General features: G+C 44.3%; 53 protein-coding genes (2 of these 53 running past the window's edge). 19 read left to right on the top strand and 34 right to left on the bottom strand.

The genetic code is table 11. The features are described 5' to 3' along the window. From F551_RS0107855 to dusB, 4 genes are all read right to left on the bottom strand, one after another. Positions 1-455 carry the 5' portion of a sensor histidine kinase NtrY-like gene (locus F551_RS0107855; RefSeq protein ID WP_018996952.1) on the bottom strand. Its footprint begins 1765 nt before the window's first position, so 455 of the gene's 2220 nt are visible here — the first part of the coding sequence; it begins with the start codon at positions 453-455; its stop codon lies beyond the left edge, outside the window. Positions 456-551: 96 nt separating this feature from the next. Next, positions 552-1970, bottom strand: a complete 1419-nt coding sequence (locus tag F551_RS0107850) for a sigma 54-interacting transcriptional regulator (RefSeq protein WP_018996951.1) — start codon at positions 1968-1970, stop codon at positions 552-554. Between the two features lie 12 nt (positions 1971-1982). Further along, on the bottom strand, positions 1983-3050 hold the full coding sequence (locus F551_RS0107845; RefSeq protein WP_018996950.1) for a two-component system sensor histidine kinase NtrB: 1068 nt from the start codon (positions 3048-3050) through the stop codon (positions 1983-1985). Then, positions 3047-4057: a tRNA dihydrouridine synthase DusB gene (dusB, locus tag F551_RS16485; RefSeq protein ID WP_018996949.1), complete on the bottom strand. Its 1011-nt coding sequence runs from the start codon at positions 4055-4057 to the stop codon at positions 3047-3049. The genes F551_RS0107845 and dusB overlap by 4 nt, the downstream gene beginning before the upstream one ends. A 107-nt stretch (positions 4058-4164) precedes the next feature. Here dusB and F551_RS0107835 point away from each other — a divergent pair, with 107 nt between their 5' ends. Both F551_RS0107835 and F551_RS0107830 read left to right on the top strand, forming a co-directional pair. Beyond that, the gene (locus F551_RS0107835; RefSeq protein ID WP_033404837.1) at positions 4165-5325 is read left to right on the top strand and encodes a bifunctional 2-C-methyl-D-erythritol 4-phosphate cytidylyltransferase/2-C-methyl-D-erythritol 2,4-cyclodiphosphate synthase; all 1161 of its coding nucleotides are present in this window, start codon (positions 4165-4167) and stop codon (positions 5323-5325) included. Between the two features lie 36 nt (positions 5326-5361). Next, positions 5362-5853 (top strand): CinA family protein, encoded by a 492-nt coding sequence (locus F551_RS0107830; RefSeq protein WP_018996947.1) that lies wholly within the window; start codon positions 5362-5364, stop codon positions 5851-5853. Here the strand turns inward: F551_RS0107830 and F551_RS0107825 are convergent. Continuing rightward, positions 5850-6302 carry a type II toxin-antitoxin system RatA family toxin gene (locus F551_RS0107825; protein ID WP_018996946.1) on the bottom strand — a complete coding sequence of 151 codons (453 nt, stop codon included), beginning with the start codon at positions 6300-6302 and terminating at the stop codon, positions 5850-5852. The genes F551_RS0107830 and F551_RS0107825 overlap by 4 nt on opposite strands. 3 nt (positions 6303-6305) lie before the next feature. Beyond that, the gene (gene lipA, locus F551_RS0107820) at positions 6306-7280 is read right to left on the bottom strand and encodes a lipoyl synthase (RefSeq protein ID WP_018996945.1); all 975 of its coding nucleotides are present in this window, start codon (positions 7278-7280) and stop codon (positions 6306-6308) included. A gap of 135 nt (positions 7281-7415) precedes the next feature. On the opposite strand from lipA, the gene F551_RS16480 reads away from it, so the two are divergent. Further along, positions 7416-8987, top strand: coding sequence for an AMP-binding protein (locus F551_RS16480; protein ID WP_018996944.1), 1572 nt, complete (start codon positions 7416-7418; stop codon positions 8985-8987). 57 nt (positions 8988-9044) lie between these two features. On the opposite strand, the gene F551_RS0107810 is transcribed toward F551_RS16480, so the two are convergent. After that, positions 9045-9341: a hypothetical protein gene (locus F551_RS0107810; RefSeq protein WP_018996943.1), complete on the bottom strand. Its 297-nt coding sequence runs from the start codon at positions 9339-9341 to the stop codon at positions 9045-9047. Between the two features lie 220 nt (positions 9342-9561). Here F551_RS0107810 and ccoN point away from each other — a divergent pair, with 220 nt between their 5' ends. Genes ccoN through ccoS form a run of 8 tightly spaced genes read left to right on the top strand, consistent with a single transcriptional unit; the run spans position 9562 to position 17419 of the window. Further along, on the top strand, positions 9562-11250 hold the full coding sequence (gene ccoN / locus F551_RS0107805) for a cytochrome-c oxidase, cbb3-type subunit I (RefSeq protein ID WP_033404707.1): 1689 nt from the start codon (positions 9562-9564) through the stop codon (positions 11248-11250). An 11-nt stretch (positions 11251-11261) separates the two neighbouring features. Then, the gene (gene ccoO, locus F551_RS0107800; protein ID WP_018996941.1) at positions 11262-12020 is read left to right on the top strand and encodes a cytochrome-c oxidase, cbb3-type subunit II; all 759 of its coding nucleotides are present in this window, start codon (positions 11262-11264) and stop codon (positions 12018-12020) included. A 5-nt stretch (positions 12021-12025) separates the two neighbouring features. Further along, on the top strand, positions 12026-12196 hold the full coding sequence (locus F551_RS0107795; RefSeq protein WP_018996940.1) for a cbb3-type cytochrome c oxidase subunit 3: 171 nt from the start codon (positions 12026-12028) through the stop codon (positions 12194-12196). Beyond that, entirely contained in the window at positions 12186-13070 is an 885-nt protein-coding gene (ccoP, locus tag F551_RS0107790; protein ID WP_018996939.1) for a cytochrome-c oxidase, cbb3-type subunit III, read from the top strand. Before F551_RS0107795 ends, ccoP begins: the two co-directional genes overlap by 11 nt. Before the next feature lie 21 nt (positions 13071-13091). Then, positions 13092-14531: a cytochrome c oxidase accessory protein CcoG gene (gene ccoG / locus F551_RS0107785; RefSeq protein ID WP_018996938.1), complete on the top strand. Its 1440-nt coding sequence runs from the start codon at positions 13092-13094 to the stop codon at positions 14529-14531. Then, positions 14531-15016 carry a FixH family protein gene (locus tag F551_RS17140; protein WP_018996937.1) on the top strand — a complete coding sequence of 162 codons (486 nt, stop codon included), beginning with the start codon at positions 14531-14533 and terminating at the stop codon, positions 15014-15016. The genes ccoG and F551_RS17140 overlap by 1 nt, the downstream gene beginning before the upstream one ends. Beyond that, positions 15013-17256 (top strand): heavy metal translocating P-type ATPase, encoded by a 2244-nt coding sequence (locus F551_RS0107775; protein WP_018996936.1) that lies wholly within the window; start codon positions 15013-15015, stop codon positions 17254-17256. Before F551_RS17140 ends, F551_RS0107775 begins: the two co-directional genes overlap by 4 nt. 13 nt (positions 17257-17269) lie before the next feature. Continuing rightward, a complete protein-coding gene (gene ccoS / locus F551_RS0107770) occupies positions 17270-17419 on the top strand; it encodes a cbb3-type cytochrome oxidase assembly protein CcoS (RefSeq protein WP_026296721.1) in 150 nt (49 codons plus the stop codon). 52 nt (positions 17420-17471) lie between these two features. Here ccoS and acs read toward each other — a convergent pair whose 3' ends face one another. The 11 genes from acs to tpiA all read right to left on the bottom strand — a co-directional run bounded on the left by acs (position 17472) and on the right by tpiA (position 30101). Continuing rightward, on the bottom strand, positions 17472-19418 hold the full coding sequence (gene acs / locus F551_RS0107765) for an acetate--CoA ligase (protein WP_018996934.1): 1947 nt from the start codon (positions 19416-19418) through the stop codon (positions 17472-17474). 156 nt (positions 19419-19574) lie between these two features. Then, the gene (lpdA, locus tag F551_RS0107760; RefSeq protein ID WP_018996933.1) at positions 19575-20993 is read right to left on the bottom strand and encodes a dihydrolipoyl dehydrogenase; all 1419 of its coding nucleotides are present in this window, start codon (positions 20991-20993) and stop codon (positions 19575-19577) included. 47 nt (positions 20994-21040) lie between these two features. Further along, positions 21041-22348 (bottom strand): pyruvate dehydrogenase complex dihydrolipoamide acetyltransferase, encoded by a 1308-nt coding sequence (locus F551_RS0107755; RefSeq protein WP_018996932.1) that lies wholly within the window; start codon positions 22346-22348, stop codon positions 21041-21043. Between the two features lie 83 nt (positions 22349-22431). Further along, positions 22432-23820 (bottom strand): pyruvate dehydrogenase complex E1 component subunit beta, encoded by a 1389-nt coding sequence (locus tag F551_RS0107750; protein ID WP_018996931.1) that lies wholly within the window; start codon positions 23818-23820, stop codon positions 22432-22434. Positions 23821-23825: 5 nt separating this feature from the next. Further along, positions 23826-24857 carry a pyruvate dehydrogenase (acetyl-transferring) E1 component subunit alpha gene (gene pdhA, locus F551_RS0107745; protein WP_018996930.1) on the bottom strand — a complete coding sequence of 344 codons (1032 nt, stop codon included), beginning with the start codon at positions 24855-24857 and terminating at the stop codon, positions 23826-23828. 125 nt (positions 24858-24982) lie between these two features. After that, positions 24983-25270 carry an FtsB family cell division protein gene (locus F551_RS0107740; protein WP_018996929.1) on the bottom strand — a complete coding sequence of 96 codons (288 nt, stop codon included), beginning with the start codon at positions 25268-25270 and terminating at the stop codon, positions 24983-24985. Positions 25271-25419: 149 nt separating this feature from the next. After that, positions 25420-26697, bottom strand: coding sequence for a phosphopyruvate hydratase (gene eno, locus F551_RS0107735; protein WP_018996928.1), 1278 nt, complete (start codon positions 26695-26697; stop codon positions 25420-25422). A 93-nt stretch (positions 26698-26790) separates the two neighbouring features. After that, complete coding sequence (gene rpmF / locus F551_RS0107730) at positions 26791-26973, bottom strand: 50S ribosomal protein L32 (RefSeq protein WP_018996927.1); 183 nt, start codon at positions 26971-26973, stop codon at positions 26791-26793. A gap of 99 nt (positions 26974-27072) precedes the next feature. Beyond that, positions 27073-28707 carry a CTP synthase gene (locus tag F551_RS0107720; protein ID WP_018996925.1) on the bottom strand — a complete coding sequence of 545 codons (1635 nt, stop codon included), beginning with the start codon at positions 28705-28707 and terminating at the stop codon, positions 27073-27075. Positions 28708-28755: 48 nt separating this feature from the next. Beyond that, positions 28756-29199, bottom strand: coding sequence for a preprotein translocase subunit SecG (gene secG, locus F551_RS0107715; RefSeq protein WP_018996924.1), 444 nt, complete (start codon positions 29197-29199; stop codon positions 28756-28758). A 152-nt stretch (positions 29200-29351) separates the two neighbouring features. Next, positions 29352-30101, bottom strand: a complete 750-nt coding sequence (gene tpiA / locus F551_RS0107710) for a triose-phosphate isomerase (protein WP_033404703.1) — start codon at positions 30099-30101, stop codon at positions 29352-29354. 172 nt (positions 30102-30273) lie between these two features. On the opposite strand from tpiA, the gene F551_RS0107705 reads away from it, so the two are divergent. From F551_RS0107705 to lexA, 6 genes are all read left to right on the top strand, one after another. After that, a complete protein-coding gene (locus F551_RS0107705; RefSeq protein WP_018996922.1) occupies positions 30274-32175 on the top strand; it encodes a peptidylprolyl isomerase in 1902 nt (633 codons plus the stop codon). A 14-nt stretch (positions 32176-32189) separates the two neighbouring features. After that, complete coding sequence (trpE, locus tag F551_RS0107700) at positions 32190-33629, top strand: anthranilate synthase component I (protein ID WP_026296719.1); 1440 nt, start codon at positions 32190-32192, stop codon at positions 33627-33629. After that, positions 33626-34228 carry an anthranilate synthase component II gene (locus tag F551_RS0107695; protein WP_018996920.1) on the top strand — a complete coding sequence of 201 codons (603 nt, stop codon included), beginning with the start codon at positions 33626-33628 and terminating at the stop codon, positions 34226-34228. The genes trpE and F551_RS0107695 overlap by 4 nt, the downstream gene beginning before the upstream one ends. 11 nt (positions 34229-34239) lie before the next feature. Continuing rightward, positions 34240-35262 (top strand): anthranilate phosphoribosyltransferase, encoded by a 1023-nt coding sequence (gene trpD, locus F551_RS0107690; protein ID WP_018996919.1) that lies wholly within the window; start codon positions 34240-34242, stop codon positions 35260-35262. Then, positions 35263-36057: an indole-3-glycerol phosphate synthase TrpC gene (gene trpC / locus F551_RS0107685; RefSeq protein ID WP_018996918.1), complete on the top strand. Its 795-nt coding sequence runs from the start codon at positions 35263-35265 to the stop codon at positions 36055-36057. It begins immediately after the preceding gene. Positions 36058-36136: 79 nt separating this feature from the next. Beyond that, on the top strand, positions 36137-36829 hold the full coding sequence (lexA, locus tag F551_RS0107680; RefSeq protein ID WP_018996917.1) for a transcriptional repressor LexA: 693 nt from the start codon (positions 36137-36139) through the stop codon (positions 36827-36829). Between the two features lie 24 nt (positions 36830-36853). Here lexA and F551_RS17135 read toward each other — a convergent pair whose 3' ends face one another. After that, positions 36854-38848 (bottom strand): ComEC/Rec2 family competence protein, encoded by a 1995-nt coding sequence (locus tag F551_RS17135; RefSeq protein WP_018996916.1) that lies wholly within the window; start codon positions 38846-38848, stop codon positions 36854-36856. 149 nt (positions 38849-38997) lie between these two features. On the opposite strand from F551_RS17135, the gene gltX reads away from it, so the two are divergent. Beyond that, entirely contained in the window at positions 38998-40470 is a 1473-nt protein-coding gene (gene gltX, locus F551_RS0107670) for a glutamate--tRNA ligase (protein WP_026296717.1), read from the top strand. A gap of 51 nt (positions 40471-40521) precedes the next feature. Further along, a complete protein-coding gene (gene gltA, locus F551_RS0107665) occupies positions 40522-41826 on the top strand; it encodes a citrate synthase (protein ID WP_018996914.1) in 1305 nt (434 codons plus the stop codon). Between the two features lie 51 nt (positions 41827-41877). On the opposite strand, the gene lpxB is transcribed toward gltA, so the two are convergent. The 15 genes from lpxB to dnaE all read right to left on the bottom strand — a co-directional run. Continuing rightward, positions 41878-43023 (bottom strand): lipid-A-disaccharide synthase, encoded by a 1146-nt coding sequence (lpxB, locus tag F551_RS0107660; protein WP_018996913.1) that lies wholly within the window; start codon positions 43021-43023, stop codon positions 41878-41880. A gap of 21 nt (positions 43024-43044) precedes the next feature. Continuing rightward, positions 43045-43884 carry an LpxI family protein gene (locus F551_RS0107655; protein ID WP_018996912.1) on the bottom strand — a complete coding sequence of 280 codons (840 nt, stop codon included), beginning with the start codon at positions 43882-43884 and terminating at the stop codon, positions 43045-43047. A 9-nt stretch (positions 43885-43893) separates the two neighbouring features. Beyond that, positions 43894-44679 (bottom strand): acyl-ACP--UDP-N-acetylglucosamine O-acyltransferase, encoded by a 786-nt coding sequence (gene lpxA, locus F551_RS0107650; RefSeq protein ID WP_018996911.1) that lies wholly within the window; start codon positions 44677-44679, stop codon positions 43894-43896. A gap of 52 nt (positions 44680-44731) precedes the next feature. Further along, positions 44732-45736 (bottom strand): UDP-3-O-(3-hydroxymyristoyl)glucosamine N-acyltransferase, encoded by a 1005-nt coding sequence (lpxD, locus tag F551_RS0107645; RefSeq protein WP_018996910.1) that lies wholly within the window; start codon positions 45734-45736, stop codon positions 44732-44734. Positions 45737-45754: 18 nt separating this feature from the next. Continuing rightward, entirely contained in the window at positions 45755-46336 is a 582-nt protein-coding gene (locus F551_RS0107640; RefSeq protein ID WP_018996909.1) for an OmpH family outer membrane protein, read from the bottom strand. A gap of 12 nt (positions 46337-46348) precedes the next feature. Then, positions 46349-49036 (bottom strand): outer membrane protein assembly factor BamA, encoded by a 2688-nt coding sequence (gene bamA, locus F551_RS0107635; RefSeq protein ID WP_018996908.1) that lies wholly within the window; start codon positions 49034-49036, stop codon positions 46349-46351. Positions 49037-49087: 51 nt separating this feature from the next. Beyond that, the gene (locus F551_RS0107630) at positions 49088-50284 is read right to left on the bottom strand and encodes a M50 family metallopeptidase (RefSeq protein ID WP_018996907.1); all 1197 of its coding nucleotides are present in this window, start codon (positions 50282-50284) and stop codon (positions 49088-49090) included. Between the two features lie 51 nt (positions 50285-50335). After that, positions 50336-51517: a 1-deoxy-D-xylulose-5-phosphate reductoisomerase gene (gene dxr, locus F551_RS0107625; protein ID WP_018996906.1), complete on the bottom strand. Its 1182-nt coding sequence runs from the start codon at positions 51515-51517 to the stop codon at positions 50336-50338. Position 51518: 1 nt separating this feature from the next. After that, the gene (locus F551_RS16465) at positions 51519-52436 is read right to left on the bottom strand and encodes a phosphatidate cytidylyltransferase (RefSeq protein ID WP_018996905.1); all 918 of its coding nucleotides are present in this window, start codon (positions 52434-52436) and stop codon (positions 51519-51521) included. After that, positions 52372-53064, bottom strand: a complete 693-nt coding sequence (gene uppS / locus F551_RS0107615; RefSeq protein WP_051089153.1) for a polyprenyl diphosphate synthase — start codon at positions 53062-53064, stop codon at positions 52372-52374. The genes F551_RS16465 and uppS overlap by 65 nt, the downstream gene beginning before the upstream one ends. A 91-nt stretch (positions 53065-53155) precedes the next feature. Further along, positions 53156-53710, bottom strand: coding sequence for a ribosome recycling factor (frr, locus tag F551_RS0107610; protein WP_018996903.1), 555 nt, complete (start codon positions 53708-53710; stop codon positions 53156-53158). Positions 53711-53743: 33 nt separating this feature from the next. Continuing rightward, positions 53744-54487 carry a UMP kinase gene (pyrH, locus tag F551_RS0107605; protein WP_018996902.1) on the bottom strand — a complete coding sequence of 248 codons (744 nt, stop codon included), beginning with the start codon at positions 54485-54487 and terminating at the stop codon, positions 53744-53746. Between the two features lie 100 nt (positions 54488-54587). Further along, positions 54588-55517, bottom strand: a complete 930-nt coding sequence (gene tsf / locus F551_RS0107600; RefSeq protein WP_018996901.1) for a translation elongation factor Ts — start codon at positions 55515-55517, stop codon at positions 54588-54590. Between the two features lie 54 nt (positions 55518-55571). Then, positions 55572-56408, bottom strand: coding sequence for a 30S ribosomal protein S2 (gene rpsB, locus F551_RS0107595; protein WP_018996900.1), 837 nt, complete (start codon positions 56406-56408; stop codon positions 55572-55574). Positions 56409-56545: 137 nt separating this feature from the next. Further along, on the bottom strand, positions 56546-57671 hold the final stretch of the coding sequence (gene dnaE, locus F551_RS0107590; protein WP_018996899.1) for a DNA polymerase III subunit alpha. 2312 nt of this gene lie beyond the right edge of the window; 1126 of the gene's 3438 nt are visible here — the last part of the coding sequence; the start codon falls outside the window, past its right edge; the stop codon is at positions 56546-56548.

Raw genomic sequence — 57671 nt, 5'->3', positions numbered from 1 at the left:
ACGTCGTTGATAACTGCGGTAACCGATGCTTCGGCAGCGTCGGAAGAATTTTCCACCACCGCATAAACACGTTCAGATAACCAGTTATCTACGCTTCGGTTTATCAAAGTTCCTAGAAGTGCAGCTATTATCGTAGGAACCATAGCTGCCAGGCCAAACAGTGCGATAATCCGCAACCTTAATCGTGCACCACCTTGTGTGTCCTGATTTTCCTTAAACAGTTTATATATTCTTGCTGTTAAGGCTGCCCCTAGAATGAGAATGAAAACTAAATTGACAACAAGCAACCAAATCATCAATGGGCTAGACGCCGTAGAAGCTTGGCTGTCAGCAACAGATAGATAAGTCGCGATTGTTGCCAATATCGCAGATACGGCAAACAAAACCCGCAGTACAATCGTTCCTATTGGACCGAAGTTAGCGGGTGGTTTAAATGCGAATTGCGACGTTTTCATCTATGCACAGTTTAGCGTGTCATAATTGCGACACTGTGATACATAAACGCAACAACTGCATTCGTAAACATCTAATTCTGGAGCAGAAGCCCTTGTTTACTCTTCGTCACCTAGTTTCAAACTATTGATCTTTGATCTTAGCGTGTTTCGGTTTAGCCCCAATAAAGACGCCGCCTTCACTTTGTTTCCATTTGTTGCAGCCAGAGCCAATTTTAATAATGGTCGTTCAACCTGTTCAATAACGTCCGGATACACTGATCCGTCAGCTTCAGTTGCAATGCTTAAACGGGCCATGAAGTGACGTGATAACAATGTCTCTACTTCAGCTTCAAACGCTCCAGTCTCTCTCTCCGGTTTGGCACCGGATTTCATTTCGCGTTCGATTTCTCGTGCTGAAATAACTGGTTCAGGACTTAAAGCCGCAAGGCGACGAATTAAGTTTTCTAATTCTCGAACATTTCCGGGCCAGTCATATGCTGAAAGCAAATCATAAGCGGATTTATCTAATTGTTTTTCTGGGAGCCCTTCTCTTTTTGCACGAACAAGAAAAGCAGCTGCCAACTCTAAGATGTCTTCTTTGCGTTCACGCAATGGAGGTAACGAAAGAGATACAACATTTAGACGATAATAAAGATCCTCTCTAAAAAGGCCCTGTTCAACCAAAGTACGTAAATCATGCTTTGTAGATGCTATAATGCGTGCATCCGATTGTTTTACAGGCCCGCCACCATGTGAAGAGTATTGTCCATCTTGGAGAAAACGGAGAAGTCGGGTCTGCGCTTCAAGCGGCATATCTCCAACTTCATCCAGATAAAGTGTGCCCCCATTCGCTTCCCCAACGCGACCAGGAGAGGATGTCCCGTTTTCTGATGTTAAACCAAAAAGGTCTGCTTCAACTTGCTCTTTTTGAAGGGCAGCTAGGCTCACGGCAACGAACGGGCCGGTTTTTCGTTTTCCGAGATCGTGAATAGCACTTGCACACAAATCTTTACCGGTTCCACTCTCTCCTTCAATCAAAACGGTTAAATCGGTGTTCATTACACGGGCTATAACTCGATACACATTTTGCATTGCCGTTGACCGACCAATGAGTGGCAATGCCTCGTCTTTTTCGGCTTTTCGACTTGCTGGCTCAATACCTTTAGCTGACCGTTTCTGTAGCGCCCGCTTCACTGAATCAGCTAATGCATCGATATCAAACGGCTTCGGCATGTAGTCATAGACACCATGGTCTGAAGCCATTGTTGCCGTTAGAACAGTGCTTTGACCACTAATCACGATGATTGGCAGGTCGGGCCTTTCCTGACGTATCTGTGGCATGATGTCGAATATAGATTCATCCGGCATATAAACGTCAGTTATAAGCAAATCACCTTCACCGGCCTCAACCCATTTCCAAAGTGTAGAAGCGGTGTTTGTCGATCTGACGTGATATCCTTCTTGAGCAAGTGTTTGGCTGATAACTAGACGAACACTTGAGTCATCATCTGCGACTAATATGGTGGGGCCACTCACAAGGATTACCTCTTAGGTTTTGGGAATAGAAATGGGTAGTAAAAGCTTGAAACACGCGCCAGACGTTGAGTTTTCAAGCTCTACAAACCCGCTATGGGCTGAAATTATTTCTGAAACGACTGTTAGACCAATCCCCGCTCCCGACTTCTTGGTCGAGAAAAACGGAGTAAAAATCTGATCTGCAACAGCTTTAGGGACACCTGGTCCATTATCTTTAATTGCTATCTCGATTGCGCCAGACCGAGAGGGTTTTTCACCCTTTGAGTGTCGCAATGTAACACCTGCTCTATATCTCGTTGAGATATGGATGTGTCCTTTCTCTTTTCCTTTTGGAATAGCTTCGGCAGCATTTTTCACGAGGTTAAGACAAGCTTCGTGAATATGATCAGGATCAACATACACGTCAGGAAGTGAAGGATCGAAACGGAAAGTCAATTTGATTTTTTCAGCAAAACTAGCGGACGACATTTCCATAATGCGATCTAAGACTTGATGGATATTTGTCATTGAAGGACGAGGACGGAAGAAAGTTTCAAAAGCTGCAAATCTATCGACTAACCGTCCAATACGTGCACCTTCTTCTTTTATGAGGGTCAACATGGACATTTGGTCATCACGAGCCTGCCGTGCGAGCAATTGTGCTGCCCCGACAATTCCTGCAAGTGGGTTTTTAACTTCATGCCCAAGAATTCTAGCAACTTCCGCCATGGCGGCGGACTGGCTTTTGGATTCATGATCTGCTTGATAAGCAGCGGGACTTAAGCTGATCGTTATGATATCATCATTAGCAGATAATGCTGCTGTGGCGTCGATGTTCGTCGGGGAGATAAATGGACCGGAAAGCACTATGTTTCTAGCGTAAACAGTTCCACCATCTCGTGATGCTCTTTGAACCAGATCAACAATCGGCGAATCTTCTGCAGTGAGTTTGCTTAAGTTCGTATTGATAAGCAAAGCATGACTTTGGCAAAGGATTGATTCAGCCATTGGGTTTGCTTGTTGGATCACTCCATCCTTACCTACGCATATGACAGCGACTGGTAATGTATCTAGAATTCTGTCTGATAAAGTCATGCTCATTGCACCTCTGCCTCAATTTTTAGATTTGAGAGATGGTTCAGTTTTTTAATTTCTGATTTCAGTTCAGTATCATTATTGATCTGGCACAAGTTCCGCCGAATGTTATCGCGTTGAGCATTATCAATTTGCAATTCTTTAGCGCTATCGATGAAAGCTGCTAGGTGTTTCCTAAATACTCGCACACCCAGTCGTTCACCATAGAGTTCGATACTATCTGAAATTTGTTCGCATAGCGCTTCAAGCTTTGTTGAAAATGAGGGAGCCTTGAAGACATTTCCTGTCAGTTCCGACGCTATCTGCCCCAGCAACCACGGTTGCCCCATGGCGGCTCTGCCAACCATAACACCTTGGGCGGCTGATTCATTAAGAGCTATTTGCGCATCTTTTGAAGTATTTATGTCCCCATTTACAATGACGGGAAGATTACATGCGTCGCTTACGGCTTTTACTTTGGACCAGTCTGCGTGCCCTTCATAGAACTGGCATCGCGTACGACCATGAACAGTTAGAAGTTTTACATCTTCTTCTTCACAGATTTGAGCAAGTTCGGGAGCGTTTAACGAATTGTCATCCCATCCTAACCGCATTTTTACAGTAACTGGTTTATCGCTCCCTTCTCTAGTGGCAACGATAAGACTTCTGGCAAGGTCCAAATCACGCATTAAAGCGGATCCTGATTGACCACCTGTGACTTTTCGTGCCGGGCAACCCATATTGATATCTATGATATCCGCGCCCGCTTTTGCCGCTATTCCTGATGCTTCAAACATCCACTCCGGATCGCGGCCGGCTAATTGAACAACAAAAGGGTAAGTATTTTCAGGTCTGGCAATGCGCCAAACCATATCTTTTCGTCCTGTAGCTAATTCTGATCCGGCAATCATTTCAGTCACAACAACCGGCGCCCCAAACTTTGACGCTTGACGGCGAAATGGTGCATCAGTAGCTCCTGACATTGGAGCTAAGAATACTGGTACATCAATTTTTATGTTACCGACTGTGATCATTGATATATTCAAACTGGTTAGATAGCCTAATTTTTGTGCAGTTTATACTCATTATTTTATGAATCAAGCTGTATATTCGTCGAATGGTGCTTAATTTAGAGGCAATTATGATTAGAGAGAATTGTATAGCAGTCGTTGTTGCTGCGGGGAATGGTACTCGTTCTGGCCGTGTAATTCCTAAGCAATTTGCTGATATAAATGGAAAACCCATCCTTGAATGGAGCATTCAGTCTCTGAGCAAAGACAAACGTTTTAAAAAAATCATTGTGGTTGTCTCAGAAGAATTTAACGATCTAACCTCTGAAATTTGCGCACCTTACTCCGATGTTGAGATTGTAAGCGGAGGAGTAGAAAGAGCCGATAGTGTTAGAAAAGCTCTTTCCGCCGCTCAAAAACACGATCCTGATTCAATTTTCATTCATGACGCAGCTCGTCCCGGCTTAACTCAACGGGTTATTGATGACCTCTTTACCGCACTAGAAAAAAACGATGCTGCAGCCCCTGCGCTTCCTATTGTGGACGCAATAAAACAAAAATCTTCAATTGATAGCTTGAAAAATATTGATCGCACTGACCTATTTCGCATTCAAACTCCCCAAGCGTTTAAGTTTCAGAAAATTCTTTCTGCTCAACAAAACAAGAAGAATTTTGTCGATGATTTAGAAGCGATAGAAGGTATCGGTGGAACCACACAATTAGTTTCTGGTGAATATCAGTTGATGAAGGTTACACTGCCCGAGGACTTTGAAACGGTATCCAAATTAATGAGAGATGAGAGATCTGGTTTGATAGGAATTCCACGAATAGGATCAGGGTTTGATGTGCACCAGTTTGAAGAAGGTGATTTTGTTATCCTGTGCGGTGTGAAAATTCCACATATATTCAAACTAAAGGGACATTCAGATGCCGATGTAGCATGGCATGCACTGACTGATGCTATTTATGGTGCGTTGGCTGAGGGTGATATTGGTGTGCACTTTCCGCCAACTGAACCAAAATGGGAAGGCGTTGCTTCTGAGGTGTTCCTGAAGCATGCAGTCGATCTAGCTCGTGAGCGAGGTTTTAAGATCGGGAATGTTGACTTCACCATCATTTGCGAGGAGCCAAAACTTAAACCACACAATATCGCCATGCGTGAAGAGACCGCTCGCGTATTAGGAATTCCATTAGACCGTATCAGTGTGAAAGCAACGACCACTGAAAAACTTGGGTTCACTGGCAGAAAAGAAGGTATTGCCGCACAAGCAAATGTGTTGCTTGTATCTTAAGGCACAGACTTAATTGATTCACTTTTGGGGACTTAGATGTTTGATGATCGTTTGATGGCAGAAGCACGGAAGTTTCTCGATACCGCCCAGAAGAACAAATTGACTTTAGCTGCTGCTGAGAGTTGCACGGGCGGATTGTTGGCAGGATTGATTACAGAAATACCTGGCTCATCTCAGACATTGGACCGTGGTTTTGTTGTTTATACAAACAAAGCCAAACAAGACATGTTGGGCGTATCAGGTGAGACATTAGCAGATTTCGGCGCTGTATCTGAACCAACGGCAATAGCTATGGCTGAAGGTGCATTAGAGAATTCCAGAGCAAATTTAGCCGTCGCGATTACTGGTATTGCAGGACCAAGCGGCCAGACAGCAATGAAACCGGTCGGGTTGGTTCATATCGCGGCAATTAGACGAGATAGAGAGGTGTTGCACCATGCTTTCAAGTTTGGCGATATAGGACGAGCAAATGTGCGTCAAAAATCCATGAGCGCAGCTATCAGACTACTTATGCAATTGATGGATTAGTTAGTAGCTCCATATCTTTTTTCAGCCTCGTCAACGAACACTTTAATTAGCGTTGAAACAGCCCTGTCGAAATTTGCTTTCATCAAGGCATGCAGAATAAAGTTTGAAAATTCAAAACGGATTTTGAAATCTATTTCACACCCATCTGACCGTTCGGTAAAATTCCAAGTGTTTTCTAGATAGTTGAATGGCCCTTTAACCAATTGAACATCTACACTCTTGTTGGATACATTTTTGGTAACATCGGTCGTAAAAGATTCAGAAAATCCTTTAAAACCAACAGCAGCGGTAGCTCGCCCTTTCCATCCATGCGGAAGAAACTCTTCATCTCGCACGCGCAAAGATCGTATCCATGGAATGAAGTCAGGATAGGTTTTAATATCGGCAACAAGCTCGAGCATTTGATCTGGCCTGTAAGGCACAGCAATTGATTTAGAAACAGAAGACATTGCTTATCTAGTTGCGTTCAGTTTTTCACGTGCTTCTTTAAGTCGGGCAAAGTCTTCACCAGCATGATAAGAGGAACGCGTGAGCGGGCTTGCAGATACAATCAAAAAGCCCTTGGAAAGCGCTATTGTTTCATAGGATTTAAATTCTTCAGGCGTCACATAACGGTCTATGGCAGCGTGTTTTCTTGTCGGCTGAAGATATTGTCCAATCGTTAGGAAATCAATTCCAGCAGAGCGCATATCATCCATGACTTGCAGGACTTCTTCTTTTGTTTCACCCAATCCCACCATAATTCCAGATTTGGTAAATTGGTTAGGGTCTCTCTGCTTGACCTGATCGAGCAATTTTAATGAGTGATAATAGCGAGATCCGGGGCGTATTGAGAGGTAGAGTCTCGGCACCGTTTCAAGATTGTGATTGAAAACGTCTGGCTTGGCATCAATCACAATATTGGCAGCATCACCCTTTCTGACAAAGTCAGGTGTTAAAATTTCGATTGTTGCCTGCGGTGCCTGCTCACGAATAGATCTAATGGTTTGAGCAAAATGTTCAGCTCCACCATCGTCCAAGTCATCTCGGTCAACCGAGGTTATAACAACGTGCTCAAGCCCCATCTCGGAGACAGCTGCTCCTACACGACGAGGTTCATCAGAATCTAGAGGATTAGGTTTACCTGTCCTAACATTGCAGAATGCGCACGCCCTTGTACAGGTATCTCCCATTATCATCATAGTTGCGTGCTTTTTAGTCCAACACTCTCCAATGTTTGGGCAACCAGCTTCTTCACAAACCGTCGTGAGGTTTCCCTCAGTCATTATTTTTTGAGTTTTAGCGAACTCACCCCCCATGGGAGCTTTCACACGGATCCAGTCCGGTTTCTTCAAAACCGGAGTATCAGGACGTTTTTGCTTTTCAGGGTGCCGTACATCAGGTTTGGATTCACGGCGGCCATTAACGGTATTGATGAGTTCTGTCATGCCTTGAAAATGGGCCTAATTGACGTTGGGATCAAGCTAAACATCTCGAAAGACTTGTATACTAGCTGAATTTTTTCTTATCTGTTTCTAAAACGCATCAAAAATACAAGCGTCACAGTACTATAGGGATGGAAAATGTCAGAATTTGAAACTCAGTTCGACATCAGGAAAGCACAAAAAAATGTCTTTGGGGCATTGCTTGAATCTCGATCCCGATTCGGCGGCAAAAAAATAGCTCTAGAAGAAGCAGATGGCCGGAAACTCAGTTATAACGAGATAGTTAGAGCAAGTTTTGCGCTTGGTAGAGCATTGACAAAGAATACTCCACGCCGGTCCACTTTGGGGATAATGCTCCCAACAGGTGCTGGAGCTATGATTTGTTTTTTTGCCCTCAACGCTTTTGGGCGCGTTCCTGCTATGCTCAATTTTACCGCGGGAAGCGCAAATATTAAAGCAGCATGCAAAGCCGCCGGCATAACAAGCATCATAACCGCCCACCAATTTATCGAAAAAGCTAGTCTCGAAAAACTGATTGAGGAGCTGGGTGACGAATTGAACTTTGTTTATCTCGAGGATGTTCGAGAAAACCTTGGAGTCGTCGATAAACTTTACGGCGCAATCGGGCCAATCGTACCATGGCTACTTCGCGATAAGGCGCACTGGGATTCTCCAGCTGTGACCCTCTTTACTTCCGGAACTGAAGGAACGCCAAAAGGCGTTGTGCTTTCACATGCGAATTTGGTGTCAAATGTTTTTCAGATCATTCAACATGTGGATGGCATGCTGACGACAAGAGATGTTATTTACAATCCACTTCCCACTTTTCACTGTTTTGGACTTACGGCGGGTGTCCTCATTGGGATGTTAAATGGAGTTAAAGTCGTCCTACACCCTTCCCCGTTGCAAATTAAAGAAATCCCAAAACGGATTGCGAGCACTGAATCATCCATCTTGTTCGCCACTGATACTTTCTTAAGTCAATATGCAAGGGCCTCTCAAAACAATGAATTAAGTGGTTTGCGTTATGTGGTTTGCGGCGCTGAGAGCGTGAAAGATGAAACAAGACAGTTACTTAAGAAAAAATTCGATACGGAAGTGTTGGAAGGTTACGGTGCTACCGAAGCTGCCCCCGTGTTGGCAGTGAACCAGCCAAGTCATAATAAGTCAGGTACCGTTGGTCGGCCTCTACCTGGGGTAACTTTGTCATTTGAACCAGTGGATGGAATTTCAGGTGCAGGCCGTATGAAAGCCAAAGGCCCAAACGTAATGTTAGGTTATCTTTTCGCTGATCAACCAGGAGTATTGCAACCTGCCGATAAAGGATGGCACGATACAGGAGATGTTGTCAGTCAAGATGAAGACGGTGCTCTAACTATTAGAGGACGTCTAAAGCGGTTTGCCAAAATTGGGGGTGAAATGGTTTCATTGGCCGTTGTGGAAAATTGCGCTCAGACAGTCTGGCCGGAATTCCAACATGCAGCAGCAGTACTGCCGGATTCTCGAAAAGGTGAGCAAATTGTTTTGCTAACTACAAACGAAAATGCTGATCGTATGGATTTGCTACATTGGTTTCAGAACCATGGAGTTAGTGAGTTATCTCTTCCTAAGAAGGTCATGTTTGCCGAAGCCATCCCTATGCTGGGTTCGGGAAAAATGGATATTGGTGCGGTTCAAAAGCTCGCCATGGAAAAGCTGGGGCTTTCTTAGAGTTTCACAAAACAAAGGGCATATTGAATTTCAATTCGCCCCATTTTCTAGCGTCAGCTAGAAATGAGCTTTCACTGACCTAAGAGATGCTGTGTCTTTAAGCGCGGATTTCACGATTACATAAAAAGTAAAAGAAACAATCACAGCACCTAAGACAATTGCGAAACAACCTGCGCAGTGTCCAGAGTTATGAAACGCGAATAAACCATTTGAAGTCGTTGATGCTCCATCAATGCACCAACTTGCTCCGAAGATATTGTCTGACTTTGGCATAAAACAAGATTGAAGTGCACGGCCAGCCACCATCAAAGTTGCCCCAGCACCTAAACCAAATAACTTAAATTTATTCAGCATCCTAATTCGCCTTTTCATTCGATTCGTCTGACTTTTGTAAAACCCTACTTAAAATCAGGAATTTTGTCATTGCGGCAAAATGATCCGTTGAATATTTTTTTTTTGGGGCGCATTAGGGTCAATATACAGATTTTTAGTAGGGTTTTTTAGCCCTACAGATTTTCTGGGTTAACATAAGTGATTCTCGATTAACAATTGAAGGGGCAAACCAGTGTCGAGCATGCAGTCTAGAAGGGTCGGTGGACCTGATTTCAGCGTGGTAAGTGTTGGATTGTTCTCCACACTACTCGCTTTCATTACTCTGTTTATAGCATCTAGGGCATTGGACCCGGGCATGGCATTTCATGCAGGTCTTATGACGGGAGCATTTGTACTTGGGGTCATTGCATTAGTATTTTGGTATTCAGGACTTCACGGCAAAGAGGCTTTTGATCCAACCAGATATGATGATGGTATCGTAAAAGCAGGTGTCTTTGCTTCAATGTTCTGGGGAATCGCTGGTTTGTTGGTGGGTGTAATCATTGCGCTCCAACTTACCTACCCAAACTTGTTCTACTTTGATCAATATGGCTTTACAAACTTTGGACGTTTGAGACCGCTGCATACATCGGCAGTGATTTTCGCATTTGGTGGTAATGTTCTTCTGTCCAGTTCCTTTTATGTTGTTCAAAGAACATGTCGGACAAGACTAGCTGGTGGTGCGTGGCCATGGTTCGTATTCTGGGGCTATCAACTCTTCATCGTTGTCGCTGCAACCGGCTATTTGATGGGAATTACCCAATCTAAAGAATACGCGGAACCAGAATGGTATGCTGACCTATGGCTAACAATTGTATGGGTTGCCTATCTATTCGTGTTTCTAGGAACTCTATGGAAACGTAAAGAACCCCACATCTACGTGGCAAACTGGTTCTACCTATCTTTCATCGTTACTATTGCGATGCTTCACATCGTGAACAACCTGACTATTCCGATCAGTATATTTAGCTCAAAAAGCTATATCGCCATGGCTGGTGTACAAGATGCTTTGACGCAGTGGTGGTACGGACACAATGCTGTTGGTTTCTTCTTAACCACAGGCTTTTTGGCCATCATGTACTACTTCATTCCTAAGAGAGTGAATCGTCCAGTTTATTCTTATAGACTATCTATCGTTCACTTTTGGTCGTTGATCTTTATATACATCTGGGCTGGTCCTCACCACTTGCACTACACTGCTCTACCGCAGTGGGCGCAAACACTAGGTATGACATTCTCACTTATGCTTTGGATGCCTTCATGGGGTGGTATGATCAATGGATTGATGACGCTATCCGGGGCTTGGGATAAGCTTAGAACTGACCCTGTAATCCGCATGATGGTTCTATCACTTGCATTCTACGGTATGTCGACATTCGAAGGACCACTAATGTCCGTACGTGCGGTAAACTCATTATCTCACTACACTGAATGGGGTATTGGACACGTACACTCAGGAGCACTTGGATGGGTTGGATTTATCTCATTTGGTGCGCTCTACTGTATGACTCAGTATGTTTGGAAGCGTGAACGTCTGTATTCCAACTCACTTGTTGAGTGGCACTTCTGGGCGGCTACTCTAGGTATCGTTCTTTACATCACTTCAATGTGGGTTGCCGGAATTATGGAAGGCCTTATGTGGCGTTCTTATAATGAGTTTGGCTTCCTCGAATACTCCTTCGTTGAGACTGTTGAAGCAAAACACATTGCCTACATCATCCGTTCACTAGGTGGCGTACTTTATCTAGGTGGTGCAATTGTGATGGCATATAACTTGTGGCGCACAGCGCGCGGAGATACTCGCATTTCAGAATTGAATGACGCCGAACGTGCTGCCCTTAACAATCCAGAAAAGTCAGCAACCGACGCTGCTGCACAGCCAGCAGAATAGGAGAAGAAACAATGGCATTATTTGATAAACACTCGTTTCTTGAAAAACACTCTTCCGTTCTTACAGTGGGTATTTTGATTGTGGTCGCTATAGGTGGTCTTATCGAAATCGCTCCACTCTTTTATCTCAAAAACACGATTGAAAAAGTGGAAGGAATGCGGCCCTATACTCCATTGGAGTTAGCAGGACAAAAACTATACATTCGTGAAGGTTGTTACGTTTGTCACTCTCAGATGGTTCGTCCTTTGAGAGATGAAGTCGAACGTTACGGACATTACTCACTGGCTGCAGAGAGTATGTATGACCACCCTCACCAATGGGGATCAAAACGTACAGGGCCGGACCTCGCGCGTCTTGGTGGAAAATATGCTGACACTTGGCACATGGACCACATGAAAGACCCTCGCTCAGTCGTGCCCGAATCTGTGATGCCTCCATATGCATTCATGATTGACCGACCACTTGAGTACAAAAATATCAGTGATGATATGAAAGCTCTGAAACTGGTTGGAGTGCCCTACACTGACAAAATGATCGAAGTTGCTGAAGCTGACCTTATTGCGCAATCCGACCCAGATTCAGACTGGGAAGACATGGTGGCACGTTATGAGGAACTTGCCGGCCGTGAAGGTTCTGTGAATGTCCGAGCTTTTGATGGAGACCCATCTAAAGTTACAGAAATGGATGCTTTGATTGCTTACATGCAAATGCTTGGAACACTTGTCGACTTTGACAAGTACGAAGCTGAAGACCTGCATAATCGGAGGTAAAGTTTATGAATTACAATGATCTATCAAGCTTTGCCCAAACATGGGGCCTGCTCTATTTCGTTTTGATGTTTGCAGTGGCCGTAGCTTACGCGCTTTGGCCATCCAACAAAGATATTTTCAAATCCGCTGCAAGTCTTCCTTTGGAGGAAGATGGGGAGCTTACCGATGACAGATAAACCTAACAAAGATATTGATGTACACTCAGGTGTTGAAACAACTGGGCACGAATGGGACGGTATCAAGGAATTGAACAATCCTCTTCCGCGTTGGTGGTTGTATGTCTGGTATGCAACGATTGCTTTTTCAATCTTATGGTGGATCCTGATGCCGGCATGGCCTGCTCTACCCGGCTTTCAAGGCAATACCCAAGGATATTGGAAGCAATCTGATCGTGCTCAAGTTGCAGAAGAAGTCGGTGAGTTACAGTCTGCTCGAATTGAAAACGCTCAAAAACTGCTCAACGCGTCTCTTGTTGACATTGAAAAAACACCAGAGTTGCAGCAATTTGCGTTGGCGATGGGTGAAAGTTCTTTTGGAGACAATTGCGCAACCTGTCACGGTTCAGGTGGAACAGGTTCTGTAGGGTATCCTGCATTAGCCGATGATGTTTGGTTGTGGGGTGGATCTCTGGACGAGATTCAAGAAACGATTGCTTTCGGTATTCGTTCAACTCACGATGATACCAGATATTCTGAAATGCCCGCTTTTGGACGTGATGGTTTTATTTCAGAAGAAGAAATAGACGATCTGGTTCAGAAAGTCCTCGCGCTGTCAGGGAAGGAATTTGACCCAGCGGCTGCTGCTCGTGCTGAAGAAAACTTTGAGATGCAATGTTCATCATGTCATGCTCTCGATGGTAAGGGTGATCGGTTACAAGGTGCACCGAATTTGACCGATAATGAATGGTTATATGGAAGTTCTCCAGCTGCAATCCGTGAGACAATCTACAGTGCAAGAAACTCTATTATGCCGCATTGGAATGAACGTCTGGATGAAGCAACTATTAAAGCACTAGCTGTCTATGTTCACACATTAGGCGGCGGAGAGTAACTCTGAAATCGATAAACAGCCATGCAAGAAGATATCAAAACACCTCCTCCGGGTCATAGTGCGTTATATAAGGCTCGTGAACCAATTTATCCCAAGTTGGTTTCAGGAAATTTCAGAACCGTAAAATGGTTAGTTTTGATATTTGCTCTGGCTGTTTATTACATTTTGCCTTGGTTGCGTTGGGATCGCGGTCCTAACGCGCCAGATCAGGCTGTACTAGCTGATTTCGCCGGTGGCCGTTTCTATTTCTTTTTTTTAGAAATATGGCCCCAAGAAATATACTATATAACCGGATTACTGATACTTTCAGCACTAGCCCTATTTCTTGTAACATCTCTATTTGGACGGGTATGGTGTGGATATGCATGCCCGCAAACAGTTTGGACTGACCTCTTCATTGCTGTTGAGAGAATATTTGAAGGCGATCGAAACGCTAGGATCAGGCTTGATCGCGCCCCGCTAAGCTTCAATAAGGCATGGCGGAAAGTAGGAAAACACATTGTCTGGTTGCTGATTTCATTCGCAACGGGTGGTGCTTTGATTATGTACTACCATGACGCGCCCTCTCTGTTTTCCAACTTCTTTACAGGCCACGCCGATGTCAGCGCTTATGTTTTTGCTGGGATACTCACTTTCACAACATATGCCTTAGCTGGAACAATGCGTGAGCAGGTTTGTACATATCTTTGTCCGTGGCCTCGTATTCAAGCTGCTTTGACTGATGAAGATGCACTAAATGTTACCTATCGTTGGGATCGTGGTGAACCACGTGGAAAGCATAAAAAAGGAACAAGTTGGGACGATCGCGGAGATTGTATTGATTGCAATGCTTGTGTGGTTGCCTGCCCTGTAGGAATAGATATTAGGCACGGTGATCAGCTTGAGTGTATCCATTGTGCACTTTGTATTGATGCTTGTGATGACATTATGAAACGTGTCGAGCGTCCTACAGGATTAATTGGATACGACACCACAAAGAATGTCCAAGCGCGAGCTGATGGTATAAAACCGATTTATAAACTACTGCGCCCTCGTGTTATAATTTATGCACTACTCATCGTGTTTATCGGGTGTTTGATGGTTTATGGACTATCAACTCGTAGTACCTTTGAGCTTAATGTCATTAAAGACAGAGCTCCTCCTTTTGTTGAGCTATCCAATGGTGATGTGCGAAATGGTTATTCGGTTAAACTTGTAAATAAACGAGGCAAAGACAGAGAAGTACGTCTGTCTGTTTCAGGAATTGATGATGTCGATGTAAAGATTATTGGAAATGAGGCTGGAGATGACACTGTGATCATGTCAGCGGAACATGTCGATAGATTCAGAGTTCTAGTAACTGTTCCTGCTTCTGCTGATAAAAAATCTGGAAAACGTCTAGTCATTGATGCCGTGGACGTTGAAACCAATGATCAGCAATCCAATCGTGTATTCTTTGCAATGCCTAAGGAAGATGAATAATGGAAGATATTCAAAAAAGTGAACGGAAATTATCAGGCAAACATGTACTATTTATGTTTCTTGCTTTCTTCGGCGTCATTTTTGTCGTGAATGGTATTTTCCTTTCAAAAGCGATTACGAGTTTCCCTGGTGAAATTACAAAGAAATCTTATATGCAAGGATTGAAATACAACTCTGTCCTTAAGCAAAAAGAACTCCAGCAACAGTTGGGCTGGTCGGCGGAAATTGGTGTGGTTTCCAATGAACTTGTGACTAGAGTTAGCGATGGTTCTGGCAATCCACTCACCGATGTAGTGATAACCGCTGAATTAAACCAACATTCTGATGAGCATAGAATAGAGACTTTTGAACTATCAGAAACTTCAACAGGAGAATTCTCCTACTCTCTCTCAGACTTTGAAAAAGGCCGTTGGACAGCAAACATCAAAGTTCTGTCGACTAGCGGTGAAACACTCCTTGCCCAAAAAGAAATACAAATCCAATGAGCACCGCCAGTGGAGTTGTTGAGCAATCTATAAAACCTAATGGATGTCCTTCAGGGCTAGCACCAGCTCAATCAGATCCTATTCGTTTTCAGATTGATCCATCTGCTTTCGTTAAAAAGAAAAATAACGAGTACACGTTAGACGTATTGGTAAGAGGCGCAAAATGCGGTGGATGCCTCTCTAAAATTGAGAACAATGTATCGGCCATTGATGGTGTAGATACTGTTCGTATGAATCTGACAACTGGACGGCTAAGAGCCAGTTGGACCTCTAAAACTCTAGATCCTACGGATATATTGCTCAAGCTAAAATCTCTGGGGTATGGTGCAACTCCATTTGATCCGGATGAAGCTAAAGAGCAGCATTCCAAAAGGGAAAAACAGCTATTGATGGCGATGGCCGTTGCTGGATTTGCGACCGCCAATGTCATGCTTTTGTCCGTATCGGTGTGGGCCGGCGTCGGTGAAATGAATTCGGTTACTCGCGAATTTCTTCATTGGATATCCGCTTGTATAGCAATTCCCGTCGTTATGTTCTCTGGTCGCCCCTTCTTTGAGTCTGCTTTGACAGCGATACGCTCAGGCCATGTGAATATGGATGTTCCAATTTCGCTAGCCGTATGCTTGGCAATTGGGATGAGTATATTCGAAACGATTCATCATGGAGAACATACCTATTTTGATGCGGCAGTGATGTTGTTATTCTTTTTGCTGATAGGACGGTTTCTAGATGCAAAGTTGCAGAGAGAGGCTCAATCTGCTGCACGCGATCTAGCGTTGATGCAGGCCGTTTCAGTAACTAAAATTAAATCCAATAACGTAGCTGAATCCGTAAAAGCGTCTTCCTTGGTTCAAGGAGATATTATTCAAATAGCAGCAGGAGAAAGATTTGCTGTAGACGCAGAAATACTCACGGGAAACAGTGATCTAGATACTCATATGGTCACTGGAGAAAGTACTCCAATAACGTCTTCAATCGGACAAAAAATATACGCTGGAACGATCAATCTTTCTCAGGCAATTACAGCAAAAGTACTGGCTAGCGCTGACGACTCTATGCTCGCTGAAGTCTCGAAACTTCTAGAAACTGGTGAACAAAAAAGATCAACATACCGTCAAATCGCCGACAAAGCTGCTAAACTTTATGTTCCAATAGTTCACACAGTGGCAGCATCTGCTTTTATCGGTTGGGTTTTATATAATGGAGATATCAAAAACGCGATTTTCGTAGCTATTGCGGTTTTGATTATTACATGCCCATGCGCTTTGGCCCTCGCTGCACCTGTTGTTCAGGTTGTTGCTGTTGGAAAACTCTTTCGTCGAAGTGTTTATTTGAAATCGGGGGATGCTTTAGAACGAATAGCAGCGTGTGATCACGTTATCTTTGATAAAACAGGCACTCTAACAAAACCTGAAGCGTCTTTGGCCACTAAAGGTATCGATCCTATTGTTCTTGAGAATGCAGCAAAACTCGCGAGAGGCAGCCGACACCCCTATTCTCGCGCGTTGGTAGACGCTGTGGGGGCTGGTGAAGTCGCAGAGGATATTGAAGAAGTTTCTGGTGCGGGTGTTAAAGGACTAGTGAACGGTCAAGCAGCAAGACTTGGGTCTGCAAAATGGATTTTAGGTGAAGATACAGGTGATGCCTCTGCCAATTGTCTGTATTTCAAAATTGGTGATAAAAATCCTATCGCTTTCGAATTTAACGAGTCTGAAATGGAAGGAGCTTTGCAAATAGCCAAAGAACTTTCATCACGCGATATAGATTGTGAAATACTATCCGGGGATGCACCGGATAAAGTACAAAATTTTGCTGATGCAGCTGGTATCTCAGTTTACACAGCCAGTGTTTCTCCAGTTGATAAAGCCGCACGTATTGCCCAATTAGATGCCGAAGGCAAAAAAGTACTAATGATTGGTGATGGTCTCAATGATGCAGGTGCTCTGGCAAATGCACATGCTTCTCTCACTCCAGGCGGAGCGGTCGATATAAGCCGTGCTGCCGGCGATGGCGTATATTCTGGAGAGAATATCGGCGTTATTTCTGATATAATCGACACATGTAGACAATCTAAATCTAGGATGCTTGAGAATTTTGGATTCGCTGCTCTTTACAATATGGTTGCAATTCCTTTTGCTGTATTAGGGTTTGTGACACCTTTATTTGCTGCAATAGCGATGTCAGGATCCTCACTTATCGTGACACTGAATGCACTTCGATTGAACTTGGATCGAAAATAACGGGAAATTCGCCATGAGTAGCTTAGTCTATCTAGTTCCAACGGCCCTATTTATGGGGGCATTGGGCTTGTTCGCCTTCATGTGGTCGATGAAAAATGATCAATATGATGACCCCGATGGTGCCGCTAATCGTATTTTGGATTCCGAAGATAAACCTTTGTAAGTAAAAAGACCCTAGCTAGAAATATAGCTAAGGCCTTAATTACAATATCCGTCTATTGGCGATTTTGCCTATTTTCAATCAGGTCATCAACCACTTCAGGTTCCGCCAATGTCGAAGTGTCCCCAAGATTGGAAAACTCATCTTCGGCAATTTTACGAAGAATGCGTCTCATAATTTTTCCTGAACGTGTTTTGGGTAGCCCAGGTGCAAATTGGATTTTGTCAGGAGATGCAATCGGACCGATCTCCGTCCTTACCCATTTAATGAGATCCGCCCGCAATTCATCAGAACTTTCAATACCGACTGACAATGTTACATAGGCGTATATTCCCTGGCCTTTAACATCATGCGGATAACCAACAACAGCAGCCTCTGAGACAGAGTCGTGGGCAACGAGTGCACTCTCAACTTCTGCAGTTCCCATGCGGTGACCAGAAACGTTGATTACGTCATCTACGCGACCTGTAATCCAATAATAGCCATCCTCATCTCTACGACAGCCATCTCCGGTAAAATACTTACCTGGATACGCTGAGAAATAAGTATCAATAAAGCGTTGGTGATCACCATAGACTGTTCTCATCTGACCAGGCCAAGAGTCTGTAATAACCAAATTGCCTTCAGTCGCGCCTTCTAAGACAACACCTTCAGCATCAACTAGTTGCGGTTGAATACCAAAAAGTGGTCGGGTGGCTGAGCCCGGTTTTAGTGCTGTCGCTCCAGGCAGTGGAGAAATCATGACACCACCAGTTTCGGTCTGCCACCAAGTATCCACGATAGGACAGCGACTATCTCCAACCGTTTCATGATACCATGTCCATGCCTCTGGATTTATTGGCTCACCAACAGAGCCCAATAAACGCAATGATTTTCGAGAGGTCTTTTTAACGAAATCATCTCCCTGTCCCATCAACGCTCTAATTGCGGTGGGGGCTGTGTAGAATATGTTTACATGATGCTTGTCAACGACATTCCAAAACCTCGAGGCATCGGGATAGGTCGGCACACCTTCAAACATCAAAGTTGTGGTTCCGTTGGCTAGTGGACCATACACAATATAGCTGTGTCCGGTTACCCACCCTACATCTGCCGTACACCAGTATATATCATTGGATTTACAATCAAAAACATACTCGTGCGTCATTGACGCCCAAACTAGATAACCTCCAGTCGTGTGTAATACCCCCTTCGGCTGCCCGGTGGACCCTGAAGTATAGAGAATGAACAACGGGTCCTCGGCCTTCATGGGCTCAGGTTCACAAAAATCATCAACACCAGTTGCTGCTTCGTGCCACCAGATATCGCGGCCACCCTTCATATTTACTTGGGTACCTGTGTTTTCGATAACTAAAATTTTCTCAACACCTAGAGCATGCTTTACGGCTTCATCTACATTCTTTTTCAGCGGAACAGTGCGGCCGCCTCGTCGACCTTCATCAGCTGTTATCACAAAACGGCTGCTACAATCATTGATGCGCCCAGCTAATGCTTCTGACGAAAATCCAGCAAAAACAATAGAATGTATTGCTCCGATCCTAGCGCACGCTAACATTGCGTATGCTGCTTCAGGGATCATTGGTAGGTATATTGTAACGCGATCGCCTTTACGTACTCCGAGTGACTTCAGTACGTTAGCGAAACGGCATACTCGGCGATGAAGTTGAGCGTATGTAATGACTTCAGAATCGTTCGGGTCGTCGCCCTCCCAAATGATTGCAACTTTGTTTGCATTGTTCTCTAGGTGGCGGTCAATACAATTGACGGACACGTTTAATTCGCCATCAGCGAACCATTTCACATGCAAATCGTCTTTGTCCCAGGACACATCCTTTACCTGAGTGTATGGCTTAGACCAGGTAAGACGTTGACCATGTTCTCTCCAAAAGGTTTCAGGATCGTCCACTGATGCCTGATACATTTCAAGATACTTTGCTTCATCAATCAGCGCAGACTCAGCGAATTCTTCTGGAACTGGAAAAATCTGTTCTTGAGCGCTCATATCAATTTCCTCACGGGTAATTCTCTATTATGTATTTTACATCTCCTATGAAGACCTAAAACCTTACGCTTGTGAACTAGACATTGGGCTAATATCGAAAATAAAAAAGGCGACATATAAAATGCCGCCTTTAAAAATTTCAATTAAAAATCAGTTCTATATATGGATGGCTCGATCATAAGCATCCAATGTACTTTCATGCATCATTTCTGAAAGAGTTGGGTGCGGGAAGATTGTTTCCATGATTTCTGCTTCGGTAAGTTCGCCTTGGCGAGCAATTACAAAACCTTGAATAAGCTCCGTTACTTCAGCACCAGCCATGTGCGCACCTAATAGCTCACCTGTTTTTTCATCAAATACAGTTTTGATGATGCCTTCTGGTTCACCTAAAGCAACAGCTTTACCATTACCAATGAACGGGAAACGACCAACTTTAACTTTGTGGCCTTTTTCTTTAGCAGCAGCTTCTGTCAAACCAACAGAGGCGACTTGTGGATGACAGTAAGTACATCCAGCAATATTGTCTGTTTTAAATTCGTGCGGGTTTTGCCCGGCAATTTTCTCAACACAAACAATGCCTTCGTGAGTTGCTTTGTGAGCAAGCCATGGTGGACCTGTTAAATCACCGATAGCGTAAAGCCCAGGCACACCCGTACGGCCGAACCCATCCACAGTGACGTGTGTACGGTCAATCTTGGCACCGACTTCAGCAAGCCCTGTGTCTTCAAAGTTTCCGACAATACCTACTGCTACGATGACGACATCAGCGGTAATTTTTTCAACTTTACCATCTTTGAGTTTTACTTCAGCAGTAACGTTATTCTTGCCTTTAGTCAGGTTTTGAACTTGAGCTGATTTGATCAAATTCATTCCCTGTTTTGAAAGTTGTTTATCAACGAAACCGGAGATTTCAGCGTCTTCAACTGGTAGAATACGATCTAATGCTTCGATCACGGTCGTCTCAGAGCCTAACGTATTGTAGAAGCTAGCAAACTCAATCCCGATCGCACCGGATCCAATAACGAGAAGCTTCTTCGGTACTTCATTAGGTACCAATGCTTCACGATAGGACCATATACGGTCACCGTCAGGAACCAGCCCTGCTTGAGGAATGGCACGTGCACGCGCACCTGTAGCCATTATAACGTGTTTAGCAGTGTAAGTACCCTCACCTGCGCCGCCAGTTACGACAACCTTCGGTGCAGGCTTACCTGCTTGTAATTTTGCAGTTCCTTGGATCACAGTAATTTTGTGCTTCTTCATCAAGAAGCCGATGCCATTTTCCATTTGTTTTGAAACACCACGAGAGCGCTCAACGATTTTTTCGATGTGTGCAACCGGTTTCACTTTACCGAGACCGAATGCTTCGGCATTTTCCATCAAATGAAATACTTCAGATGTTCGAAGCAGCGCTTTAGTAGGAATACACCCCCAGTTCAGACAGATACCACCGAGCTTATCACGCTCTACAATAGCTGTTTTCATACCAAGTTGAGCGCCACGGATAGCAGTTGCATATCCACCTGGGCCGGAGCCAACAACGATTAGATCAAATTGATTTTTTGCGTCCGCCACGGGGTCGCTCCTTTATGTTGATTGGTTACCAGAAAGTGCCATGCTGCTTAGAGCAGCATGGATTCAGGTGCCTCTACATATTTCTTAAACGCTTGAAGCCATTTCGCGCCTTCTGCTCCACCAATTACGCGGTGATCACATGTAAGCGTTACAGTCATGATGTTTGCAGCTGTTAACTGGCCATCTGAACCGACAACTGGTCGTTTCTCTCCAGCACCCACAGACATAATCATTCCCTCTGGTGGGTTAATGATTGATGCAAATGACTTAATGCCAAACATTCCAAGGTTAGATATCGAGAATGTTCCGCCCATATATTCCTGCGGAGCCAATTTGCGTTCACGTGCACGCTTTGCAAGATCTTTCATCTCAGCTGATATTTGAGCCAAACCTTTGGTCTGAGCATCACGTATAACAGGTGTAATTAGACCGCCATCGATTGCAACAGCAACAGAGATGTGCGCTGAATTGTGGTAAGCGAAACCATTATCTGTGTAACTCGCGTTACAGTCTGGTTCAGCCATCAGAGCCATTGCAGAGGCCTTGATCAAGAAGTCATTGACTGAAATCTTCACGCCTTCAGGTGCGGCCTCATTGATTGCTTTGCGAGCTGACAGAAGCTTGTCCAGCTTAATGTCCACATTCAATGGGAAGTGAGGAATTTGCATGAAGCTTTCTGTTAAGCGACGTGCAACAGTCTTGGACATTCCATCAAGCGGTTTTAATTCATAACTGTCTGGAGCGTATACACGGTCATCCAGTACTTGTGGCATTATCAAGCCATCTGGTGATGCAGCGCTGGCAGTTGCTTTCGACGCCCCTGGCTTAGCATTAATAACATCAGCTTTTACGATACGCCCACGAGGGCCCGTACCTTGGATTGTCGAAAGATCTAGACCTTTTTCAGCAGCTATCCGTTTGGCAAGCGGAGACGCAAATACTCGGCTTCCATTTGACGCGGCAGCTGCGGGTGCAGACGGTGTTTGTGTTACGGGTGTCGCAGCAGGTGCGGCTGGAGTATTGGCCGCAGCTGGAGCCTCTGCTTCGACCTTAGCTTCAACCTTAGTCGGCGCAGGTGCAGCAGCAGGCGCTTCAATTGCATCTAAATCCTCACCTTCTTCTGCGAGAACGGCGATGACGGAATTTACTTTTACGCCTTCAGAACCTTCATCTACAAAGATCTTGGCGATGCGGCCTTCATCAACAGCTTCAACTTCCATTGTAGCTTTATCGGTTTCTATTTCAGCGATGACATCGCCAGGACCGACAGCGTCGCCCGGCTTAACTAGCCATTTCGCAAGTGTGCCTTCTTCCATCGTAGGAGATAGTGCTGGCATGGTGATGTTAATAGGCATCTAGGCTGTTCCCTTATGGTCAGGCGGCGCTGCCATAATGGCGCGCCAACCTTTTCATTTGTGTTACCTTGCTGTCTCCATTCTTATTTGGAGTAGCAAACCTTTTTTGCAGCTTCCACGATGTCATTCGTGTTAGGCAGAGATAGTGCTTCCAAGTTACCAGCATATGGTAAAGGAACATCTTTTTGGTGAACGCGAGCTGGAGGAGCATCGAGATAATCAAATGCTTCGTCTACACATATAGCGGCGATTTCAGCACCGATCCCATATGTTCCCCAACCTTCTTCACATGCAACGACGCGGTTGGTTTTCTTAACGCTTTCGATAACTGTTTCTTTGTCGAGTGGACGAACAGAACGAAGGTCGATCACTTCAGCACTAATGCCCTCTTGAGCAAGAATGTCGGCAGCCTCTAAAGCGTATCCAACCATGCGAGAAAGCGCAACGAGTGTTACATCTGTACCTTCACGGCGTACTTTAGCTTTACCGATTGGAAGAACAAAATCATCCATGTCAGGTACTTCAAAGCTTTCACCATAAAGAAGTTCGTGCTCTAGGAAGACTACTGGGTTTGGGTCACGGATAGCGGCCTTGAGAAGACCTTTAGCATCTGCTGCATCATATGGTGCGATCACTTTAAGACCCGGCACATTCCCATACCATGTCGCGTAGTCATGAGAGTGTTGTGCACCCACACGTGAAGCGGCACCGTTTGGTCCACGAAATACAATCGAACAACCCATTTGGCCACCAGACATATACAATGTCTTAGCTGCAGAGTTGATGATGTGGTCGATTGCCTGCATGGCGAAGTTGAACGTCATAAATTCAACAATCGGCTTAAGGTCGGCATACGCAGCACCAACACCAAGACCAGCGAAACCGTGTTCAGTAATCGGCGTATCAACGACACGACGATCACCAAACTCCTGAAGCAACTCACGTGTTACTTTGTAAGCACCTTGGTATTGAGCTACTTCCTCACCCATCACGAAGACTGTTTCGTCACGGCGCATTTCTTCGGCCATAGCGTCACGAAGTGCGTCACGAACAGTAGTCGTTGTGAAGTCTGTACCTTCTGGAATATCTGGATCTGATAATACATCAGCTGCTGGCGGCATGTTGTGGCCAACATTTACATCGGCAACAGGTGCTGCTTCAGAAGCTTCAACACTTGTTGGTGCTGGCGCAGCGCTAGGTCCGGCTGATGCTACGGCATTTAAGTCTTCACCATCTTCGGCAAGCATAGCGATAACAGCGTTGACTTTTACGCCTTCAGAACCTTCAGAAACAAGAATTTTGGCGATTGTGCCTTCATCCACTGCTTCCACTTCCATAGTCGCTTTATCTGTTTCGATCTCGGCAAGTATATCACCGGGTGCAACTTTATCACCCTCTGATTTCAGCCACTTTGCGAGTGTGCCCTCTTCCATTGTTGGAGAAAGCGCAGGCATAAGAATTTCTACTGACATGTGTCTTACACCTCTCTCAATACATCTGTCCAAAGCTCTGAAGGATCGGGCTCAGGGCTTGTTTGGGCGAAGTCAGCACTTTTATTTACGATGACGCGGACTTCTTTATCAATCGCTTTAAGATCGTCTTCAGTTGCAATTTTTTCGTCGATCAGAAGTTTCTTAAGGCCGTCAATTGGGTCGTGGTGGGATCTGATGTCATCCACCTCTTCACGCTTACGGTATTTCGCAGGGTCAGACATGGAGTGACCACGATAACGGTAAGTCTTCATTTCTAGGATGTAAGGACCTTTGCCCGCGCGAATGTGCGCTAGAGCTTTTTTCGCTGCCTCGCGAACTTTCAACACATCCATTCCATCAACGGCTTCACCGGGGATATCAAAAGAGATACCACGTTTGTAAAGCTCTTGTTCGGCTGATGCGCGGGAAACGGCTGTACCCATCGCATATTGATTGTTTTCAATCACGTATAGTGCTGGAAGCTTCCAAAGAGATGCCATGTTAAAGGATTCATACACTTGTCCTTGGTTAGCAGCACCATCACCAAAGTAAGATACAGAAACGTTTCCGTTGTCTTTGTACTGATTGGCAAACGCAAGGCCAGTACCTAGAGAAACTTGCGCTCCCACAATACCATGACCACCGTAGAAATGTTTCTCTTTAGAGAACATGTGCATGGAACCACCCTTACCGCGAGAATATCCACCTTCTCGTCCAGTAAGTTCAGCCATCACGCCGTCAGCTTCCATGCCACAGGCGAGCATATGTCCATGATCGCGATATCCGGTGATAACTTGATCACCTTCATTTAGAACGCTTTGCACACCAACAACGACAGCTTCCTGTCCAATGTATAGGTGACAAAATCCAGCGATTAGACCCATTCCATATAATTGTCCGGCTTTTTCTTCAAAACGGCGGATCAACAACATGTCTCGATAATACTGCAGCTTCTCTTCATTGGAAGGAGCAGATTTCGAGTTCGATTTTCCCTTTTTGGGTGATGTAGCGTTAGCGGCGACCAAGCGAACCTCCATGACATTTTGTTCAGACTACTGAGATGGATAACCTTACGTCCAGTCAGAGCTGCTATGCATTTTTGGTGCTGCGTCGCACCACGTCAAAATTAAACATGAAAACTGGTAGGACCATTTTGGAAAAGTTAATGTTCGTCCAAGCTCAATATTATTTCGTCTTTTCTTGCATACGCAAGTTTTCGACGAGCAAGCTCTTCTACATAATCTAGGTCGAGACTTTCAGGGCTTAACCTTTGAATACGCGCCTCTACTAAGGATTTCTCCTGTTGAATCCCCTCTAAAACAAGGATTAATTCTTTTTCTTGTTTCTGAAGAGCAGTCCATCTTGCTAATCCCTGATCACCGGATAAGGCGTTAAAGGCTAGATAACACAGCACTATACTTAGAATTAAAGTAACTATGAATGTACGCATTCAGGAGATCAGTCTTTTCAAGTGTAATTAACCAATATGTACCGTGTTAAGCTTAATGTAATGTTTAAACATTTTTTTTGCGGCGCAAAATAAAAAACGCTCAAAACTGATCGTTTCGAGCGTTCTTTTTGTCTACTTATACTTCGAAACTATGCACGAATCGTAGCGCGTCCCAAATAAGCACCTTGTTCGTCAAGTTCTTCTTCAATGCGAAGAAGTTGGTTGTACTTAGCTAACCGGTCTGACCTTGCGAGCGAACCAGTTTTGATTTGGCCACAGTTGAGCGCAACAGCTAGGTCCGCAATAGTAGCATCTTCTGTCTCTCCTGAGCGGTGAGACATAACAGATGTGTAGCTGCTTGCAGTCGCCAAGCTAACTGCTTCCATAGTTTCTGTTAGCGTACCAATTTGATTGACTTTAACCAAAATTGAGTTAGCTGCACCCATATCGATACCCTTAGCTAGGCGCTTAGAGTTCGTTACGAATAAATCGTCACCAACAAGCTGACATTTATTTCCAACAAGATCTGTCAGTGTTTTCCAACCATCCCAGTCGTCTTCTGCCATACCATCTTCGATAGAGATGATTGGGTATTTGTTGACTAAGTCTGTTAGGTATTGAGCCATTTCGCCAGAATCTAGAGTTTTTCCTTCACCTGCAAGTACGTATTTTCCGTCTTTGAAAAACTCAGTAGAGGCAGCATCCAAAGCCAATGCACAGTCTTCGCCTGGGCGGTAACCAGCTGCTTCAATTGATTTCATGATGAATGAAATAGCGTCTTCAGTAGATGATAGGTTTGGTGCGAAACCACCCTCATCCCCAACTGATGTATTGTGACCCGCGTCTGACAAGCCTTTTTTCAATGTGTGGAATACTTCTGTACCCATACGCAGAGCTTCAGAGAATGTCTGAGCGCCAACAGGCATAATCATGAATTCTTGGACATCGATAGGGTTATCTGCGTGCTCACCACCATTGATAATGTTCATCATAGGTGTCGGAAGGACGTGCGCATTAGCACCACCAATATAGCGATACAATGGAAGGGCCGCAGCATTCGCAGCTGCCTTCGCTGTCGCCATTGATACACCAAGAATAGCGTTCGCACCGAGACGGGACTTTGTTTCAGTTCCATCTAGATCGATCATGGCTTGGTCTAAACGACGCTGATCTTCAGCGTCTAAACCGATTAGTTCTTCGTAGATTTCTGTATTTACAGCTTCAACGGCTTTAAGCACACCTTTACCGTTATAGCGAGATTTGTCGCCATCACGTAACTCGTGTGCCTCATAAGCACCTGTTGATGCACCTGATGGTACTGCAGCACGCCCTAGCGAACCATCATCAAGTGTTACATCAACCTCAACAGTCGGGTTCCCCCGGCTGTCCAAAATTTCACGCGCGAAAATATCGACGATTTCAGTCATGGCAGTCCCTCTTAACTCATTTGAGATTTACTCGGGACCGCCTATCTGAATTCGGCGCTGCCGGAGCGCTAAACAGCGGCCCCTATAACGGCGTTAGTCTTCTTTAGGCTCTAAAATTTGTTTTCCACGGTACATACCTGATTTAAGGTCAATGTGGTGTGGACGACGCAATTCGCCTGAATCTTGGTCTTCGATGTATGTAGCGCCTTTCAAACGGTCGTGTGCACGACGCATACCGCGTTTGGAGGGCGTGGTTTTCCGCTTAGGAACAGCCATGTTTTTAGCCTCAAAAAATAGGAAAAGGTGGCACGGGGCCACCCAAATCAGCGGGCTTATTACGCCGATAACCGGCGTAATGCAAGCCCTAGTTACGGGTTAAACAAGTCTACTTTGAACTTTTGCTGCTCCAATGAATGAAGAAAACAGCGGATGAGGTTCAAATGGGCGAGATTTCAATTCTGGGTGGTATTGAACGCCGATATACCATGGATGATCGGGAATTTCGACAATCTCCGGCAATTTTCCGTCTGGAGAAAGGCCCGAAAAGGACAATCCAGCCTCCTCTAATTGCTCTTTGAAATCAATATTCACTTCATATCTGTGACGATGGCGCTCTTCAATTGATTCGGAACCATAAATCTCAGCGACACGTGATCCCTTTTTAAGAAGCGCCGTGTAAGAACCCAGTCTAAGCGTTCCACCTAAATCAGTTGATTCGGACCGTACTTCTTTTGCGTTACCTTTGGTCCACTCTTCCATCAGTCCAACAATTTTGGCTTTTGGTGCACCAAATTCAGACGTCCCTGCGCCATCTATCTGCGCCATATTCCTTGCGGCTTCAACGACGGCCATCTGCATTCCATAACAAATACCAAAGCAAGGAATTTTCTTTTCTCGAGCATATTGCGCTGTGCGGATTTTACCTGTGGCTCCGCGTTCACCGAACCCACCAGGAAGCATAATAGCGTGAGCACCTCTTAATTTGGCTTCTAGGTCAGCATCATCACTATCAAATTCTTCAGATTGAACCCATCTGATTTTGACTTTTACTTGATTTGCCAGCCCACCATGATGGAGTGCTTCTATAAGGGACTTGTATGCATCGGGTAATGATACGTATTTTCCGACGATGGCGATTTCAACACTGCCATCGGGAGTTCTCAACGAATCGGAAATATCATGCCATCGTGATAAATCTGGCTCCGGCGCATTATTGATGCCGAAGTGCTTGAGAACTTCTTTATCTAACCCTCGACGATGGTAATCCAAAGGAACTTCGTAAATGTGCTCAGAATCTAGAGCTTCAATTACGCTGTCCTGCCGCACATTACAGAAGAGTCCAATTTTCCTACGTTCACCTTCAGGAATAGGACGTTCAGAGCGACATAAAAGTATATTTGGCTGAATACCAATAGAACGTAGTTCTTTTACAGAGTGCTGTGTCGGCTTTGTTTTCATTTCACCAGCGGTAGAAATGAAAGGAAGCAAAGTTAGATGCACGAACACGGCCTGCAGAGGTTCTAATTCTTGGTTCAGTTGTCTTATGGCTTCAAAGAAAGGAAGACCTTCAATATCGCCAACCGTTCCGCCAATCTCACATAAAACAAAATCAACATCACCTGCGTCTGAAAGAACAAAGTCTTTGATCGCGTTGGTTACATGAGGAATTACCTGAACAGTCGCGCCGAGATAATCACCACGCCGCTCCTTGTTGATAATATTTTGATAAATGCGTCCGGTCGTAATGTTATCGCTTTGCTCGGCAGAGACACCGGTAAAACGCTCATAGTGGCCCAGATCCAAATCGGACTCAGCGCCATCATCCGTAACAAACACTTCCCCATGTTGATATGGAGACATCGTTCCGGGGTCGACGTTTAAATAAGGATCTAATTTACGTAAGCGAACTTTATAGCCGCGCGCTTGAAGCAACGCACCTAGGGCGGCTGACGCGATACCCTTCCCTAAGGAAGAAACAACGCCGCCGGTAATGAAAATATATCTTGTCATGACGGGAAACTATAGACGCGCCAAAATGTGGCGCGCGTCAAGGACTGACTATTGGTTTTCAGGATTTGGTGTAGTGTTTTCTTGAGATTCAGCCTCATCTGATACATTTTCAGATGTGGTTGTTTCTTCAGCTGACAATGCTTCAGAAATCAGATCTGCTGGTTCGGACACCAATGGTGCAGTTTCAGTCGTGTCGCCTAAAACTTCATCCACCAATGAACCTCCAGCTTCTTCCAATGTCTGAGTAACTTCGGAACTGTCTTTAGAGTTTTCGTAGGTAATGCGTGTAAGAGCCAAGCAGGTTACAATGAAAACTGCTGCAAGAAACATTGTAGCTTTAACCAGTGTATCAGCAGCGCCACGTCCAGACACAAGGCCACCGCCTCCTCCGCCGCCCATACCGAGCGCGCCACCTTCAGAACGCTGAAGTAAGACCGACACGATCAGAGCAATACAAGACAGCAAACTGAGTGCAAGAAGAGCATTTTCCATTGTGGTTGGCTAACCTATCTATGAATCCAAACCGCCTGAAAAGCACTTTCAGGCCATTACGCCAAGCCCTAACAAGGCGATTTATAAAAAAAAAGGTGTGTAACAAGCAATTTTCAAGTCACACACCTAGTTTTTTGCAGTCAAACTTGAAATTAAAACGAAGCGATAATCTCCAGGAAGTCCTTTGATTTGAGGCTAGCACCACCAACAAGACCACCATCAACATCATCAATCGCCAAAATTTCTTTTGCATTTGAGGGTTTCATTGAACCACCATATAGAATTGGCGTTGTTGAACCCGAAGTACCCAATAGTTTTTCCAACTCAGCACGAATCAATGAGTGAGCTTCAGCAATTTCTTCTATTGAAGGCGTCAGGCCTGTTCCAATCGCCCAGATTGGTTCGTAACCTATCGCAATAGGTGAAGATTTGGCTTCTTCTGGGATGCTCCCAGAAATTTGTTCGGATACAACAGCAAGTGTGTTGCCAGCTCTACGTTCCTCTAAGCTTTCTCCGATACAGATAATCGGAGTTAATCCAGCTCGAATCACGGCGGCAGACTTAGCCCGAACTGCTTTATCATCTTCGCGGTAGTATTCACGTCGCTCTGAATGCCCAACGATTACATATTCTGCGCCAAGGTCTTTCCACTTTTCGGCACTGATATCACCCGTAAAAGCTCCTGCTTCTTTAGCGTGACAATCTTGTCCTCCAATTTTAAGTGGGCTCTGTACAGTTTTATCCACAGCCAAAGCAGCCAATGTCGCCGGAGGGCAAATAACAACATCACCGTTGAATGAATTTTGCTGAATACTATCAGCGACAGCTTCAATTTCTTTTAGGTCTGCGCGTAGACCATTCATTTTCCAATTCCCTACTATGAGGGATTTTGCATTGCTCATTTCTATTGTCCCGTTGTATGACAGTGCTCTTTTTGGCACATGGTCTTTTTTGGCTTTATCAATTCACATCTTGCGTTAGACGCATAGCTCGCCTAGCAAGCTCATTGAACTGCTGCAAGACTCATGCACGATTGATTTTGTCGTTGCTTTTTAATTTTGGGAGATAATCCTTATGCTGTCTATTGTCCGCCGTATGGTACGGTCTAAACTTATGTTGGTCGTCATCGGGCTATTGATTGTAGGATTAGCTGGCATGGGATTGCCAGACATGTTTTCATCTGCGGAACCTCGCGGAATGATAAGTGCTGGAGATCGTTTCATTGTGAAACGTGATGTTGATCAACGTGTTGATACATATCTTCGTAATGTACGTGAGGCTGAGGGCAGAACTTTATCTCGCCAAGACGCTGCTCAATCAGGAATTATTCAGCAAGTACTTCAAGCAATGATGAATGAGACAGCCTTATTGTCTTTTGCGGATAAAGAAAAAATTGAAGCAACTAGATTTGCCGTCACTGAAATGGTGGCCAATGCACCTCGTTTTAAAAATGCAGTAACTGGTGAATTCGATGAGGAAGCATTCCAATTATTTGCGCGCCAACAAGGCCAGACTGTCAAACAATTGGAAACAGGTATCAAAGAAAGTTTTACGAGAGAGTATCTTGTAAACTCGCTTTCAACAGGTCTTCATACACCGGATGCGCTTGGAAAGGTCTGGATGACCGCTCAATCGGAGCAACGGGAATTCTCATATGTAAATATTCCTAGCGATGCTGGTGGTGATATTGCTGATCCAACCGACGAGCAACTTCAAGCCTTCTATGAGGACAATCAGTCTTCATTCCGACAGCCAGAGCGTAAAGCAGTGACAATTTTATCAATTGCTCCGTCGGACTTTGTTGGAGCCGTTGAAGTCGCTGAAGAAGATCTTAGAAGTGAGTACGAGCTAAGAATAAAAGAATTCTCTTCAGACGAAACACGCGCTCTTAAGGAGTTTTCTTCTCCAAACAGACGCTTGGTTCAACAAGCTGTTGATGAAATTGGCGCAGGTGGAAACCCTGATGAAGTTCTCACAGGACTTTCAGAATTGATTGTAACCACGAGAATTGTTTCCCAATCAGATATTCAAGATGAAGAATACGGAAAAACAGCATTCGGTGTGGCTGAGGGAACCCATTTTGGAGCTTACGAGCTTGAAGAAGGAAACTGGACGGGTGTCATTGTTGAAACAGTCTATGCCGGTACACCTACCCCGTTTGAAAACGTTTCTCATCAAATCAAATCAGAAATTGCCACTCTAGAGGCAGAGAAAATCTTCGAGACCAAGCAGGAAGAGTTTTTTGACCTCGTTGGTGGCGGATTTGATTTAGAAGAAGCAGCAGAAGCTCTTCAAGTGCCTCTTATGTCCTTTGACAGCATTGATCAGCAAGGGCGTACAGAGAACAATCATCTACTTGGTTCAGTGGTCTTTAGACCGGATGCTATGGAAACGCTTAGACAACTTAGCTTTGATGGTGAAGTCAGCGATATACTTGATGATGTTGCCGATGGCCTATACGTCGTAAGATTGGACAAACTTGAAGAGAGTTTCATCCCGCCTTTAGCAGACGTTAAAGAGATAGCTACGAGCGCTTATAAACTGTATGAAGCTTCACAAGGTGCCCAAAACATAGCAGACAAAGTTTTAGCCCGTGCTCAAGAATTAAACGATCTTTCACAAGCAGCGGAAGAAAATGACCTTCTATTCGTAAAGTCAGAAACCAAACTGACGCGCCGCGAAATCCCTGAAGAAATTACACGAGCTATGGCTTTCCAACTATTCAGCACACAAAAAGGTGAATATGCGATCGCTAACGAACAAGACGGTGGACGTACTGTAGTGTTTCTTTCGGACATTACAAACTTAGAACCTGATATGCTCGATGTTCTGGCGACCTCCGGAAAAAGAGCGATTTCAGAATCTTTGGAATCAGACGTTCAGATGGCGTTTTTAGAAGCCGTCTTGGCTGAGTCAGAAGTCGAAGAAAACGGCAAGGCAATAACAGAATACATCCAGACCATGTCTGGAGAATAAACTAGATAAACTTGATGACCACTAGAAAACTGAAAATCCGGCGTAGGCTTGATGATATAGAGACACCCGTGTCTGCGATGCTCAAGCTTGATCCCAATAATGCAGGAACTTTTCTTTTTGAATCCGTCTTGGGCGGAGAACAAAGAGGACGTTACTCATTTATAGGAACCAAGCCTGATTTGTGGTGGCGTGTTTCTGAGGGTTTTGCGCAAACTTCTCCAAATCGTTCTTTTGATGACGTAACATTTGAATCAGACGATCCCATGCAAGATGTCCGTCGGTTTATAGATGAATGTCATGTCGACATTGACGATGATGAAGATGTTCCACCAATGATAGCGGGCGCATTCGGATATCTTGGATATGATATGATCCGTTATGTGGAGACGCTTCCGCCCGCACCTGAAGACACATTGCAGGTTCCGGAAGCGATGTTGATGCGTCCTACGGTTATTTTGATTTTCGATTCAGTGAAGCAAGAAATCATATTGGCAACACCTTTAGATGAAGGTGATGATGTTGCAGCAGATAAGCGTTTGGATGAAATCGAAGAATTACTCGATTCACCGCTTGGAGTTAGTCGCCCCATTGATCGTGATTTAGCTCCTCTGGAATTCACATCCAACACCACAAAGCTGCGCTTCGAAGATATGGTAAGAAAAGCGCAAGAGTATATTCTTGCCGGTGATATCTTTCAGGTTGTTCCTAGCCAAAGGTTTACGGTTGATTTTGAAACTTCTCCCTTTGCACTCTATCGTGCTTTGAGGCGCTTAAACCCCTCTCCTTTCTTATTCTACGTTAACTTGGGCGAGTTTCAGGTCATCGGGTCCAGTCCTGAAATCTTAGTGCGCGTGAGGAACAACACCGTTTCTATTCGCCCCATCGCTGGTACTCTTCCACGTGGAAACACCCCAGAAGAAGATAGGAAAAACGAAGAAACGCTGCTTGCAGACCCTAAAGAACTAGCCGAACATTTAATGCTGCTTGATTTAGGTAGAAATGATGTTGGACGGGTTGCTAAATATGGCAGCGTGAACGTGACTGAAGAATTTATCATCGAGCGGTACTCTCATGTCATGCATATCGTCTCAAATGTCGAAGGCGAACTACGAGACGATCAAGATGCCGTTTCCGCTCTTATGGGAGGTTTTCCAGCTGGTACAGTATCTGGTGCCCCAAAAATTCGCGCCATGGAAATCATCAATGAGCTAGAAACCAACAAACGCGGTGTTTACGGTGGTGGCGTTGGTTATTTTGGAACAAATGGCGATATGGATGTATGTATCGCTCTGAGAACGGCCGTAATCAAAGATAAAAAACTTCATGTCCAAGCTGGAGCGGGCGTCGTAATGGACAGTAAACCTGAGAAAGAGTTTCAGGAGACTGTTCATAAGGCTAATGCGCTGATGAAAGCGGCACAAGAAGCAGCAAGATATGATGGTGCAAACAGATGAGCAAAAACATCAAATCTGATACAAAACCAAACATTCTTGTGATCGATAACTATGATAGTTTTACATGGAATTTGGTTCACTATCTTGAAGAACTAGGTGCGCACACGAATGTAGTTCGCAATGACAAATTTACCGTTGAAGAACTGTTAAATCAAAAACCCGATGGCGTAGTGTTATCTCCTGGTCCTAAAGCGCCCAAAGATGCTGGTGTTTGCCTCGAATTTCTAAAGTCTGCACCTGATAACTTACCGATTTTTGGTGTATGTTTGGGACATCAATCTATTGGTGAAGCATTTGGTGGGCAAGTTGTTTCGGCCCAAGAAATTCTACATGGAAAAGTTTCAACTGTGACCCATGGAAACGGGAATATGTTTGAAGGTATTCCTGAAACCTTTGATGCGGTGAGGTATCATTCCTTGTCTGTTAGACGACAGGGACTTCCAAATGTTTTGAAAATTGAAGCAGAAACCGACGACGGTGAAATAATGGCCGTATCACATGTCGAACGTCCGATATTTGGAGTTCAATTTCATCCTGAATCAATTGGCTCAGAATATGGACACGCCCTACTCAACAATTTTGTAGAACTGACGAAGTAAGGCAATCAGGTATGAGTGACATTGTTAGAGAAGCGATAAAAACACTGGCTGATGGTGAAGAGCTTAACGAACAGCTCGTAATTGATAGTTTTGATGAGATTCTTAGTGGTAGTGTCGACCCAGTATTAATCTCAGGCTTCTTAGTTGCTCTTCGAATTAAGGGGGAAACCCCTTCCGATATCTTCGCTGCCGCATCGGTCATGCGAAAACATTCCAAGAAAGTTGCTGCTCCAGATGATGTAGTTGATACGTGCGGAACGGGTGGTTTACCGTTTAAGAGCCTTAACACTTCGACAGCTGCAGCTCTCGTCATAGCTGGTGCTGGTGGCCGCGTTGCCAAGCATGGTAATCGTTCAGTCCCACCCAAGACCGGATCAGCTGATGTGCTGGAAGCCTTGGGTGTAAATCTAGAAATCAATGAACAGCAATTTCAAAACTGCCTTAAAAATGCGGGCGTTGGTTTTATGTTTGCACGTTCGCATCATTCCGCCATGCGCCACGTTGCCCCGATACGTCAGGAGTTGGGCCTCAGAACTATTTTTAATTTGCTCGGCCCTCTTACCAATCCAGCAAATGCAAAAAACCAAATCATAGGTGTGTTTAGTCGGGACTGGCTCATTCCATTTGCTGAGGTGCTTCAACGCCTAGGCACTCGTAAATCGTGGATAGTGCATGGCGATGACGGTCTGGATGAAATCACTGTGACTTCTGCAACTAAAATTGTAGAAGTGACGCCACAAGAGATCAGAGAGTTTTCAATCTCTCCAACAAATTTTGATATGCCTTTGTCTCAACTTGACGAGTTAAAAGGTGGAAGTCCTCAAGAAAACGCTGACGCTATAAAAGAGCTGTTAAACGGAAAGGTATCCGCATTCCGGAATATAGTAGCGCTAAATGCTGGAGCAGGACTGTACCTATCCGGAAATGCGAACAACCATGCTGATGGTGTTAAATCTGCACTGAAATCAATAGATAATGGTAGCGCTTTAAACGCATTGAACGCGCTGAAAGAACAATCAAACAAAGACGCATAAATGAAAACCGCACTAGATAAAATTATAGACTATAAACGTGATGAAGTTGCTCAACTTAAGCAACAAAGAAGTGCGGAATCTCTTCATTCTGATGCTTTAACACAAACTCCACCGCGTGGGTTTGCAAAGCGTATGCACGATATTTCAAAAGCTGACGAAAATGCTCTTATATGTGAAATAAAGCGCAAAAGCCCCTCTGCCGGTGAGATCAATATGCTGACTGATCCAACAGGTACAGCGCAAGCATATGAAATTGGAGGTGCTGCGTGCATTTCAGTTTTGACAGATATGCCAAGCTTTGGCGGTTCGATTGAAGATATGGTCGCAGTCAGAAATGCTGTTAAAATTCCAGTGTTGCGTAAAGATTTCATGATCGATGAATTCCAATTGCTGGAAGCAAGAGCATCCGGTGCAGATGCTATATTGCTCATTATGGCGGTTTTAGATACTCAACAAGCTATTGATCTCCATCAATGTGCTGATCAATTGGGATTGTCCGTTTTGCTCGAGGCTCACAATGAGGAAGAGTTGGAGCAGGCACTTTCACTCCCTTCCACGCTCGTGGGGGTCAATAATAGAGACCTCAAACGGATGGTTACTGAACTAGAAACCACGGAACGTTTAGCAAGCATGATACCCGACGATAAACTGCTCATCTCTGAAAGTGGTATCAAACACGCGGAAGACATTTCTAGATTGAGAAAAACGGGAGCAAGAGGTTTTTTAATTGGTGAAAGCCTCATGAAATCTGGAAAAACCTCCAAAACTGTAGAAACTCTACGTTCCACCTCATAAGTTTTTGTTCCACGATTGACCTAAAACGAGAACACATGTAGAACTTTACGTGACTCGAAATTATCGATTGGCGGTTCAAATGCTTACGAACAAACAACGTGAACTCTTATTGTTCATCCATCAACGTATCAAAGAAACGGGAGTTTCACCTTCATTTGATGAGATGAAATCAGCTTTGGATCTGGCATCGAAGTCTGGAATTCATAGACTTATCACTGCTCTTGAAGAGCGAGGTTTTCTCAGAAGGTTACCTCACCGCGCCCGAGCAATAGAAGTATTAAAACTACCTGAGAGCGCGACTCCGTCTGCGCCACCACAAGGAAGAAGCAATTTCAAACCTTCGATTATCGCTAATGAAGGGGTGATAACAAACCAAAATATGGCAGCTAACGACACTATTCCGGTATTGGGCCGTATTGCTGCCGGTGTGCCTATCGCGGCCATTCAAAATGAAACCGATCGTGTTGCTGCTCCGACAGGAGGCATGAACGCGGATGATCACTTTGCACTGGAAGTTCAAGGTGATTCAATGATTGATGCAGGTATCCTCGATGGTGATATCGTCATCCTCAAAAAAGGCGACACAGCCACATCTGGCGAAATAGTTGTCGCTTTGGTCAACGAAGAAGAAGCCACACTAAAGCGCATTCGCAAACGCAATGGATCCATAGCTCTTGAAGCTGCAAACCCTGCCTATGAAACTCGTATTTTCGGTCCAGACAAGGTGCGGGTTCAAGGAAAGTTGGTAGCTCTTGTAAGACAATATCACTAAGGCTAGCCTTAAAATTTACGCGCCCTATTCAGTCCATGGGCGCTTGTGAGGGACGCTTCTTGTAATTTTAAAGTTCTCACTTTCTAGTAATACAGAAAGTTGTTCATTCGGATTTTCAAGATTAATTGAAATGCATCTTTCATCCGGCCCACCGGCCTTTTTCTTCAATCGAATTGAAAGGTTTGAATTGCTTTTAATTGAGCAACTCACAAAAGATAAATCCGCCGTATAGGATTCATTATTTATGGCCATTGGTTTATCATCAGCTGAGAGTTTCTTTGTCCCTTTTATAAGGTCTTTTAAACGCATGGGGGCTAAATTAGAGCTTTCAGTTTTGTCATGAATGACATGCACCCAACTATCTCCCTCCTTTATGTAAATACCTGAATTTGTGGAATATAAAATTGGTATAATTGGATCAAAAGACATGTACGCCGCAATTACGAACAAGCCTAACCCTAGAATTTTATAGTATTTTTTAAGAATGATCCCCGCTATCACAGCAGTAATGAAAAGGATGAAATTATTAGCAGTGAGAGAAACATCGCGTATTTCAGGAGAAAGGGTCTGCAATTCTCTTGAAAGATCTAAAATCAACTCCAAAGCATTCCCGAAGCTATGCAAAAACGGTTCTTGAAGACCAATAGGAGCAAAGACCAATGCAAATGCTGCAGAAGGTGCAGCCCACAAACTAACAATTGGCATGACCAAGAGATTTGCTGGAATACTTAGAGGCGCGATCTGCTGAAAATGATAAGCAGCAAAAGGTGCTGTTGCCATAGAGGCAGTTATAGATGTTACAGTTAGCGTCAGAAACCCATTCCAGAGCTTTAAAGCTAGATTAGCCGTCCGATAGAGCCTCCAGTTTTCATACACAGCAATTAACGCTGCTGTGGCAGCAAAGGACATTTGAAAACCTGGCGACAAAACAGTTTCTGGCTGCAGAATCGCGACAATGACAAATGCAACTGCTAACGTCCTTAATGAAAAAGCAGGACGATCTAAAATTACGGCCCAAAGCGCAACTACCGTCATAATATAGGCTCGCTGTGTTGCGACTGAACCGCCAGATAATAGAAGATAGGTCGAAGCGCCCAACAAAGCACTAACCGCGGCAACTTTCTGTATAGGAACTCTCAACGCCAATGGCTCTATAAAAGTAACCATTATACGAGAAAGAAAGTAAAACACACTAGCCGCTAGGCCCATATGCAGGCCAGATATTGCTAGCAGATGCGCTAGGCCAATCGTCCTTAATGCGTCTTGATCTTCAGGTTTTAAAAAACTTCGGTCCCCTGTAATTATTGCTGAAGCGATTCCCCCTGATTTTTCACCTAGAGTTTCTAGAATGTAGATCGAAATTTCTCGCCTTATAGAAGCGATACGTGTCTTTGCTTTTTGAACGAAGTTTTCTTCGGAAAGGTTTGAAGTAGCCTGCGGTTTACATTTTCCCAATACAAATCCAACGGCTCCTATCTTTTGAAAGTATGCCAATCTAGCAAAATTAAAGTCGCCTTGTATTTGAGGTTTGGGCGGAGGAGACAAAAATACTAAACATTTTAATTCTCTACCAGGAAGGAGTTCAGTGTCTTCTTTCTGGGTGACTCGAACAAAATGTGGCGTATCAAGTTTAGGTATTCCGGTAATGGCACCTACTTCAATTTTTAGGCGATTTCCATTTCTCCCTCCTTGGATCTCATCAAGGCGTCCTTCTAAGGAAACTGGACCGATTTTTTCTATTATCTTTGGTGCAGCAACCCAATTTGTTTTGATTTTGGCTACAGAAAAACCAGCTAAATAGCACAAAACGATGTTTATCAGAGCAGCCAGAAGAACTGACTGACGACTTTTTATTATCTGCCGAACTAATCCACTGAGCAGGATACAGCTCATCACCAAAACCCAATTAGGTTCGCTAGATAGCTCTAAATAAGTCGCGATTCCAATTACGAAGCTGATGGGATATAAAAATGACCATCTTAACGCGTGTTGATCTAGAAATTCGGTTAGAAACTTCATGTTTTTACAAAATTTCGATCAATTCGTATGGATATAGCGTGTAAGCACTTGCCCTTTTAACAACATTGGTGTTCTTCAGTGGCAAGAATATGTGTGGCCAAAATGCAATCGGATCTTGGCCCCTATCAAATGAATTTATGAAAGTTGATATGACGGTAATCACCCGCTTTGCCCCCTCGCCGACTGGATACCTACACATTGGTGGTGCACGAACAGCTTTATTCAACTGGCTCTATGCAAAAGCCAATGATGGAAAATTCTTACTTCGTATTGAAGACACAGATCGCGAGCGGTCAACAGAAGACGCCGTACAGGCGATTTTTGATGGTTTAAATTGGTTGGGTATCAAACCTGATGACGAACCATATTTTCAATTCCAACGCGCTGACCGTCATCGTGAAGTTGTTCAACAAATGATTGAAAATGGTCACGCTTTTAAGTGTTACACAACTCAAGAAGAATTAACCGCACGACGGGATGAAGGTGAAGCGAAGAGAAGAGAAGCCAAAGAGGCCATAAAATCGGGTGACGAAGCAAGAGCGGCCGAACTACGTTCAGAAGCTGATGCTTTGCTTGCACCATATAGATCGCCCTATCGCGATGGAAAACAACCAAACGATCCAGGCTCGCCTTACGTTGTGCGGTTAAAGGCACCAGATGATGGACGAGTCGAATTTAATGATGATGTTCAAGGCGATGTCGGTGTTGATACAAAGAACATTGATGATTTAGTTCTTCTTCGTGCCGATGGAACGCCGACATATATGATCGCAGTTGTAGTTGATGATCATGATATGGGTGTTACACAAGTCATCCGTGGTGATGATCATTTGGCGAACACATATCGCCAAATCCCAATTTACCAGGCGATGGGATGGAACTTGCCTAAATATGCACACGTTCCCCTAATTCATGGACCGGATGGAAAGAAGCTCTCAAAGAGGCATGGCGCACTTGGGGTCGAAGCTTATCGCGATATGGGTTACCTTCCAGAGGGCATGAACAACTACCTCCTTCGTCTTGGTTGGTCACATGGTGATGATGAAATCATTCCGCAAGACAAAGCGATTGAATGGTTTGGAACAGACGGTTTAGGGAAAGCCCCAGGTCGTTTGGACTTTGACAAGATGAAATCTGTCAATGCGCACTATATAGCACAAGCAGATGACGATCGATTATGCGACCTACTATTTGAACGCGACGGTTTTGCACAATTGTCTAATGTGGAAAAATCACGTATTCGATCGGCAATGTCTGATATCAAGGGACGCGCGGCTACAATCGAAGAACTTGGTAATCAAGTACAATTCTTGTTAGACCTTCGTCCAATCGAAATTACAGGCAAGTTGAAGAAAAAGATGTCTCAAGACGCTTTAGAGCGCTTATCAAAGCTAACTATTCGTTTTAAGGACTTATCAAATTGGGAAAATTCGGCTTTAACAGCTGAAATTTCCAACTTCTGTGCGGATGAAGAAATCGGCATGGGAATGATTGGACCAACTTTACGCGCCGCTCTCACCGGCGGTGCGCCAGCGCCTGACCTCGGTTTAGTGCTGGAATGGCTAGGACGCGACGAAGCGTTAAGCCGGATCAAAGACCAACTAGATAAGGTTAGCGATTGAATCTCAATCTGACTGACCACAAACTCGAATTTATAAGGGGCCGATAAGAAAATGGAAAATAAAGTCAAACCTAACGGAACCGCGACATTCACGGTCGCAGGTAAAACTGCAGAGCTTCCAGTATATTCAGGAACACACGGCCCTGACGTCGTAGACATTGCTTCACTAAACAAACAAACAGGCCATTTCACACTAGATCCTGGTTTCACATCAACAGCTAGCTGTGAAAGCCAAATTACGTTTATTGACGGTGGCAAAGGTACTCTTCTTCACCGTGGCTACCCGATCGACCAATTAGCTGAACAATCTGACTTTTTAGAAGTGTGTTATCTTCTCCTAAACGGTGAACTTCCAAGCCAAACAGAATTGGCAGACTACAAACACACAATTACTCACCACACTATGATCCACACGCAATTCGACAGATTCTTTGAAGGATTCCGTCGTGATGCACACCCGATGGCGATTATGACAGGTGCAGTTGGTGCACTGTCTGCTTTCTACCACGATTCACTAGACATCAATGACCCGCAGCACCGCATCATTTCAGCAAACCGCCTAATTGCTAAAATGCCAACTATTGCGGCTCGTGCTCACAAATACTCAATCGGACAGCCGTTTATTTCACCAAGAAATGACTTGGGCTATGCAGCAAACTTCTTGCGGATGTGTTTCGCCGTTCCTGCTGAAGATTATGAAGTGCAAGACGTCATGGCGCGCGCTATGGACCGTATCTTCATCCTTCACGCCGATCACGAACAAAATGCGTCAACTTCTACAGTGCGTCTTGCAGGTTCATCTGGTGCGAACCCATTTGCGTGTATCGCAGCGGGTATTGCTTGTCTTTGGGGGCCGTCACACGGTGGCGCAAACGAAGCTGCATTGACTATGCTTCAAGAAATTGGTTCAGTTGAGCGTATTCCGGAATACATCGCAAAAGCTAAAGACAAAGATGATCCATTCCGTCTTATGGGCTTTGGACACCGTGTCTATAAAAATTATGACCCACGCGCGAAGGTAATGCAGAAGACTTGTCACGAAGTTCTTGATGCTGTTGGCGCATCAAATGACCCTCTTCTTCCTATTGCAATCGAACTCGAAAAAATTGCACTTGAAGACGAGTATTTCGTTAAACGTAACCTGTATCCAAACATCGACTTCTATTCAGGTATCACATTGAAAGCGATGGGTTTCCCGACAGAGATGTTTACAGTGTTGTTCGCACTTGCTCGTACAGTTGGTTGGGTTGCTCAATGGCAGGAAATGATTGAAGATCCAACTCAACGTATTGGTCGTCCGCGTCAGATTTATACTGGTGCAGCAAACCGCGACTATGTGCCGGTGAGCAAACGCTAAAATTAGTTTCGGTTCATTTAAATTGAAGCCTGACTGGAAACGGTCAGGCTTTTATTTTGATGCAAGTTCTACAATTTTACGAGCAGATATATTGGAAGCGCCTTCACCGCCTCTGCCCATTTGTTCCAACGCTTTATTTTGTTCTTCAATTTGTTGATGACGCGCCTCATCGCTATTCATCAATGAATTCAAGGCAGCCAATAATCTTTTGGTGGTAAAACGCGTTTGAATAAATTCTTTTGCTACTTCTTTTTCCGCAGCAACATTCAACAATGTTATGTACTTTGCTTTCATCAAAAAAAGTCGGGCAATTGCCCATGTCACCCACCCAACCTTGTAACCGATAACCAGTGGAACATTTTGAAGAGCTACTTCTGTTGTAACGGTACCTGAACAAGCTAATGCGACATCACAAGCAGCAAATGCGTCTAATTTCTCATCGTTGTTCGTTGTTAGAGCATGTGGAAATTGCCATGTTTTACTCAACTCACTAATTTGATCTTTGACACTATCAGCTGCAACACAAATGACTTTAACATCCGAATTCCTTTTGCACAGCTCATTAGCAGTCTCGATCAATATAGGAGCAACCGTTTTTATTTCCGAATTTCTGCTTCCTAATAATAAAAGAAGTAGCGTGTCTTTCTCTGCCAATTCATGGGATTTTCGAAAAGCAGCTCCATTGCCGAGTGAGTCTCTCTCTAGCGCAGGGTTTCCAATCACAGTTGTATCCAAACCGTGAGGTCTGTAGAAAGGTTCTTCAAAATCATGGATACAGAGTAAATGGTCTACATGTGCTGCCAGTGTTTTCGCTCTGCCTGCCCGTGTTGCCCAAACTTGAGGTCCGATTAGCTTAATACGCTTTCCAGCATAACCCAATTCTTTTGCCCGCTGAGCAACGCGCCACATAAATCCCCATGAATCGACCAAGACGATAGCATCCGGATTTTTCTGAACAATATCTCGAGCAGTGTCTTCAACCCGTGCTTTAACAGTTTTAAACGCCTTTATTCCCTCAAGCAGTCCAAAAACTGCTAATTCTTTTGTATCGAATAAACTGGTTATTCCGAGTGAGGCCATCTGAGACCCACCAACCCCAGAAAAAGAAGTATCTGGATGTGTTATTGATATCTTTTGAATAACTTCGGAGGCTAACACGTCACCTGATGGTTCTGCGGCGACAAAATAAAGGTGCATGACCTCAATCCACTTCTAAAACTAAGCTTCGAATCCGTAGATCCAGAGGTTGTTTGAATCAGCGTATTCAATGAGTTTTTCACGATCTATTAATAAAGCTGAGTTTGCTTCAAAGGCCACTCCTGCCAAATTCGCAGCTTTCAAGCCTCTAAGAGTTTGAAGTCCTATGGTCGGCAAATCAATACGTCGTTCTTGAACAGGTTTTGGGCGTTTCACCAGGACGCCACGAGGTTTATCTGCAGTACCACGAAGATTAGACGGGAGCAGCGCGCATCTCTCCAACATCAAGTCAGTGCCTTCTTGTGCTTCTACTGCTAGAACCAATCCATCACAAACAATCGCGCCCTGACCTATATCTAATTTGCCTATTTGAGCTGCTATATCTGCAGCCTTTTCAATATCTTTGATATCTTGTTGGTTGGGCGTAATTTTTCCTAAAGCACCAGCTTCAACTAATAAGTTGGACAAGACATCATCCGCGCCGACAACTTTAAGCCCAGCGCCTTCAATTGTTTGAACAAGTACCCGCAATAGCGCATCGTCGCCTTGAGAGGCAGCAGCGATAACTTTGGGTAGAATAAATAATCCTTTTGCATCCAATTTAAGGTTTTGAAAATCGGGACGCTTAACTATTCCCGCAAAGCACACTTCATCAACATCGGCTTCTTTCAATGCTTTAAGTTGCTTACCAACCTCTCCAACGGAAATAACTTTGTGATCAAATTGGTTGAGTAATTTGTCTTCCGCAAATCCGGCAATGCCCACGATGAAGACATCACGACCTTCTGCTTTCGCATGATTAGCTAATGATAGTGGGAGATCACCACTTCCAGCGATAAGACCGAGCTTGTTTGAGGGCATGAATAATACTTACTTCGGCAAACATAAGTGACGATTTGCTCCATCACGAATAAAGCTTACCATCTCCATGACTAATTCTTGATCTTCATACAATCTGGCAGCATCATCAATTCGCTCTTGGAACGTACCTTCTGACGCGAAAAACAAGCGATATGCAGTTCTTAAATCATTGATTTCAGTTCTGCCAAAACCTCGACGTTTTAATCCCACCAAGTTTAATCCAGCTAATCGACCGTGATTATCTACCATTCCGTATGGGATGACATCTCCTGTTACAGGAGCACCGCCACCGATAAAGGCATGCTTTCCGACTCTACAAAACTGATGAACCGCAGATAGACCACCCATTATGACATGATCGCCTACACTAACTTGTCCACCTAATGTTGCATTGTTTGCAAAAGTAACATTGTTGCCAACAATGCAATCGTGACCGATATGAGACCCAACCATAAAGTAGCCGTTGTTTCCTACTCGAGTTTCGCCATGCCCTGCAGTCGTCCCTAAATGCATGGTGACGTGTTCTCTAACCGTTACTTCATCACCAATAATGAGCAATGTATCTTCACCATTGTATTTGAAATCTTGTGGAGGGTGTCCAAGAGCCGCAAATGGATAAATATTTGCACGTTTCCCTATGCTGGTATTTCCAGCAATTACAACCTGACTATGTAATACACTGTCGTCTCCAATTTTGACTTTACTGCCAACCACACAGCCCGGGCCGATGGTAACATTCTCGCCAAGTTGAGCACCAGTTTCTACAAATGCATGAGAGTGAATATTCACTGCCATATCCGGGTATCCTTATGAAAACGGTCTTCGTTCCACGAAAGTGTACGAATATTTATTTGGTGTTTTTATTCTTAATTTGGTTAGAGAGCCAGACACTTTCTCTAAGCCATTTTTTTATTGGTTTAGCCGGATATCCTGCCCATGTTTCACCGTCTGGAATGTTCGACATAAGGCCTGAATTTCCACCGATTTTTACCTTCTTCCCGATAACCAAATGATCGGCAATACTACTTGCACCACCAATTTGTGTACCAGACCCGATACGTGTAGAACCTGCTACACCACTATGAGCAGCGATAACCGAATGAGCACCTATCTCAACATTGTGAGAAATGTGACACAGATTATCAATTTTAGACCGTTCAAGTATCGACGTGTCTGAGAAAACACCTCGATCAACACAAGTGTTTGCACCTATCGAAACATAATCTTGAAGTATAACGCGCCCATAATGAGGCGTGTCCATTGCACCGTCTGGGCCTATTGAAAGACCAAACCCTGCCTCACCTATAGTTGCGCCAGAATAGATCGTGACGTTATCGCCAATGAGGGCAGATCTAATGGTACAATTAGACCCTATAAAACAATTTTTCCCAATTTTCACACCTGGCCAAATAACAGTCCCAGGTGCAATCTTCGTATTATCACCAATACTTACATCATCGCCAATTGTAACATTTGGCGCAATCAGTGCACTTTGTGAGATTTTTGCTGAATCAGATACTACTGCCGAACTCGATGAAAAACTGCGCGGAACAGCTAACAGTAAAGCAGCCTTGCTAAAACTCCACCGAGGCGTTTTTGAAACCAGCACTGAGGTAGAGCTTGGAAAGGAATTTGCCAATTCCTCAGGTGCAATGCACACCGATGCACTGCATTCATTAAGGTCTATACCTTTGCCACTTTCTAAAAAAGTAAGATCACCAGATTGAGCATTTGCGAACGAATTTAATGAAACCGCATTTTCTGCTTCTTGAGCTATTGTTGCTCCTCCAGCTAACGCCAAATCATTCAGACTTGGCGTAGCTAGGATTTCATAGAAACGTTCATCTAACACTTTAGCCGTCCAGTGTATTTACTGTTTCGTAGGTGCAGGAAGAGATTGCTTCGTGACTGCGATAGTTGGCGTAGAAGCATCTAACTTTGAGATGATCAAATCAGTTTTTTCGACACCTTCACCAGTGTGAATAGTAGATGAGCGGTCGATCACGATATCAGCATTTGATTCAGCAATTGCATCTTTAAGTGCAGGCTCCAAGGCCTGGAAAAATTTGTTCCAAGCGTCTCTTTTCGTAAGTTCAAGTTCTGCAGCTCGTTTTTGCTGTGTTTTCTGCAGTTCTACACGACGTTTTTCAAAGTTTTGAATGCGCGTTACCAAAGCTTTGTCTTGAGCAATTGCGTTTTGGTTTAGAGGTGCAAGTGTTGTTTGAAGTGACTTTCCTTCTGCCTGCAATGAGTCCGCAGTAGGTTTCAATTCCTTGTTCATCTGTTCAGCTATGTTTTGCAGCTTTTTAGAAATATCTTTTCCAGCTTTTGATTGAGTCATGATCTTTGCTTGATCGATTACCATCACATTTGTCTGAGCTGCTGCCTGCAAGAATGCTGGAGAAACCAAGAACAACGCTGAAAACGCTACGAATAATTTTTTAATGGACATGTTCTGAATTTCCTAGAATTGGGTCCGAGTACTAAACCGGAAGTTTTCCGTCCGGTCATAATCTTCACTTGCAAGAATTTGTGAGAAATCAAATCTAATAGGACCAAATGGAGAGTCCCAGAAGACACTTACCCCTGCACTTGCACGCAGGCTGAATTGATCATCGATAGAGGCTTGGCTTCTTACAAAGCCGGTTGGGCCGAATGTTTGAACAAAATCTGTTGTAGATGTATCCAGATCTTGGTCGTCTAGATAACCAACACTACCAAAGTCTGTAAACAGCGCAGCCCCTATTCCCATTTCTTCGGGAACGAAAGGAATTGGGAGAGTTAGTTCTACGCTACCAATCGCAAATGCCTTCCCGCCGAGAGCATTCCCTTTTGCCTGAAGTTGAGCAGTTGATAAAGATCCGTCGTCATTTACAGACACACGTCCGTAAGCCGAAGTTGTTGCACCAGCTTCCGCAGCAACCAATTGTCCAGCATCATTCAGCACCGCGAGCCTAGTTAAAGCATTTCCGTTCACGTCGTTTGTAACCAAGGTGGGAATTGTTGCATTCCCATTTTGATCTTCGCGGAAAAAGATTTGGCTAAATGCCGCATCCGTAGGTGCGGCTGCGAAGTTTTGAACATCCAGCTCGGTAATAACCCTCGATTGGCGGGGACCTAAACCCGCTGTGTCAAATCCTCTAAATGAGTTTCCACCTTTGTAAAAACGGTTGTTGACGCGAATATTGTCGTCATTCCAACCCTCAATATATCCGGCTTTTACACCAGCGGTCAGTGTAAATCCTGGGGCTATGCCTTTGTACGTTGTCGCATTTAATTCTTGTTTGAAATAATTAACGTCTCCACCCAAACCAGCTATGTCCTGGTTCCAGCTAATTCTATAACCACCGGTTGGGTTTATTGGGTCATTTCTGTGGTCTCGAACCAAAGAATAACCTAGTGAAGATGTAATTTTCTCTCCTAATTGATCACATAGCCCAATAGTATTTGTAAGCAAACATTGGGCTCTACTCTCGATTTCAGACCTTGTGCCATCAGCATTTCGTTGCGCCAACACTAGGTCATCCTGACGGAGATTATATCTAAGACCGAGTTGTGTTCGGTTTCCCAACGGGAAGCCCACACGCAGCCCTGCTCCAATAACACTATTCGAATAGTTGGCAATTCTTAGATAGTCTGTCTTGTTCGCAAACAAGTCGACACCTGCTGCCATGTTCCGGCCCTGAAAACGAGGCTCAGTAAATCTAAATTCGTAATTTTCTTGGAATTGAGAAGACTGAATATTGGCCGTTACGGATTGTCCGCGACCTCTGAAGTTTCTTTGAGTTGCGGAAATTGACACTAAGAACGCGTCGGCAGATGAATAACCTACAGAAAACGCAAGCTCACCCGTTGGTTGTTCTTCAACAGCCACTTTTACAATTGTCTTATCAGGAGCAGAACCCGGCTCTTCTGTGATTTCAACGTCTTTAAAGAACCCTAATCCGCGAATACGATTTCTTGACTGATCAAGAAGGATTCTATTAAAAGCATCCCCTTCCGCAAGTAACAATTCGCGTCGCACAACGTGATCAAGAGTTTGAGTATTTCCAATAATATCTAAGCGTTCGACATAAACTCGAGGCCCTTCATCGACAACAAAAGTAACATTGACCTTTTGTGTTTCGGGATCTCGATCGATTTGTGGCTTGACGTCTACAGATGCATACCCAGCACTACCAGCAGCGAATGTAATAGCCTCTACAGCATTCTCAATCAAATCAGCCTCATAGAGGCGGCCTGTACGAGTGGGTACAATCGCCTTTAATCTCTGGGTCGAAAGCTTCTCTAATGTCGTTTCAACATCGATTTCGCCAAACTCATACAGTGGTCCCTCATCAATAGTGAAGGTCATGTAGAAATCTTTTTGATCAGGCGTCAGTTCAGCAACTGAAGAAGTTACCCGAAAATCTGCAAATCCCTGATTCGTATAGAATTGTCGCAGCAGTTCACGATCATATTCCATTCTGTCTGGGTCGAAGTTATCATTTGATTCAAACACCCGCCACCAACGTGATTGGCGTGTCACTAGTTCAGAACGTAGTTTGCTGTCCTTGAAAACTTCATTACCGATAAAGTTAATCGACTTCACACCGGTTTTAGGTCCCTCAGTGATCTCAAAAATTAGATCCACCCGATTTTGAGCCAATGGCTTGTAAGTTGGGTTTACTGATGCCGCAAACCTACCAGCGCGACGGTAGGCTTCCAGAATTTTCTGAACGTCTTGTTGAACCCGAGCCTGAGTAAATACTTCACGGGGTGCCGCTTCAGTTTCTTCCTCGAGTTTATCATCACGAATAGAGCTGTTACCCTCAAAAATCACTTGGTTGATGATGGGGTTTTCACTTACGCGTACGATCAGCTCAGAACCATTTTTTTCAAATAAAACATCTGCAAACAGTTGTGTTGCGAAGAGAGTTTTTAGAGACAAATCCAAACGTTCAGAATCAAATGAATCTCCCGGCTCTACCAACAGATAAGACAAAACAGTGCGTGTCTCGATTCTTTGGTTACCTTCAACAAGGATTCGTGAAATTGCGTCTTGGTTTGCTGTTTGAGCACGAGAGACATACGAGCCACTCATTTCAGCAACAGCGAAGTAAGCCGCAGCTGAGGTAGTTAATGCAAGTGCACCTGCAAACAAAGATCGCATACTCATATCCTCTACACGTTTCAAAGCGCTATGCCACGTCGGACAAAAGACTTATGACAACATACCGCCAAAAACATCAAGCAGCCCAAGCCGCTTTAAATCATTCCAAGTTACAGCGATAAAGAAAACTCCAACCACTGCAAGCCCCCCGCGCAGAAGATATTCCTGAAATCTCAGAGAAACTTCTGATCCCACTATTGTTTCGTACATTCCTAACAATGCTGAATAGCCATCAAGCATTGGAATCGGCAGTAAGTTGAAAAAGCCTATACTCACCGAAAACATCGCTATCAATTCAAGCATCTGCCAAAATGTGTTATCTAATCTATCCTTTAGACTAATATCTGTTCGCTTCATATTGCTGTCCACAACACGGTCAGCAATATCGCCCATTCCCAATGGACCTCTCATCTTCTCAAAGCTATCTTTGCCGAAAATAAGGCGCTTTAGCACTTTTATGGTTTTTCTGATCACATTTGCTGTTTGATCAGCTCCCAGCGAGATCGCTTCAGAAACAGAAACTTTATCTATAGACAAAAGTTGAGCACTCATATGAATCCCAATTCGTCCTATTTCATCTTCTATTCCAAGGCGTTCATTAACAAAAATCTCTCGCTTTGGAACAACCGTTATATCTAACTGTTCAACATCTCGTCTTATGAGAAGTTCTACTGGCTCATCTGCGCTGTAGGCAACAGCCTCGATCAGCTCGTTGGAACTGGATATGGTTTTACCATCAACCGCCACAATGACATCATCCACAAGCAAGCCAGCTTCATAAGCCGCACCGCCTTCTAGAACTTCTAGAACGGTTACATCGCCGTATACAGGTTTCCCCTGCGCGAAAATAAATGCGTACAAAACAATTGCCAATATGAAATTTGCGATAGGCCCAGCTAAGGAGACTATAACACGCTGCCATGCCGCCAATTCTTTGTATGGCCGACCAATAGGTAGAACTGAGCCTGAATTGGACTTATCGAGCTCGGCTGCTTCACCAACAAATTTTACGAAACCGCCTAATGGCAACCAATTTACTCGCCACCTCGTCCCATTTTTATCAGATTTTTCAAAGATCGACTTACCAAAACCAAACGCAAATGATTCGACAGCCGCACCAAACGACCTACCAGCCCAATAGTGTCCTAGCTCATGTATTGTGACTACAACACCGATCATTACTATGAATGGAACCACAGATGATACTATAGAAAATATTTGTGCAAGTTGGCCTAAAATGAGATCCATACCGAATGCTGATCCTTAGAAATCTACTTTTGTGCTGAGAACATGCAGGGCTTATGCCTGAATCTGTTCTTCAGCGATCCTTCTTGCTTGCTTGTCTAATTCAAACACGTCGTCAAAGTTAACGGGATCAGTCATTATTCCAAACTCGTTTGAAGCAAATCTATTGAGTACTTTCTCTGTTGTACTCGTAATATCAATAAAGCCAATCCTCTTTTTCAAAAATGCTTCAACTGCTATTTCATTTACTGCATTAAATACATTGGGCCCCCAACTTCCCATTTCCAATGCTTGTCTGGCGATTTCCAGTGCTTTGAACTTTTTAAGGTCAGGTCTCTCAAAGGAAAGATTGCCTATTTTTCCTAAATCCAGTCTTTCCACACCGGGAACTGGCATTCTTGTTGGCCATGATAACGCGTAAGATATAGGCGTACACATATCAGGCATGCCTAACTGCGCCAAGACGGAGCCGTCATCATATGAAACTAAGCTATGAATAATCGATTGTGGGTGAATAAGAACATCTATCTTCTCTTGTGGCATTTCAAATAGATAATGAGCTTCAATTAATTCCAATGATTTATTCATCATCGACGCACTATCAACGGAAATCTTAGCACCCATTGACCAGTTTGGATGAGCCACAGCTTGTTCAGGCGTGGCCAATTTCATTTCTTCCAATGACGTAGTTCGAAAAGGTCCGCCTGATGCGGTTAAAATGAGTTTTTCAACACGTTTTTCATTGTCTAATACTTGGAAAATAGCATTGTGCTCAGAATCCACTGGAAGTATTTTGGAATTAAACTTGCGTGCTGCTTCTAAAAATAATTTTCCTGCACAAACAATGCTCTCTTTATTTGCCAACGCAATATTGGCCCCCTGCTTAACTCCCTCTAAAGTCGGTCTCAAAGCAGCTGCTCCGGTGATAGCAGAAACCAAAGTATCGCATTCGCGAGCTGCTGCATCATTAAGCCCAGCTTCGCCTGCTCCTACTTCTGTATCTGAACCATGCAGTAATTCCTTCAACCGTGAATATTTAGCATCATCAGCAATCGCAACAAATTCCGCTTTTGTTTCAATCGCAGCCAAAGCTAAGGCTTCTACATTTTTTTGAGCCGTTAACGAAACAACTTTGAAATCAGGCATTTCATCACAACGTTGCTTCAACAGCGACAACGTGGAATTGCCAATGGATCCCGTAGCCCCAAGCAATGAAACTCTTTTTGTTTGAGCCAAGTTATTCTCCCAGGAGCTTTTGAATTAAACTCGGAAAAAACAAACTGAAGAAAGCTGCAACTGTAATCGCTGCCATCAGTCCATCCAGTCTATCTAATAAACCCCCATGCCCGGGAATTACGTTCGACATATCTTTTATGCCGAATTTTCGTTTAAACATGGACTCTAATAGATCTCCTTGTTGTGCTGCGATTGAAAGGAAGACTGACCAAACCAACCACAACCACAATGGAGACTGAGTTAAATTAGCCACTGCTGCACCCGCTAGACCGGCATATATCACCCCACCTATAGCACCGGTCCATGTTTTGTTCGGACTATTTTTAGGCGCAAGCAGTGGGCCACCATACGCCTTACCAGCAAGATACCCAGCAGTATCAGTTCCCCACACTATAGCAAAAATTGCAAACATCATGAGTTGAGAGTTTTCTGAAGATTCTCGGAGAAATACAAAAGCTCCAAAAGGTAAACTTGTGTAGACTGCACCAAATGCCAAACTTAAGGGATGAATTTTGAAACCTTGGCCCAGCACCCACATTAAACCAGCAGCAAATACCGAAATTGCTAGTACCATCTGAATTCCGGATGACCCGGCATAGATGGCAGTCAATGCGCTAATTGACATGATTGCGCTTAATAGAAGTCTTTTCCACTGAACCTGCTCACGGGAAACCATGAAAGACCATTCAAATGAAGCGATAATTGCACAAATGCCAGTTACAATGAGGAATGCTACGCCTCCCTGCACAACGGACCAGATACATAACGGTGCCAGCAAAATGGCTGCGACGACGCGTTTGAAGAAATTTCCAAAGATTGGTTTTCGGATTTTGTCGGTCTCAGAGGAAGAATTGTCAGGCTGTTTGGTTTGCTGACTCGTTGATTCCGCCAAATCGTCTGTTACGGTTTTTGAAGTCATCTATAGCTTGCTCCAAGTCAGCTCGACCAAAATCTGGCCATAGTACATCCAAAAACAACAACTCTGAGTACGCGATACTCCAAAGTAAGAAATTACTTATTCTCAATTCACCGCTTGTTCGGATCAATAAATCGACGTCCGGTAAATCTTGTGTCCACATTCTACTTTGCAAGGTCGCTTCTGTAATAGAATCTGCCTTTAAGCAACCCTTAGCAACATCTTCAGCAATAGCCCTGGTTGCTTCAACAATCTCAGCTCGAGCTCCATAATTGAAAGCTATATTAACATTAAATTCTGAGTTGTTCTTGGTCTTTTCTTCGCATTCATAAACTAATTTCAACACGTCGGAAGGCAAACCTTCACGCGAACCAATTATTCGAATCCGAACCCCTTCTTTATGAAGGCGAGCAAGATCTTTTTTCACAAACAATTTTAGAAGGCCAAATAGAGCATCAATCTCAGTTTGTGGCCTCCTCCAATTTTCTGTCGAAAAAGAGAAGATTGTCAAATGCTCAACATCAAGCTTCTTACACGCATCAACGGTCCTCCTAACAGCCTCAACACCCTCTTTGTGACCGGCAACACGGGGAAGCCCCCGAGATTGCGCCCACCGGCCATTGCCATCCATTATAATGGCAATGTGTTTGGGACTATGCCCTTCATCACCGACCTTCGAATGATCAGCAATAGGAGTTGTGGAAGCGATTAGAGACAACAGACTATACCTGCATAATCTCTTCTTCTTTTGATTTTACACTAGCATCGACGGACGAGATAATTTTATCTGTCAATTTTTGAACTTCATCTTCCATTGACTTTTGCTCATCCTTAGAGATTTCGCTGTCTTTTTCCATTTTCTTAATGGCGTCCATACCATCGCGGCGAACATTTCTAATGGCAACGCGAGCAGACTCTGCATATTTTCCAGCAAGCTTTGCGAGCTCTGCACGGCGTTCTTCATTCAAAGGGGGAATAGGAATCCGAAGGTTTTGACCATCCATAACAGGGTTTAAGCCAAGTCCAGCATCTCGGATTGCTTTATCTGCAGCATTCACAACAGACGCATCCCATACATTCACAGCCAACATACGAGGCTCTGGGACTGAAATCGATGCGACTTGTGCCAATGGTGTTGGAGCACCATAGGCTTCAACAATTACAGTATCTAATAGGTTCACTGAAGCGCGGCCTGTTCGAAGTCCTGCAAACTCTGATTTAAGCGAAGTAACGGCACCTTCCATTCGGCGCTCCAAATCTTTCATATCTACAGACATAATATTTTCCTTTTTGGCCAGAGGTAGGTGTAACTAGTTCTCGATGACTGTGCAAACACCGTTACCAGCTAGAACCTCTGCAAGTGATCCTTTGTTGTGAATTGAAAACACAACTATCGGAATGTGATTCTCTTTCATCAAGCTTACAGCAGTCGCATCCATAACGCGAAGGTCTTTATTCAAAACATCCATATAAGCAAGGTTATCATAGCGTGTTGCATCTGGGTTTGTTTTAGGATCCGCTGTGTAAACACCATCCACCTGGGTACCTTTAAGCATAGCATCACACCCCATTTCAGCGGCACGCAGGGCTGCCCCAGTATCTGTGGTGAAATAAGGGTTACCTGTACCAGCAGCAAAAATTACAACTCGTCCCTTTTCCATATGACGAATTGCACGACGGCGGATAAATGGTTCACATATTTTAGGCATTTCAACAGCACTTTGAACGCGTGCTGGTATCCCAATTTCTTCAAGCGCACCCTGCATCGCAAGTGCATTCATCACCGTCGCGAGCATTCCCATTGAGTCTGCCTGAGCGCGTTCCATACCTTGGCCAACACCTTTAAGACCACGAAAAATATTTCCGCCACCAATTACAAGACATACTTCAGTGCCTGCATCGATAGCTTCTTTGATTTCCTTGGCGATAGGAAAACAAGCATCCATATCTATACCGAATTTATCTACACCCGGTTCGCTCTTACCCGCTAAAACTTCACCAGAAATCTTGAGGAGTACACGTTTGTACTTTGGAGATTGTGTTTGAGATGTCATAGCGTTTTACCTGCCCTTAGCAATTTATACCCGTCCATAAAAAAGCGGGGGTAGACACTTATCGCCTACCCCCGCTTCAATTCAAGGTCGAATTAGAACTTTATTGTCCAGTTGCAGCAGCAACTTCAGCAGCAAAGTCTTCTTCTTTTTTCTCAATACCTTCACCAAGGCGAAGCATTGCAAAGCCTTTCAGAGACACTGGCGCACCAGCTTCTTTAGCGGCGTTTTCGATAAACTTACCAACAGTTACATCTGGGTCCATTACAAAAGCTTGCTCAACAAGAACAACCTCTTGGTAGAATTTCCGGATGCGACCTTCGATCATTTTTTCGATAACGTTCTCAGGCTTACCAGATTCACGTGCTTGCTCAGTCAGAACTTGACGCTCACGCTCAACTGCTTCTGGGTCTAGCTCATCTTTAGTCGCTGCTAGTGGGTTTGTCGCAGCAATGTGCATCGCTACTTTACGACCAACTTCAACCAGAGCTGCGGAATCGCCTTCTGATTCAAGACCAACGACAACACCGATTTTACCAAGACCATCAACTGTTGCTGAGTGGATATAAGATGCAACTGCACCCTTATCTACTGAGATACCAGCTGAACGACGAAGGTTCATGTTCTCACCGATTGTAGCAACCATACGCTTTAGTTGATCAGTGATAGAGCCTTCACCACCGTCTACAGCAGGTGCAGCGGCAAGAGCGTCTACATCGCCTTTTACAGCAATAGCAGCTTTGGCAATTCCAGTCACAGCTTCTTGGAAAGTCTCGTTACGAGCAACGAAGTCTGTCTCGGCGTTAACCTCAACAACAGCACCAGTAGTGCCGTCCACTGCAACACCAACTAGACCATCGGCTGCGACGCGGCCCTCTTTTTTGGCAGCTTTGGAAAGACCTTTAGCACGAAGCCAATCGATCGCTGCATCTACGTCACCATCGTTTTCAGATAGTGCTTTTTTACAGTCCATCATTCCTGCGCCAGTTTTCTCGCGCAGGTCTTTTACGAGTGCAGCTGTAATTGCGGCCATTTTCAGTTACCTCTCTAAGGATAAATGAGTGGTGATTTTCTTTAAAGCTTTAACTTAAGCACCTTCAGTAGGCGCTTCTGTTTCTTTTACTTCTTCTGTTGGTGCTTCTTCAGCAGGTGCTGCAGCTTCAACTTCTTCAGCAGCCAATGCTACTTCAGAAATATCTTCAGCTTCACCAAGATCTACACCAAGTTCCATAGAAGATTCTGCAAGTCCATCAAGAACTGCATCAGCAATCAAGTTAGTGTAAAGTTGGATAGCGCGTGTCGCGTCATCGTTTCCTGGAATTGGGAAATCAACTTCATCAGGATCACAGTTTGTATCAACAACAGCGATTACCGGAATACCAAGCTTTTTAGCTTCTTTAACTGCGATAGATTCTTTGTTTGTGTCGATCACGAACATGATTGATGGAAGCCCACCCATATTGCGAATACCACCAAGAGTACGCTGAAGTTTTTCCTGCTCACGCGTCAGCTTCAACAATTCTTTCTTAGTAAGACCAGTTCCGTCACCTTGTGACAATAGGTCATCAAGCTCACGAAGACGTTTGATTGAGTTTGAAACTGTTGACCAGTTAGTCAAAGTTCCACCTAACCAACGATCGTTCATGAAGTATTGAGCTGAACGTTCAGCTGCTTCAGCTACTGATTCAGATGCTTGACGCTTAGTTCCTACGAAAAGAACACGTCCACCTTTAGCAACAGTGTCACGAACCTGTACCAATGCTTGGTGCAAAAGAGGAACAGTTTGTGAAAGGTCTAGAATGTGAATGCCAGAACGAACACCAAAAATGTAGCGATCCATTTTAGGATTCCAGCGGTGTTTTTGGTGACCAAAATGTACACCAGCTTCTAGCAACTGGCGCATAGTAAACTCAGGAAGAGCCATATCAATTTTCCTATCCGGTTAGCCGCCGCAGGCTGGCCGAACTATTCAGCACCGGAAAATAACCTGCGTGTCGGGATTAAGCGCGCTTATACTCATTTTTTTGAAACTGGCAACCCACCAATTCAAATCATTCTTAATTAGGCAGCGATCGGTGTCACTCTCTCTACACCAACAACAGATTTCAGCGCAGACATTGCCGCGTAATCCATCGGATAATGCCCATCCAACTCCAGCGTAATCAGGCGTTGATCTTCTAGTGGAATTTCAATTTGTATAGTACCGATTGTCTGGCATGAAACTTCACGTAACTTCATCGCAACTTCCGCCAATTGTTCCATGCTGGCAATGTCTCCTACCCTAACGCACAATCTTGCAGGAGCCCCTAAAGCAGCTTTATCTAAAGGACGCGCACCATCAACGGAGAATCGCAACTCATCGTCTTTACGACGAACTTTTACGTGCACGTTCACGCGATTGCCAACTTCAAAATAATCGCGTGTTTCAGCGAGCACTTCAGGAGCAACAAACAGTTCAAATTCTCCTGAAGGATCAGAAAGTGTTAGATAAGCAAACTTCCCTCCGCCACTCATTGACGGTTTCTCCATCCGAATTTTTACCACCCCAATCATTTCTAGGGCGGCACGTTCTCTACCCAACTCCATCATTTGAGAAGATAAAACGATTCGTTCACGCGCAGGCCCTTCTAAAATGTCATCCAATGGATGGCCCGAAAGATAGAAGCCAACGCTGGAAAGCTCATTTTCGAGAATTTTTTCCGAACTCCAAGGCGCTGCTTTAGGTAGTTTCGGCCTCATTGGTGGCTCATCCCCAAACAAGCTGTTTTGATTCGAGTTCCGTTCCTTGTTCGCAGTATTGGACATTGCGGCCAATAGTTCTGATGATTCAAATGCTCTCGAGCGGTTTTTCTCAAGCTGATCAAATCCACCGCATTTTGAAAGCGCCTGATAAACTCGCCTATTTATCTGTCTTGGATCTACTCGCTCTGCAAAATCAAACAGGTTTTCAAAAGGCTTTTCATTTCTTGCTCTTTCTACGTCGAGCATAGCCTCTTTACCGACCCCTTTGACTGCGCCAAGGGCATAGTAAATTTTCTGATCTCTTACATCAAAATCTGCATTACAAGCCATTATATCCGGCGTGACGACCGGAATTTTTAATCGTTTGGTTTCTTGGAAGAACGCAGCAAGTTTTTCCGTATTTGTCAGATCCAAACTCATTGACCCAGCAAGGAATTCAACAGGA

The sequence above is a fragment of the Hirschia maritima DSM 19733 genome (genome assembly GCF_000378345.1).
GTDB classification, from domain to species: domain Bacteria; phylum Pseudomonadota; class Alphaproteobacteria; order Caulobacterales; family Hyphomonadaceae; genus Hirschia; species Hirschia maritima.
The sequence above is the reverse complement of the archived record's forward strand: the minus strand, read 5'-3'. Positions and strand labels throughout refer to the sequence as shown.

Bases quoted from the DNA above. Each gene is read 5' to 3' on its own strand.
- F551_RS0107825 (WP_018996946.1), bottom strand. From the start codon at position 6,302: ATGTCTTCTGTTTCTAAATCAATTGCTGTGCCTTACAGGCCAGATCAA.
- F551_RS17135 (WP_018996916.1), bottom strand. From the start codon at position 38,848: ATGAAGTTTCTAACCGAATTTCTAGATCAACACGCGTTAAGATGGTCA.
- ccoN (WP_033404707.1), top strand. From the start codon at position 9,562: ATGCAGTCTAGAAGGGTCGGTGGACCTGATTTCAGCGTGGTAAGTGTT.
- ccoG (WP_018996938.1), top strand. From the start codon at position 13,092: ATGCAAGAAGATATCAAAACACCTCCTCCGGGTCATAGTGCGTTATAT.
- frr (WP_018996903.1), bottom strand. From the start codon at position 53,710: ATGTCTGTAGATATGAAAGATTTGGAGCGCCGAATGGAAGGTGCCGTT.
- F551_RS17140 (WP_018996937.1), top strand. From the start codon at position 14,531: ATGGAAGATATTCAAAAAAGTGAACGGAAATTATCAGGCAAACATGTA.
- F551_RS0107830 (WP_018996947.1), top strand. From the start codon at position 5,362: ATGTTTGATGATCGTTTGATGGCAGAAGCACGGAAGTTTCTCGATACC.
- F551_RS16465 (WP_018996905.1), bottom strand. From the start codon at position 52,436: ATGACTTCAAAAACCGTAACAGACGATTTGGCGGAATCAACGAGTCAG.
- bamA (WP_018996908.1), bottom strand. From the start codon at position 49,036: ATGCGATCTTTGTTTGCAGGTGCACTTGCATTAACTACCTCAGCTGCG.
- trpC (WP_018996918.1), top strand. From the start codon at position 35,263: ATGAAAACCGCACTAGATAAAATTATAGACTATAAACGTGATGAAGTT.
- secG (WP_018996924.1), bottom strand. From the start codon at position 29,199: ATGGAAAATGCTCTTCTTGCACTCAGTTTGCTGTCTTGTATTGCTCTG.
- tpiA (WP_033404703.1), bottom strand. From the start codon at position 30,101: ATGAGCAATGCAAAATCCCTCATAGTAGGGAATTGGAAAATGAATGGT.
- ccoS (WP_026296721.1), top strand. From the start codon at position 17,270: ATGAGTAGCTTAGTCTATCTAGTTCCAACGGCCCTATTTATGGGGGCA.
- F551_RS0107655 (WP_018996912.1), bottom strand. From the start codon at position 43,884: ATGCCCTCAAACAAGCTCGGTCTTATCGCTGGAAGTGGTGATCTCCCA.
- F551_RS0107845 (WP_018996950.1), bottom strand. From the start codon at position 3,050: ATGAGCATGACTTTATCAGACAGAATTCTAGATACATTACCAGTCGCT.
- F551_RS0107775 (WP_018996936.1), top strand. From the start codon at position 15,013: ATGAGCACCGCCAGTGGAGTTGTTGAGCAATCTATAAAACCTAATGGA.
- acs (WP_018996934.1), bottom strand. From the start codon at position 19,418: ATGAGCGCTCAAGAACAGATTTTTCCAGTTCCAGAAGAATTCGCTGAG.
- F551_RS0107750 (WP_018996931.1), bottom strand. From the start codon at position 23,820: ATGTCAGTAGAAATTCTTATGCCTGCGCTTTCTCCAACAATGGAAGAG.
- lpxA (WP_018996911.1), bottom strand. From the start codon at position 44,679: ATGGCAGTGAATATTCACTCTCATGCATTTGTAGAAACTGGTGCTCAA.
- eno (WP_018996928.1), bottom strand. From the start codon at position 26,697: ATGACTGAAATCGTCGATATTTTCGCGCGTGAAATTTTGGACAGCCGG.
- dusB (WP_018996949.1), bottom strand. From the start codon at position 4,057: ATGATCACAGTCGGTAACATAAAAATTGATGTACCAGTATTCTTAGCT.
- ccoP (WP_018996939.1), top strand. From the start codon at position 12,186: ATGACAGATAAACCTAACAAAGATATTGATGTACACTCAGGTGTTGAA.
- uppS (WP_051089153.1), bottom strand. From the start codon at position 53,064: ATGGATGGCAATGGCCGGTGGGCGCAATCTCGGGGGCTTCCCCGTGTT.
- tsf (WP_018996901.1), bottom strand. From the start codon at position 55,517: ATGGCCGCAATTACAGCTGCACTCGTAAAAGACCTGCGCGAGAAAACT.
- F551_RS0107810 (WP_018996943.1), bottom strand. From the start codon at position 9,341: ATGCTGAATAAATTTAAGTTATTTGGTTTAGGTGCTGGGGCAACTTTG.
- F551_RS0107720 (WP_018996925.1), bottom strand. From the start codon at position 28,707: ATGACAAGATATATTTTCATTACCGGCGGCGTTGTTTCTTCCTTAGGG.
- gltX (WP_026296717.1), top strand. From the start codon at position 38,998: ATGACGGTAATCACCCGCTTTGCCCCCTCGCCGACTGGATACCTACAC.
- rpsB (WP_018996900.1), bottom strand. From the start codon at position 56,408: ATGGCTCTTCCTGAGTTTACTATGCGCCAGTTGCTAGAAGCTGGTGTA.
- F551_RS0107835 (WP_033404837.1), top strand. From the start codon at position 4,165: ATGATTAGAGAGAATTGTATAGCAGTCGTTGTTGCTGCGGGGAATGGT.
- F551_RS0107705 (WP_018996922.1), top strand. From the start codon at position 30,274: ATGCTGTCTATTGTCCGCCGTATGGTACGGTCTAAACTTATGTTGGTC.
- F551_RS16480 (WP_018996944.1), top strand. From the start codon at position 7,416: ATGTCAGAATTTGAAACTCAGTTCGACATCAGGAAAGCACAAAAAAAT.
- lexA (WP_018996917.1), top strand. From the start codon at position 36,137: ATGCTTACGAACAAACAACGTGAACTCTTATTGTTCATCCATCAACGT.
- lpxB (WP_018996913.1), bottom strand. From the start codon at position 43,023: ATGCACCTTTATTTTGTCGCCGCAGAACCATCAGGTGACGTGTTAGCC.
- rpmF (WP_018996927.1), bottom strand. From the start codon at position 26,973: ATGGCTGTTCCTAAGCGGAAAACCACGCCCTCCAAACGCGGTATGCGT.
- trpD (WP_018996919.1), top strand. From the start codon at position 34,240: ATGAGTGACATTGTTAGAGAAGCGATAAAAACACTGGCTGATGGTGAA.
- trpE (WP_026296719.1), top strand. From the start codon at position 32,190: ATGACCACTAGAAAACTGAAAATCCGGCGTAGGCTTGATGATATAGAG.
- pyrH (WP_018996902.1), bottom strand. From the start codon at position 54,487: ATGACATCTCAAACACAATCTCCAAAGTACAAACGTGTACTCCTCAAG.
- lipA (WP_018996945.1), bottom strand. From the start codon at position 7,280: ATGACAGAACTCATCAATACCGTTAATGGCCGCCGTGAATCCAAACCT.
- F551_RS0107630 (WP_018996907.1), bottom strand. From the start codon at position 50,284: ATGGATCTCATTTTAGGCCAACTTGCACAAATATTTTCTATAGTATCA.
- pdhA (WP_018996930.1), bottom strand. From the start codon at position 24,857: ATGGAGGTTCGCTTGGTCGCCGCTAACGCTACATCACCCAAAAAGGGA.
- ccoO (WP_018996941.1), top strand. From the start codon at position 11,262: ATGGCATTATTTGATAAACACTCGTTTCTTGAAAAACACTCTTCCGTT.
- F551_RS0107795 (WP_018996940.1), top strand. From the start codon at position 12,026: ATGAATTACAATGATCTATCAAGCTTTGCCCAAACATGGGGCCTGCTC.
- F551_RS0107740 (WP_018996929.1), bottom strand. From the start codon at position 25,270: ATGCGTACATTCATAGTTACTTTAATTCTAAGTATAGTGCTGTGTTAT.
- F551_RS0107755 (WP_018996932.1), bottom strand. From the start codon at position 22,348: ATGCCTATTAACATCACCATGCCAGCACTATCTCCTACGATGGAAGAA.
- F551_RS0107640 (WP_018996909.1), bottom strand. From the start codon at position 46,336: ATGTCCATTAAAAAATTATTCGTAGCGTTTTCAGCGTTGTTCTTGGTT.
- gltA (WP_018996914.1), top strand. From the start codon at position 40,522: ATGGAAAATAAAGTCAAACCTAACGGAACCGCGACATTCACGGTCGCA.
- F551_RS0107695 (WP_018996920.1), top strand. From the start codon at position 33,626: ATGAGCAAAAACATCAAATCTGATACAAAACCAAACATTCTTGTGATC.